The sequence below is a fragment of the Pseudonocardia sp. P-1 genome, from assembly GCF_058111925.1.
On sequence record NZ_JBYJZH010000002.1, the window covers coordinates 1 to 55,855 of the forward strand.

The window sequence follows — 55,855 nt, forward strand, 5'->3', positions numbered from 1 at the left end:
CGCGTCGTCCCCCAGCGACTCGCCTCGCTGGCCGACCTGCTGATCCCGACCACGGCGGAGGCCGTCGCATCATGAGCACGGAGAACACCACCGGCGCCGCCCAGCAGGCGGCCACCGACCCGGCCGAGGCCGGCGTCGTCGCCCGCCTGTCCACCCTCGACCGCTTCCTGGCGGTCTGGATCATCGTCGCCATGGTCGCCGGACTGCTGCTCGGCCGCCTGGTCCCCGGGCTCGCCCCGGCCCTCGACGCGATCGCGATCGACGGGATCTCGCTGCCGATCGCGCTCGGCCTGCTGATCATGATGTATCCGGTGCTGGCGAAGGTCCGCTACGACCGCCTCGACACCGTCACCGGCGACCGCAAGCTCCTGCTCACCTCGCTGGTGCTCAACTGGGTCCTCGGCCCGGCACTGATGTTCGCACTCGCCTGGCTGATGCTGCCCGACCTGCCCGAGTACCGGACCGGGCTGATCATCGTCGGGCTCGCCCGCTGCATCGCCATGGTGATCATCTGGAACGACCTGGCCTGCGGCGACCGCGAGGCCGCCGCCGTGCTGGTCGCGCTGAACTCGGTGTTCCAGGTCGTCATGTTCGGCGTACTGGGCTGGTTCTACCTGGTCGTGCTGCCCGGCTGGCTCGGCCTGCCGGTCACCGACGTGTCGTTCTCCACCTGGGACATCGTGAAGTCGGTACTGGTGTTCCTCGGGATCCCGCTGCTGGCCGGCTACCTCACGCGCCGCTTCGGGGAGAAGGCCAAGGGCCGGGCCTGGTACGAGGAGACGTTCCTGCCGCGGATCGGGCCGTTCGCGCTCTACGGGCTGCTGTTCACCATCGTGCTGCTGTTCGCCCTGCAGGGCGAGGCGATCACCTCTCAGCCGCTCGACGTCGCCCGGATCGCGCTGCCGTTGCTGGCCTACTTCGCCCTGATGTGGGCCGGGTCCTACGCCGTCGGCCGGGCGGTCGGGATGGGCTACGAGCGCACCACCACGCTGGCGTTCACCGCCGCGGGCAACAACTTCGAGCTCGCCATCGCCGTCGCGATCGGCACGTTCGGCGTGACCTCCGGCCAGGCCCTGGCGGGAGTGGTCGGGCCGTTGATCGAGGTCCCGGTACTGGTCGCGCTGGTGTATGTGTCGCTGTGGCTGCGCCGGCGCCTGTTCGCACCAATGACCACGCCCACCCTGCAGACCGAGCAGGCAAGCCCCGAGGCCACCCGGGACACTCGGTCGTGAACTGCTTGGACTGCAGCGCCCGGGACCGGCGGGCCCGACCCGCGGTCGCGGTGTGTCAGGGCTGTGGCGCGGCTACCTGCCTCGAGCACACCTGGGTGGACCACCGTGCCGGTCGGCCACCCGGGATGGCCGGGCCCGCCCGGGCACCGAGCCGGATCCTGCGCTGCGGGTTCTGCGACACGCGCACCAGCAACCAGACTGCCGCCGCGGCGGCCGGGGGTTCACGCGTCGGTCCCGGCGGAAGTCTGGGCTGCCTGCGGGGAACCGGCTCCAGCCCCGATCCACCGTAGGCACCCCACACCCGACACTCATCACCGCAAGACGGCGTGCGCGGTGCGTGATCTGCCACCGCGACGGCGCCACTGCTCGGTGGGTGCACCGCCGCACCGCCGCTGCTCATGCTCAAGGAGTCCTGATGACCGCTGTAGCGATCGGCGCGATCGACATCCCCTCCGGGCGAGGCTCTGGCCGGGGCCCTCGGGGCGCTGATCGAGGTGCCGGTGCTCGTCGCCTTGGTGTACGTGTCGTTGTGGCCGCGCCGGCGCCTGGTCACCACCGCGGACACACCGCTGCCTCGCGCGGGTGGGACTTGATGAGCACCCGCTCGGCCGGCCAGTAGCGGACCATGTCATGGACGCCTCCTCGTTCGACGCCACGCCGGTCGTCGTCGCTATTGCGCGACGGCGCCCGGCGGGCGACCGCACCCTCGAACACTTCGCGCTCACCAGCCCACACCCGCGGCTTCAGCAGACCGTCGACGAGCTGCGCCGCACATTCCACGGCACCTTCGGCCCCGAGACGATCGAGGCCGTGGTCGTGGACGTGTTCACCAAGCTGGCGCTGACCGCCCGCATCACCACCCACCTGCCCGTCCTCGCCGCCCGCCACGCCCACCAGCGGCTCGCGGCAGCAGCCCGATCCCCAGGAGCCCCCGTGACCACCACAGCCGCGGTCCCCGAAGTCCTGTTCGTCTGCGTCCACAACGCCGGCCGCTCCCAGATGGCCGCCGCCCTGCTGGCCCACCACGCCAACGGCGCCGTCCGCGTCACCTCCGCCGGCTCGGCCCCGGCCGAGACCATCAACCCCGCCGTGCGCGAGGTCATGGCCGAGATCGGCCTGTCCCTGGACACCGAGTTCCCGAAGCGCCTGACCACCGAGGCGGTCGAAGCGGCCGCCGTCGTGATCACCATGGGCTGTGGCGATGCCTGTCCGGTGTTCCCCGGCAAGCGCTACCTCGACTGGGAGCTGACCGACCCCGCCGGCAAGACCGCCGAGCAGATCCGCCCGATCCGCGACGACATCGACGCCCGGGTACGCCGCCTGCTCACCGAAGTGACCGGTGCCCCGACCGAAGCGACGACCCCGTGACCACGACACCGGCGGTGTTGTTCGTCTGCGTCCGTAACGGCGGCAAGTCCCAGATGGCCGCCGGGCTCATGCGCGCGGCCGCCGGTGACCGGGTCGAGGTGCACTCCGCAGGCACCCAGCCCGGCACCTCGATCAACCAGCTCTCCGCGGCCAGCCTCGCCGAGGTCGGCGCCGACATGTCCGGTGAGATGCCCAAGGCGATCGACGCCGACCTGCTGCGCCGGGTCGACCTCGTCATCACTCTCGGCCGCGACGCCACCGTCGACGACCCCGCCGCAGCCGAAGTACGCAACTGGGACACCGACGAACCCTCCGAACGCGGCATCGACGGCCTCGACCGCATGCGCCTGATCCGCGACGACATCGCCCAGCGCGTGCGCACACTCCTCGAGGAGGTCGCACCGTCCCAGGTGCGGAACGACAGAACGACAACAGCGCTGGCGCGCGAGGATGACAGTGCCTCTCCTCATGTAGCGGACCGCTGAGGGACTATCGGTCGGCGAGAAGGGCTCTGCCCTGCCAGAAGTGCCAGCGGTGGTACTGCACGGTAGGCCTTATGACTGGGTGTGCGGTGCCGCGATGGTGAGCTGGCGTCGATGGTGATCGAAGTGCTGGGTCCCGAAGTGGTAGACGTCGAGCACGCTCATCGTCGGCGTGAAGTAGGGATCCCAGTCCGTCGGCACGTAGATGCTCGAAGCCAGGCTCCGCTCGGTCTCGGTGGTGAGGCGACGCTGCAGGGAGCCGATGACGGTGTCCAGCAGCGCGGTCATGGCATGCGGGGACAGCAGCCGAGCGGCGAGGCAGGGACCGAGGTAGTTGATCGCATGGAAGGGGCGGTGCGCGGCGTTCAGGGTGGCGGCGAAGCCTCGGCTGTAGCCGAGGCGGTCGAGCGTTCGCACCAGGGAAAGTAGCGTGCGGACGACTCCGTAGCCGAGGACCATGTGGAACAGCAGTTGCCGGTTCGTCCACCGTGTGCCGTTGGTCAGGCGCTCTAGGTCGCCGCGCGAAGCCGTGCCGACGAGCTGGTGGAACTCGGCCTGGGCTCGCCGCAACTCCTCGCCGACCTCGTACAGGTCCATGCGACCGCCTCCGACCACCGATGCTACTGCCGCCGCGGCCGGCCAGGAGCACACTGATGTGATGCGGGTAGAGCTGCTGGTGGTGCCGAACTGCCCCCACGAGAACGTCGCTTCGGAGCGTCTGCGCCAGGCGCTCGACGACACCGGACATGCCATGACCCCGGTAGTGGTGCGAGAGGTGACCGCAGAGATAGTCGCCGGGACGCCTGAATTCGCGGGATCACCCACGATCCTGGTCGACGGAGCAGACCCGTTCGCCGAGCAAGCCGCCGGGCCGGGCGCGTTCTCGTGCCGGGTCTATCACGGTGAGCTCGGTCTGTCTGGCGCCCCGTCGGTGGAGCAGCTGCGGCAGGTGTTGCGTCGCTGATTGCATGGCGTCACGCCCCTGTTTCAATGCGCTCGCGCGAGGAGGCGGTGGTGGCGGGGCTTGCGGGGACCAGCCCCAGACGACGGGTGCGGCCGGCGCGGATGCCGTTGCCGATGACCACGACTTCGGCCACTTCGTGCACGAGCACGACCGCGGCCAGCCCGAGTATCCCGAACAGGGCCAGGGGCATCAGGCCGATGATGATGGCCAGCGACAGGGCCACGCTCTGCCACATGATGATCCGGGAGCGGCGGGCGTGCGCGAGGACCTGGGGCAGGTGGCGCAGGTCCTCGCCCATCAACGCCACGTCGGCAGTCTCGATGGCCACATCGGTGCCCATGGCGCCCATCGCGATGCCCAGGTCGGCGGTGGCCAGGGCGGGGGCGTCGTTGACCCCGTCGCCGACCATCGCGACCGGGCCGTGTGCGCGGAGCTGGTCGACGAGGCGGGATTTGTCCTCGGGGCGCAGGTCGGCGTGCACATCGCCCGGGTCGATACCAGCTTCGGTGGCCAGGGCGGCGGCGGTGGCGCGGTTGTCCCCGGTGAGCATCACGACCCGGTAGCCGGCATCGCGCAGGGACGCGGTGACCTGCCCGGCTTCGGGGCGCAGCTCGTCACGGACCGCGATGGCGCCGATCACGGTGCCGGCGTCTTCGACCAGGACGGCGGTGGCGCCGGCGTGCTGGAGCCGTGTCACGTCCTCGGTCAGCGGGCCGGGGTCGATCCAGCCTGGGCGGCCCAGGCGCACGCGGCGACCATGCAGCGTGCCGGTGAGTCCGGCGCTGGTGACCGCTTCGACCTGTTCGGCTCGTTGCGGGGTGGGGGCGGCGGCCAGGATGGCTCGGGCCAGGGGGTGTTCGCTGCGTTCTTCGAGCGCGGCGGCCACCGCGAGCACCTGCTCGCGGGTGTGTCCGGCTGCGGGGGCGGTCTCGATGACGGCCGGGTGGTTGCGGGTCAGGGTGCCGGTCTTGTCCAGCGCGACGGTGCTGACTCGTCCCATGGCTTCCAGGGCCGCTCCGCCCTTGACCAGGGTGCCGTGTTTGGAGGCGGCGCCGATCGCGGCGACCACGGTGACCGGCACGGCGATGGCCAGCGCGCACGGGGAGGCAGCGACCAGGACGACCAGGGCGCGTTCGATCCAGGTCAACGGGTCACCGAGCAGGGATCCCAGGGCGGCGATGAGTGCGGCGGCGATCATCACCCCGGGTACGAGGGGTCGGGCGATGCGGTCGGCCAGGCGTTGGCCGGTGCCCTTGCGGGACTGTTCGGCCTCCACGATGGACACGATGCGGGCCAGGGAGTTGTCCGCGGCGGTGGTGGTGACCTCGACCTCGAGCGCGCCGGTGCCGTTGATGGATCCGGCGAACACCTCGTCGCCGGGGCCGGCCTCGACGGGGACGGACTCGCCGGTGATGGCGGAGGTGTCGAGGCTGGTGTGCCCGGCGCCGATCCGGCCGTCGGTGGCCAGGCGTTCCCCGGGGCGCACCACCAGGGTGTCGCCCACGACCAGCTTCGCCGGGTCGATGCTGTGCTCGGTCCCGTCGCGCAGCACCCTGGCCTGGGCGGGGACCAGGTCGAGCAGGGCGCGCAGGCCGCGTCGGGTGCGGGCTACGGAGTACTCCTCGAGTCCTTCGGCGATGGTGTAGAGCACGGCCAGCATCGCGGCTTCGCCGACCTCGCCCAGGAGCACGGCGCCGATGGCGGCGATGGTCATCAGGGTGCCCACGCCGATTCTGCCCTTGGCCAGGCGGCGCAGGGTGCCGGGGACGAACGTCCAGCCAGCGACCGCTAACGCGGCCGCCTTCAACGCCAGACCGATGAGGTCGGGAGCGCCGACCCACACGGATCCGTAGCCGAGTCCGAGCAGTACTACGGCCACGGCGGCGAAACGGATCTCGCCGACCTGCCACAGGGTTTCCGGCTCGTGCTCGTCGGTGGTGCGGGGCTCGTCGCCGCATCCGCAGGCGTCGCTCACCGCGCACCTCCTACGTCCTGGCGGGCGGTTCCGTAGTTGAGGCACAGCGCGACCGCGTGGCCGGTCGCGGCCAGCACAACCTCGGCCGAGGCCAGCAGGTCCATCAGCTCGGTGCGGGTCAGGGAGTAGAACACCTGCCGCCCTTCGGAGCGCCCGTCGACCAGGCCGCAGTCGCGCAGGCAGGCCACGTGCTTGGAGACCGTGGACTGGGCCAGGCCTAGTTGGGTCACCAGGTCGGCCACCCGCGCCTCGCCGCCGGCCAGGCGCCGCACGATGGCCAGTCGGGTGCTGTCGGACAGGCTGTGGAACAGGGCCTCGGCGGCGCCGAGGCCGGCAGTTGTGGACGGGCACCCATCCCTGGTATCTATCGCCATACAGCAATTATATCGCATATCGGCGATGAATAAGGGTGGCCATGCTCATGAACGCGATCGAGTCGGCAGTGATCGACTCGGTGCCCCGACGCCTGCTCCAGCGCTACGAAGCGCACGTGCTCATCGAGCTCGGGGGCCGCACCCCGGGTGCCCGCACCGCCGAGCTGGGCTGCGGTCCGGGTTATGGCACCCAGCTCATCCTCGACGTCTTCGGTGCGGCCAGCGTGGACGCCGTCGACCTGGACCCCACGATGCTGGCCAAGGCCCGCCGACGGCTGCGGCGCCACGGTGCTGCCGCCCAGCTGAGCGGCGGTTCCGCCACCGACCTTGCTGCCGCGTTCGCCCGGATCGGGGGCGGCCAGGACGCCGCCTATCAGGCGGTGTTCGACTTCGCGATCATCCACCACATCCCGAACTGGCGCGACGCCCTGGCCGAGGTCGCCCGGGTACTCGAACCGGGCGGCCGGTTCTTCTTCGACGAGGTCACCGCCACCGCCCTGGCCCGACCCACCTACCAGATCCTGTTCGACCACCCCACCCACGACCGGTTCACCGCAGGAGAGTTCCTCGCCGAGCTTCCCCGCCACGGCCTGCACGTCGGCGACCGATGGCGCACCCGCATCGGCGGCGACTACCTCTTCGGCGTCGCCGTGCGCACCCAGGGCCGCACGTGAGGCCCCACGATCGGATCCACGCCGCCACCCCGGCGGCCCGCACACTCCACTGATCTCCGCCGGGAGGCCCACATGCTGTTCCAACACCTGCGAGCGATCCTGCTGGGGCCGGTGACCGTCACGATCATCATTCCGGTCCTGATCGTCACGACCGTCGGCACCGCCGCGGTCGATCTCGGGCCGGCACCAGGAAGCCTGACACTGGTGGCCGGCTCGTTGCTGGTCGTCGCCGGCGTAGCGATGCTGGCCTGGACGATCAGCCTGTTCGCCCGGTCCGGCGCGGGAACATTGTCGCCCCAGGATCCGCCGCGCACGCTGGTGATCCGCGGGCCCTACCGTCACGTGCGCCACCCGATGTTCAGCGGGGTCCTGGGCATCGTGCTCGGCGAGGCGATCGCAGCGCGCTCCCTGACCCTGCTGGCATGGTTCGCCCTGTTCGCCCTGTTCGTCGCCGTCATGGTGTCCCGGGTTGAGGAACCCCGACTCGCCCGCCGTTTCGGTAACGACTACGCGCGCTATCGGGACAACGTCCCGCGCTGGTTGCCTCGCCTGCTCTCCTGGCACGCGTCACGGCCCTCAGGAACCGACTGAGTGATCTGGGGCCTGGCGTTCCGTAGCCGGGGGTTGGCCACGGCCCTATGCCGGTAGCGCCAGGGGGTGCCCCTGTCGAGAATGGGTCATTTCCCGACACACACCCCCAACCGCGCACGCACGAGGTGCGACCCGGAACAGATACACCCGGGGGTATGTTGGTGAGAGTGGAGGTGGCGACATGGAGATGACTCCCGCCCTGGTGGGCGACGCTCTGGTCCGGTTGCGACGCGCGCAGGGCCAACTGGCCGGCGTGATCCGGGCGATCGAGGGGGGTGGGGACTGCGCGGAGGTGCTGACCCAGCTGGCCGCGGTCTCCCGTGCTCTGGACCGGGCGGGTTTCAAGATCGTCGCGAGTGGGATGCGGCACTGCCAGGCGGCCCGGGACCGGGGTGAGCAGCCGCCGATGACCGAGGACGAGCTGGAGAAGCTGTTCCTGTCGCTGGCCTGATCCGCGAGCCCCGACCTCCCGTGGCGTAGCCGTGGGTAGCAGCCAAGGCAGAAGTGTGTTTCCTGGATACCCCACCGGGTATCCGTGACCAGGAGGTGTTGCATCGTGTCGATGCGCGAGATGGACGTGGAGCAGTTCGCGGCGGGACGTCGTGAGGACATGGCCGTGGTGGATGTGCGCTCCCATGAGGAGTTCGTGTCGGGCCACGTACCTGGGGCGGTGAACATGCCGCTGGAGCGGGTGATCACCGATCCGGGCCGCTATGCCGGGCAGGAGTTGTACGTGATCTGTCAGTCCGGGGGTCGCAGCGCCCAGGCGGCGCAGGCGCTGGCCGCTGCCGGCGCGCAGCCGGTGTCGGTGGCCGGCGGGACCGCCGGCTGGATCAGCTCCGGGCGCCCGGTGGACACCGGGGCCCGATGAGCGCCCCGCCAGTCCGATCGAACCGACGAAACGAAGGAGATCTGTCGTGATCGACGTCAACGTGATCGAAACGTCCTCGCTGGGTGACCGCAGCTACCTGGCCACCGACGGGGAGGTGGCGGTGGTGGTCGACCCGCAGCGAGACGTGGACCGGGTCCTGGCCCTGGCCGGGCGGCTCGGGGTGCGGATCTCGCACGTCGTGGAGACCCACGTGCACAACGACTACGTCTCCGGCGGGCTGGAGCTCGCCCGCCTCACCGGCGCGGCCTATGTGATGTCGGCGCGCGACGATCTGGCGTTCGCCCGCACCGGCGTGGTCGACGGTGACGTGCTGGAGGCCTCGCCGCGGCTGCGGCTGCGGGTGCTGGCCACCCCGGGGCACACCTTCCATCACCTGTCCTACGTGCTGGAGGGCCCGGACGGGCCGCAGGGGGTGTTCACCGGCGGGTCGCTGCTCTACGGCACCACCGGGCGTACCGACCTGCTGGGTGACGAGCACGCGGAGGCGCTGGCTCGGGCCCAGCATGCTTCGGCCGCGTCGATGGCCGACGTGTTGCCCGACGGGGCGCAGGTGTGGCCGACCCACGGGTTCGGCAGCTTCTGCACCGCCAGCCCCGCCTCGGGCAACGACTCCACGGTCGGGCACGAGAAGGAGGTCAATCCCGTGTTGCGGTTGGCCCGCGACGAGTTCGTCCGCCACACGCTGGCCGGGTTGGGTGCCTACCCCGCCTACTACGCGCACATGGGCGCGCTCAACACCGCCGGACCGGCGCCGGTCGACCTGCGCCCGCCGACCATCGCCGACCCGGCCGAGCTGGCGCGCCGCCTGGCCGACGGGGAGTGGGTGGTCGACCTGCGCCACCGCAAGGCCTACCTCGACTCGCACCTCACCGGAACGGTGAGCCTCGGCCTGGACGGGCCGATGGCGACCTGGCTGGGCTGGATGGCCCCCCACGACGCACCGATCACCCTGCTCGGTGAGGACCGCGCGCAGGTCGCGCAGGCCCAGCGTGAGCTGGTCCGTATCGGCGTCGACCACGTCGTGGCCGCCGCCACCGGTGAGCCCGGGGACCTGGCCGACGCGGCCCAGCTGGCTGGGTTGCCGAGCGCGAGTTTCGCCGACCTGGCCGCGGAGCTGTCCGGTCGGCGGGTCGCGGACCTGCCGCCCGCTCAGGTGGTCCTCGACGTCCGGCTGGGCACCGAGTGGGCCGCCTCGCACGTCCGCGGCGCGGTGCACGTCCCGCTGCCCGAGCTGGACGCCCGGCTCGCCGAGGTGCCCGACGGCGCGGTGTGGGTGCACTGCGGCAGCGGCTACCGCGCCACCGCGGCCGCGTCGCTGCTGGCCCGCGCCGGGCGGACGGTGGTGGTCATCGACGACATGTTCGACGACGCCGCGGATGCCGGTGTCCCGCTGACACCCACCTCGTGAGCAGGTCCCGGACCCGTGGCCCAAGGCGGGCACGGTGATCCTCGCCGGCGTGTTCGGCCTGGTCATCGGCGCCGCGCTGGGGCTGCTCGGTGCGGGTGGCTCGATCCTGGCCGTCCCGGCCCTGGTCTACGGGGTCGGCCAACCGGTGGCGGCCGCGGTGTTCGGGTCGCTGCTGGTGGTGTCCGTGTCGGCGGCCGGCGGCGTGGCAGCGAGGTTGCGGTCCGGCATGATCCGGTGGCCGGTAGCGCTGGTGTTCGGCGCGGCGGGCATTCCCACCGCGTTCGCGGGGGCCGCGCTCGGCCGCCTGATCGCCGACCGGTGGCTGCTGGTGGCGTTCTCGGTGCTGATGGTCGTCGTCGCGGCCCGGATGCTGCGCGGCAACCCCGAGGAGGCGACCGGCGGCGCGTGTCGGATCCGCGACGGGCGGGTCGACTGGCGCAGCTGCCTGCCCAAGGCGCTCGCCGCCGGCGCCGGGGTCGGGGTGCTGACCGGGCTGTTCGGGGTGGGGGGCGGTTTCCTCATCGTTCCCGCCCTGACCCTGCTGCTCGGGCTGAGCGCCGCAGAGGCCATCGCCACCTCGCTGGTGATCGTCACGATCACCTCGCTGGCCGGGCTGTCCGCGCACGCCGCCGACGCCGCGAGCGTGGACTACGGCGTGATCGCCGTGTTCGCCGGCGCCGCCCTGCTCGCGTCGCTGGCCGCCGGGCGCGTGGCGAACCAGCTCCCGGCCGCGGCGCTGCGGCGCGGGTTCGCCTACCTGATCCTGGCCGTCGCGGTCGGCGTCGCCGCCGCCGCGCTGCTCGCCCCGGCCGCACTGAGCAGCGGCTGACACACACACGACCGACAACTTGACGAATGGAGCATTCGCAATGGACTACAGCATGACGATCACCCTGGATCTGCCCTACGACCAGGCGGTCCCCGCGGTCAAGGCGGCCCTGGCCGAGCAGGGGTTCGGGGTGCTCACCGAGATCGACGCCCGCGCCACCCTCAAGGAGAAGCTCGACCACGACATGGAGCCCTACGTCATCCTGGGCGCCTGCAACCCCCAGCTCGCCCACCGCGCCCTCGACGTCGACCGGCAGATCGGGCTGCTGCTGCCCTGCAACGTCGTGGTCCGCGCCGACGGCGACGACCGCAGCATCGTCTCCGCCCTGGACCCGCAGGTCATGGTCACCATCCCCGAACGCGAAGACCTGCGCCCCGTCGCGGACGAGGCCGGGGTACGCATCCGGGCCGCACTCGACGCACTCACCAGCGACTGACCCGCAGACCAAAACAGGCACGACGAGACGACGGGAGTGGAACGACCATGATGGACGGCTCGATGATGGGATGGTTCTGGATCTGGCCGGTACTGGTGCTGATCGGCCTGGTGCTGCTGGGCTACCTCGCCTACCGGCTCACCCAGAACCGCCGACCCGGCGCGGACACCGCCGCGGCGGCGGGGCCGACCTCGGCACGGCAGATCCTCGACGAGCGCTACGCCCGCGGCGAGATCGACGACGACGAGTACCGCAAGCGCCGCGACGAGCTGGCGTGACCCCGGCACCGATCAGCCGGCGCCGCGCGATCGTCCTGGGCGGGCTCGGCGCCGCCGCCGTCGCCACCGGTGCGACGGGCTGGATCGGCTCCGGTACGGGCAGCCGGCTGCGGCCCGCCGACACCGGCGCAGAGCTGCGCCAACCGCAGGTCCTGGACAGTGCGGGCGGGCGGCTGCAGGTCGAGCTCACCGCCGCGGCGGGGGTGCGGCTGGCCGGTCGGGACACCCAGGGCCTGGGTTTCAACGGCACCGCACCCGGGCCGACGCTGCGGGTGCACCCCGGTGACGAGCTCGCGGTGCGCCTGACCAACCGGCTCGACGAGCCCACCAACCTGCACACCCACGGGCTGCGGGTGTCCCCAGAGGGCAACAGCGACAACCCGTTCCTGCGGGTCGACCCCGGCACCTCGTTCGACTACCTCTACCGGATCCCGGAGGATCACCCGGCCGGCACCTTCTGGTACCACCCGCACCACCACGGCATGGTGGCCGATCAGATCTTCGGCGGGCTCGCCGGTGCGCTGCTGGTCGCCCCGGCGGGCGCCGACCCCGACCTGGCGGTGGTCGAGGACCGGGTGCTGCTGGTCACCGACACCACCCTCGACGGTGACGGCGGGCTGGTCGAGGTGAGCGCGATGGACCGGGCGATGGGCCGCCAAGGCGAGCTGGTCCTGGTCAACGGCCAGCACCAGCCCGTCATCCCCGCCGTTCCCGGCGGGACGCAGCGCTGGCGGGTCGTCAACGGCTGTGTGTCGCGGGTACTGAGCATCCGCCTCGACGGGCACCAGCTCGTCCGGGTCGCCCAGGACGGCACGTTCCTGCCCGCCCCGGTCGACGCGGACCGGGTGATGCTCGCCCCGGGCAACCGGGCCGACGTGATCGTCCGCCCCACCGGCACCGGCCGCTACCCGCTGATCGCCGACGCCGTCGACCGTGGTGGCATGGGCGCGATGATGGGCGGCGCCGCCGCGAGCAGCGGGCCCGTCACCCTCGCCACCATGGTCACCGCCGGGGCGCCGGTCACCGCACCGCCGCTGCCCACCGCACTGCTCGCCGAGGCGCCCGCCCCAGGGCCGGTGACCGGGCGGCGGCAGATCACCTTCCAGATGGGCATGGGCGCAGGCGGGATGGCCTTCACCATCGACGGCCGCGCCTTCGATCCCAAGCGCGACGACCAGACCATCGCCCTGGGCTCCACCGAGGAATGGACGATCACCAATCCCGGCCCGCTCGCGCACCCGTTCCACCTGCACGTCTGGCCGTTCACCGTGCTCGAGTCCAGCGACGCCACCCCACCGACCGGGGTGCCGCAGGACGTCGTGCTCGTCCCGGCCCGCGGCTGGGTCCGGCTCCGCATCCCGTTCACCACGTATTCCGGGCGCAGCGTCTACCACTGCCACATCCTCGACCACGAGGACGCCGGAATGATGGCCACCGTCAACGTCCGCCCGTGAGTGCGCCTCGACTCGGCCATCTCGCCGACCCGGGCCCGACCGCGGCGGCCGGCTCAGCGACCATCCATCCCACGACCCCTACCGACAAGGACGCCCCTGTGGCCCACGCCAGCCCCCGCCACGTCGACGCACGCACCGTTCGCGACTGGCTCGGCGATCCCGACACCGTGACCGTCATCGACGTGCGAAGCCCCACGGAGTTCGAGACCGTGCACATCCGCGGTTCCTACAACGTGCCGCTGGACATGGTCAATGAGCACACCGAGCAGCTCGCCGCTCACTTCGACCGGCAAGTCGTCCTCGTCTGCCAGTCCGGGACGCGGGCCGCGCAGGCTCACCAGCGTCTCGCCGGGGTCGGATCCGAGCGCGTGCATATCCTCACCGGCGGCATCTCCGCGTACTCCGGTGTCGGCGGGGACGTTGTGCGTGGCCGCGCCCGGTGGGCGCTGGAGCGCCAGGTCCGTCTCGTCGCCGGAACGCTCGTGCTCGCAGGACTGACCGCGGGACTGCGTGCGCCGAGGGCACGTCTGCTCGCCGGCGGAATCGGGGCCGGACTCACCGTCTCCGCGCTCACAGACAGCTGCACAATGGCGTCGTTCCTGTCCGCGCTCCCATACAACCGCGGGCCTCGCGACCGCACGCCGGCCGAGGTACTCGCGGAGCTTCCCGCCACCCGGAAGGCAGCGTGAACCGCAGGCACCAACGCAGCACCGAGTTCCTGTAGCTGGCCCGCGATGATCGACGTGACGAACGGTTACCCGAGACGGAATTGATCTCGATCCGCGAACTGCGGTCAGCGAGCACCAGGGCGTCGCGGGACTGCCATCTCGTGGCGCCGACCCGCTGTCGTTCTACTGTCGTTCCACATCAGGCCAGGGTAAGGCCGAGTCGGAACGCGGCTGCGTCCTGAGAGGTGGTGTACTGAAGCGCCCCGGATGTGGTGGAGGCTCTGATCCCACGGGAAGGTGGAGATCGTGCCGGCACCGAGGAAGTTCAGCGACGAGATGCGCGAGCGCGCCCAGCGCATGGTCCGTGAAGCACGCCGGCAAGAGCCGGGGCTCTCGGTCAACGCGGCGTGCAAGCGGATCGGCCCGCAGTTGGGGATCCTCCCCGACACGTTGCGCGGCTGGTGCAAACAGGCCGACATCGACGACGGTCTGGCCGCGGGTGTGACCACTGCAGAGTCCGAGGAGCTCAAGCGGCTGCGGCGGGAGAACGCCGAGCTGCGGCGGGCGAACGAGATCCTCAAGACCGCGTCGGCGTTTTTCGCGGCGGCGGAGCTCGACCGCCATATCCGCTGATCGTGGCCTACATCGATCAGCACAAGCGCCGCTTCGGGGTCGAGCCGATCTGTGCTGCCCTGCGCGCGCAGGGCATCGCGGTCGCCCCGAGCGGCTACTACGCGCACAAGAAGCGGGGTCCGTCGCGGCGGGCGCTGCACGACGCGGCGCTGGCCGAGACGATCGAGGCCACCTTCTTCGACCGGGACAAGGGCCGCGGGCTCTACGGGGCCCGCAAGATGTGGCACCAGTTGCGCCGCGACGGCGTCACCGGCCAAGGCGGCGAGCCGGTCGCGCGCTGCACCGTGGAACGACTGATGCGCGAGCTCGGGCTGCGCGGCGTGCGCCGCGGTCAGCCCACGATCACCACCCGGCCCGACCAGCACGCCGGGCGGGCCCCGGACCTGGTCGACAGGGACTTCACCGCGGCGCGGCCCAACCAGCTCTGGGTCGTGGACCTGACCTACGTGCCGACATGGTCGGGGACGGTGTTCACCGCGTTCGTCTCCGACGTGTACTCCCGGCGGATCGTCGGGTGGCGCTGCGCCGCGCGGATGCCCACCGAGCTCCCGCTCGACGCCCTGGAGATGGCGCTGTGGACCCGTGAGCATGCAGGTCAGACCGCTGATGGTCGACTTGAGGGGTTGATCCACCACTCCGACGCCGGAAGTACACCGCGATCCGCTACGGCGACCGGCTCGCCGAGGCCGGCGCGGTGGCCTCGATCGGCTCGATCGGTGACTCGTATGACAACGCGATGGCCGAGTCGCTGATCGGGCTCTACAAGTCCGAGTGCGTGCGCCGCGACGGGCCGCTGCGCACCGTCGAGGACCTCGAGCTTGTCACCGCCTCCTGGGTGCACTGGTTCAACACCAACCGGCTGCACTCCATGATCGGCAACATCCCGCCGGTCGAGTACGAACAGAACTACTACGCTCACGACACCGCCCGAGAAGATCCAATCTCGGGAGAACCCAGCCTCCACTGAAGCCGGGGCGCTTCACATCGCCGCGGACCCACCCGGGGTGTGCTGACCTCCGGGCGATCCAGTCGTGCCCGCCCCGCACCGCGAGGACCACACCAGCGTGAGCAACCCAGGTACTGCCGGACCGGTCAGGGCGGCGGGAGCAGGGTGGCGCCCTCCTGCACTGCGGCGTGCTCGGCCAGCCGGCGGAACTCGTCCCGGGCCTGTGGACGCCTCAGGACGGGAGGGTCGACGTCGCGGGCAGTTCTGGTCGTCGGAGCTACTGATTGTCGGTGGCGGGGTCGGTGGCGCGGCCGCGGGCGATGGTGCGCGGTGCGCGGATCCCGAAGGTCATCCCCCGTCTAACTGTCCGTTCTGCCTCGGCGCGGGTGAACCCTGCGACCCCGATGTGCACCGCGGCGGCGTCGAGCAGGACCGCGTAGGCGTTCTCGGCGTCGAGCTCCCCGCCGCCGACGAGCTGGCCGAGGACCCGCGCGGCGGTGAGCAGGGTGACCTGCCGCCGGCCTTCCGCGGCGTGTTCGACCTTGTCCAGTTCGTCGGCCTGGATCGCGGCGATGTAGGCGTTCGCCCGCCTGGCCGACAGCCCCCTCGTCGCCGGTCCCTGCGGGCACGGCACCGGCGGCGGCGTGAGCAGCGTGGCCAGCCACGTCGGGAGTTCTGCGATCTGGCCGTGCTCGGCGCCCAGGTAAGCCCCCTCGGGGCGGATGCTGCCCGCGCCGACGACGAACCCACCTCCCGCGCGGGTGTCGATCAGTGGACCGAGGCTGTGCCCGTGCCCGCCGTGGGTGTTGCGCAACTCCAGCCCCTCGGGCATCCGGTAGTAGAGGTGCTCCCCACCCGTCGGGGTCACCGTTGAGTACGTGTCGGGCAGGACCTCGCTGTGCTGGGCGACGAGCTGGTCGAGAACCTCGCGGCCGGTGGTAGCCCCGTCCCACTCGGCGAGCGGTTCGGTGCGGGTGTCGAGGTCGATCACAACCAGCCCGGAGGGCCCGCAGGCGATTCCGACGTTCCACCGGGTGGAGTTCGACCACCAGCGCCGGATCTGGGCCGGATCGCGCGTGGCGCGCTGCTCCCATCCCTGGTGCCCCTCAGCGCAGGGCCCGCGCCGGCGGCACCGGGTCTCGCCGTGGAAGGCGGGAATCTTCGATCCGGCTTTGACCGGGAACACGAACAGGCCAGCGGCCGCGGCGTCGAGCGCGACCTGTCGCAGCCGCAGCACCTCACGGTCGAGGCGTGGGCGGGCACGTCGCGGCATGCGCGCCGCCTCCTCCCGCCCGGGTCGGGTTCCGCTGTCGTGCACAGCATCGCACCGCGCTGCGTCGGATCGGGGGCTGTTGGTGCTGGTCGTGATGGTCATGAGGGTGTTCCTCCTGTGCTCTACCGACCCTGTGCCTGGGCGGGCGGGGATCCGGGCCGGCCAACCGAGGGCAGGCTGTGCGTCTGCCCCTCGGGGACTCGCCCCGAGGGCGCGTAGAGGCTCACGGGTCCAGGGCAGCCCGCCAGGGCTGTCGCGCGAGCGACGCGTCAGCGCCCTTGAAGCGTGAGGAACGCGCCCGCAGGATCGGCCCGATCCCTCCAGGTCCACCGTGCGGCGCAGCCGCTCCACGGGTGTATCGGTGGGTCTTGGGCGTGTACTCGGCGCGGTCCCGGTTCGACACCCGGGGCCGCGCCGCGCGGCTGGGATTACAGATCCAGTTCCTTCTCCGCGTGCTGCTGGATCCAGAAGGAGCGCTCGGCCAGCTCTTCGTCGGTCGGGCCGCGCCCCGCAACAGGCTGTGGTTCGGGCTCACCGGCGGCTTCGCGCTGCTGCTCGGTGGCCTCGGCTTCGGACAGGCATTGTTCGGCGTGGTGCACCGCGATGTTCGCGTGGCAGACCGCGTTCAGGTTGACCAGGCTGTGCTCGTGGTCGCGGGCCTGGCGGGCGACCTCCAGGTCGTCGCGCGCGTGCAGGAGATTCTGTTCGGCCTGGGCGACGTCGAGGCCGCGGAACGAGCCGTCGGACATCAGGCCGAGATCGCGCACAGCGTTGGCCTCGTACCACTCCGGCGGCATGATGTCGCCGTAGTAGATCCCGGACCCGGGGCGCGAGGATGCCGGGTTCGGCGAGACCGAGTTCGATCATGCGGGCGTCGGTCTTGGCGGTGTGGTCGTCCCATCCGGGCTGGCGTGTGTCGCGCATAGTGGCTCCTCGTGGTGTCGGGTCTGTGGTGATGTGCCTGGTCGAGCGCGGCGGGACCGGGCGCGGCGGGGGTTCGGTGCTGGCCCGAGCGGTGTGGGAACCCACGGAGTGGGTCCGAGCGCAGCGAGGCGGTGTCCCACCCGGTCGGTGTCGGTGACCGGTTCATCGCCTTCTGCCCGGGCACGGTGTGCTGTGTGTTGGGCGCTTACTCCACCCGATACCTCGCAGTAGCCGCAGCCCACCGGAGATCCCGGCTGCGGAGCGACCCCACTGGGGTGTTCGTGGCCGCGACCTGTGCTCGGTGCGCGACACTGCCGATGTTCGACGCGATCGGGGAGGGGAGAAGCGCCATCGACGCGATGACGGCCTGGGCCAGCCCGGGGCTGCTCGCCACCGAGGACGCTCCAGACTCCGTGGTCGCCTACGTGACCGTCACGTTCTCCGTGACGGTCCAGACCAGCGATCTGCACCCGGCGGCCGAACCGGTCGACGCGATCACCTCGGCGCTGCTCGGGCGCGGGTTCGCGATGCTGACCGCCATGGGCCCCGACGTCCTGCGAGCGTCGCCGGTCGTGCCGGGGTGGACCGGTGTGATCACCGGCGACGACCGGCTCAGCCTCGGTGCACCGGGCGAGCAGTTCTACGACGGCGACCTCGGGGCCGCTGTCCCCGCCCGGTGGCACGCCACCGCGCTGTCTCGCGGCTGGTTGGTCGTACTCGTCGCCACCCGGCTGGATCTGCACCGCGACGACCGTGCCGAGCAGGCCCACAGCGCCCTGCACGACGGTCGGCTCCTCGCCGGGCAGGTCCCGCTACGGGGCTCACCGGCCCGGTAGCGGGCTCCTGCGGCCCCGGTCAGCCGGTGGCGAGATGGGCGTCGGCGACGACGTCCATGAGCAGCTCGTCGGCCTCGGCGCCGCGCCAGTACCCGGCACGGCGCAGTCGCCCGGCGTGGGCGAACCCGGCCTTCTCGTAAGCGGCGATCGCGCCGAGGTTTGGCTCGAGGACCTTGAGCCACACCGAGCGCAGCGCCGAGATGGTGAAGGCGTAGTCCAGGGTCAGCCGGGTCGCCTCGGGCGCCAGGTTGCGGCCGCGGCCGTCCTCGCCGAGCAGGATGATGAACTCCGCGGTGCGCACGTAGTGATCGATGCGCAGCGCGCTGGTCCCGACCGGCACCGGCCCACCGTCGCGGGTGAGGTCGTAGATGGTGAACCGCGGGATGGTGCCCATGCTGCGGGCCTGGGCGTCGTAGCCGGCCAGGCGGGCTTCGAGGGACTCCGGGGTCTGGCGGCCCATGCCGGCGATGACGGCGGGCTCGTTCTCCCACTGCCAGTACAGCTCGGCCAGCTCACGGGTGAACGGGCCCAGCCCGGTGCGCTCGCCCCGCATCCACAGCGGCGCGGCCGCGCCGGTGGAGTCGTTCTGCACGGCCCCCTCGGTGTCGGGGGTGGTGGTGTGGTCGTTGGAGGTCGTCAGCGTCATTAGGTGTCTCCTCTCGCCGCCCGGCCACAGGTGCGCGAGGGCACGGTGGCAGGCTCGGGCAGCTGGATCAGCGGTGTGAAGCGCAGCGTGGAAGTGGGCTCGCCGACGGGGCAGCCGTCGAGACTGAGCCAGGCGTGCAGCCTGATCGGATCCGCGGCGATCCCGTGGCACCACCCAGCTCGCCGGCCGGTGAGGGCCAGGGCGAGCATCGCCGCGACGGTTTCCTCCAAGCACGCTGTCCGGAACGGAGACACACCTCCGATGACGCGCACACAGTCTAGGACCGCCACGGCGTCGACGTCGCGTACCGGGCGTCGTGCCACCAGGGCGGCGATACGGACCAGGCGCACGAGCCGGGAGAACGCGTGCGTTCGGCGCCCGGCCGCGCGCACGAGCAGCACCGTCGCCAATGCGCACGCCGCGACCGGCGCCCACGCCGGCGCCAGCGGGCCGCGTTCCGGGAGTGCGCCGGGCGCTTCCTGGGTGCCCCAGCTGGGGCCGGTCGCCGGAAGCACCACGACCGGTGCGACCGCCGTCCCCGACCGGGCCGGTCGCAGGAACCCCACGCCCGACAGGCTGACGGCCAGCGCCTCTCCCTCGGTACCGGGCATCCAGGTGCCGGTGGCGTCGAGGGCGAGGAACGCCTCCCGCTGGGCACCGAGCAGGGCGCGCACAGCGCCGGTGCGCTCGTGCAGCAGCACGACGGTGTGGCCGAGATCCGCAGCGTGGACCGCGGACGGACGAACGAACAGCGTGGTCATCAGCAGACCTCCCATCGGGAACAGGTCGAGACCCTCGGTGGCGGATCCTCGGCAGTTGAGGCCCATCGGGCGGCCGCGGGCCACCGGCTGAGGGCGCGTAGCCACACCTCGGTGGCCAGCACGGGGTTGAGCTGGTGGAACCCGATGCCCGGGGCGCCGGCGGCAGCGCGGGCGAGCAGTGTCCGGTAGCGGGCAGGGTCGATCAGGCGGCGGGCAGCCAGTTCGCCGTCGACGAGCGCGGTGAGGGCCCCGAGGTGGGTGCGCAGTCCTCGGTACTGGTCGGGGGTGAAGTCGCCCTTGGTCCGCCGTGTCGTCACCGTGTCTGGCAGCAACCCGGTCATAGCGCTCCGTAGCAGCGGCTTGTAGTCGCCAGGCCCGGCGCGACGCGGTCCCGGCGTCGCGAGCGCGGCGTCGACCACGCAGGGGTCGGTGAACGGGTTGTGCAGGCTGATGCCGTGGAACTGTTCGGTGATCTGCGCGTCGGCGCGGGCGGTGCGGGCCACGACCTGCATCGCCGCGCTGGTCCGCGCCGCTTCCCCCGGCTCACCGCGGGTGGCGGCCGCGCGGGCCTGGGTGAGCAGCGGCCAGACCGCCGTACGCCGCAGCCGGGCCCAGCCCAGTGCGTGACGCAGCAGCTGGGCCTGGGCGCGCGATGTTCTTGTGGCGGCGAGGTCGGGCAGGTATCCGGGCTGTGGGCCGAGCAGGGTGTCGCCGCCGTCGCCGGTCACCAGGTCGCCGACGCCGAGGGCGGCGAGCAGACTGAGTTCGGCGTCGAATCGGGCGATCGCGATCGTCGAGGGCGCCGGCTCATCGGTCGCCGGGACCAGGTCGCCCATCTGCCCGTAGGGCAGGTGCCGGTCGTCGAGCGGGCAGAGCAGGTGTGTCAGCGACCGGGTCCGCCCGGCCAGCCCGATGCGGGCGTAGTCGACTGCGGCGCGGGCGTAGTCGAGATCGCCACCCGCGGTGACCCCGGCCGGGTGCACCGTGACCGCCAGAACGGTGCCGGGCACGTCCTCGCCGCGAGCGCCGCGATGCTGAGCCAGCAGCATCGCCAGCGACGTCGAGTCCATCCCACCGGAGCAGTCCGCCGCCACCGCGGCGCCGGTCGAGCCGGGACCGTCGGCGACCCCGGCGACCGCGTCCTGCAACGCCTCCCGAAGCTGGTCAGCCGGCCGGTCGGGCACGGCGCCGGTGGCGGTGAGCGGGGAGATCGTGATTCCCGCCGCGGAGATGGTCAGCCGTACGCCGGGTGACACCGTGGCGATCCCGGCGAACGCGGACCGGTTCCCGGCCCCGTGGTCGACCACGGGATCACCGCCGTGTCCGGGGTGTAGGTGCTCGTGCAGCCACGTGTCGTCGACGCCCGACCCGGTCAGGGCGGCCAACGCCAGTGAACTCGACCCCCACAGCGCAGCACCGTCGGCGGTGGTCGTGGTGTAGATCGGCTGGACCCAGCCAGGATCGGTGAGCACCACCGTGGCGTGTGCGGTGATCTCGACGACGGTGTAGGCGCCGGCCAACGCGGTGACCGCGGAGTCGGGCACACCACCGCGCACCCATCGGTTCACCAGGTCGACGTCACAGCGGGCGCGGCCCAGGATCGCCACCGTCCGGTCGGAGCCCTGCACGATCGTGACCTGCGAAGCGGGCCATGCCCCGAACAGCCACGCGGTAGCGATGTCATTGGCGAGCGCGCGGCCACCGGCCGGGTATCCGACCTCGGTGGCCCCGGGGCCGGTACCGCTGGTACCGGAAGGGCCGCGGCCTCCGAACCATCGAACGCTCATCATCTGGCCTTCCATCTCGGGTTCTGCGGGGGCACCCCGGATGGGGTGCGGTGACGACGAGGGCCCGGTGAACGACAGTGCGTTCACCGGGCCCTCGCGCCTCTCGCCTGGATCAGGCGTAGACGTAGCGCTTGTCTTCCGACGTGCCGGAACCACCGCCCTCGGTCAGGGCCGCGGCGTCACCCAGCTCGACCATCTCGGCCTCGTTGTGCTGCGACATGCAAGATCACCTCCTTCCAGATGTGCTCGTGGTGGGCGCATCGACCGGTCCCCGGCCGAGCGCGGTCTTCCCCGGCCTCTATCGGCCGGGTCGGGGCTCCCACCGCCGGTCGCGGTGGGGACGTGACTCGCCCGCGCCCGGGGGCCGCCGCGGCATCGGTGGGGAAGGCGGACCCCGGGCGCAGAGTCATCACGTCCCCACCTCGGCTGGCGGTGGCAGCTTCGACCGCGTGCCCGGCAGCAGCGATAAGAGGCGAGCGCGCGAACCCGCCGCGGATGGCGCATCGGCTCATCGCCGACATCCGGGCGATGTGTAGTGCGTGGGCCGCCGGTGTGTCGACGCCGCCGTATCGGCGCGGCATCGGCTCCCAGCGGTGCGGGCGCGCGATCTCTCAGACTGGTCGAGCTGAGCGGGCTCGGTCGATGCTGACGGTGGCGACAGCTCACTCGGGCCCCGTCTCCGGCTCTTGGGTGACCGGGCCGGACCCGGGCGAGCGGGGCCCGCGTGACGGGGGCGGCGCCGCCCCCGTTAGCCGCCAGGTCAGGGGTTGATGACCTCGGGCGCGGTGGTCGCCGCCGCCGGGCGCTTGTGCTTGTGGACCGTGACGGTCGCGTAGCTGAGATCGGCGGCGACGATCTCGGCTCGCAGCGTGGTCCGGACGACCCGCCGGGTCTCCCCGCGCGGGGTGTAGGAGTCGTCGGTGAGGCGGCCGACGACGGTCACCCGGGTCCCGGTCTGCAGCGAGTCGTAGCAGTTCTCGGCGAGCTGGCCGAAGGCGACGATCTGCTGCCACACGGTCGGTGCGTCGCCCCACTCGCCGGTGTGCGGGTCGCGCTCGCGGTGGTTGATGCCCAGGGAGAAGCTCAGGATCGAGGTGCCGTTGGCCTTGCCGTGCTTGAGCTCCTGGATCTGGCCGATGTTCCCGGTCAGGGTGATCTCGTTCATGGGGTGCCTCCCGGCGTGGTCGGTGCTGGTTGGTGACGCGGCTCCGCCTCAGCACGGCGCGGTGCGGCCCCGTAGGGGGCGGCGGGGGTTGGCTGCTGGCCCGAGCGGGTGGGAACCCGCGAAGCGGGTCCGAGCCCAGCGAGGCGGTGTCCCACCCGGTCGGTGTCGGCGGGCGTCCATCGCCGCGCACCGCGCCCCGCTGTGCTGACCTCCGGGCGTCTCCACACCCGGGCTCCGACCCCGCGCGCAGGCATCTTTCAGATCCGGACGCCTGGCCGGCGCTCAGTACCGCGGGCAACGCCCAGCAGCGAGTCGGGTGTGGTGAACCAGGCGCGCGCGACGTCGGTGGCGTCGTGGTGGGCAACCAGCCGGACGTCATCGGGACCAACGGGCGGGACATCCGCGATACAGAGGTCCTGGTTGCGGTGCTCGGTCACGGTCATGTGTCAGTCCTCCGGTCGGGTCTGTGGGCGTGGCGCTGTGACGGGACGCGTGGGTGTGGTCAGGGCCTGGGCCGGGTGGGGGTCTGACCGCCCCCCGGCCAGGTGAGGTCAGCTCAGGACCCGTGCGCGGTCGGCGAGGCCCTGGACCCGTGCGCTGATCAGGACCGAGTGGTAGGCGGTCACGGCGTCGTAGAGGGTGCGGCCGTCGTCCTGGGCGTTCTGCGCGGCGCGCGCGGCGTCGGTTACCAGGTCCGGCAGAGCCGGCTCGATCAGGAGGTGGAGGATCGAGTCGGCCAGGAGCCCCTCGTGGTCGGCGAGTACGTGCAGGGGGATCCCGGCGCGGTGCAGCGCGGCACCGATCAGGCACATCGGCCGGTGTCCGTCGGCGGAGACGTAGCGGCACGAGGGCACGACGTGCTCGCCGTCGGCTTCGGCGAGCAGCGGGTGCTGGTCGGCAGGGTCGATGTAGGCGTCGGCGTCGGTGTCGATGTCGGGGTAGGTCCAGTTCGGGCCGCGGTCAGCGACCACGGTGTGCAGTGCGGCGGTGAACTCGTCCTCGGTGATGGCGAATGTGGGCATGGCGAAGTACCCCTCTCGGGTAGTCGGCGGTGGCGTGACGAGGCGAGGCCCGAGCGTTGTCGGCCTCGCCGGTGATCAGCGGTGGAGCAGGTTGCGGTGGTAGCGGGCCAGGACCTCGATCACCGGGTCGAGGTGGTCGACGTCGAAGACCGGCCGGACACTGCGGGCCAGGGCGTCCTCGCCGAGCGAGTCGGGGTAGCAGACCCCCACGGTGACCTCGTCGCCGGTGAGATCGCAGTCGATGCCCTGCTCCTCGGCCCACCGGTCGGGACACACCGGGTGGACCGAGTGCAGGGCGACCGAGAGCCCCGCAGTCCCTGCGCGCGACGCCCACCGGTCAGTGAGCCAGCGCATCTCGACCGCGCCGTCGTCGTCGGAGACGACCAGCCGGGTCCAGTGGGGATCCGGCATGACGCGGACCTGCAGCCCACCGATCCGGGTCGGGCACTCCCGGAGCCGCTCGAGGCTCAACACCTCGTCGACGCTGCCGCCGCGGCGGGTGTTCGTGCTGGTGCTCGTCATGGCGGTCCTCCACGGGGTCGGGTGAGGCTCGGGGCGGGAACGCGGCTCTGCCTCAGCACGGCGGCGGTGGGGCCCGCAGGGGCGGCGGGGGTTCGGTCTGGCCCGGGCGGTGTGAGACCGCGACCGGGACCACGACCCGGCTGGAACAGGCGCAACCTGCACGCTGCCCGTCCTGCCGGCGGGTCCGTGATGCGCTCGGCGTGATGCCGCATACCGGTGCACCCAGCCGGCACCGGGCTGACCAGCACCGCCAAGGGAGCGAGATGTTCTGGCGGTCTCACCCGGGCGGGTCGGACGGGTTCATCGCCGCGTCCCCACCGCTGGTGTGCTGACCTGCGGGCGATCCAGCCATCGAGCCTCACCCTGACCCGTGATCAGCCGCAGCAGCAGGTCGGCCCACAGGCACCGGGGCGGAGCGCCGGAGTGCGCCCCGCCCTGTCGCCGGGCCTCAGCCCAGCGCAGCGGCCAAGGTGTCGGCCGCTCAGCTCCCGGTGGTCGCGAAGGCGGCGGAGAGCCGCATTGCTTCGATACCGCGGGCCTCGACCTCGTAGGCCTCGTCGACGTCGTCGATGGTCTGGGCCGCGGCGGTGACCGCGTGGAGAACCCCGCCCGAGGTCGGGGCCCCGCCCCGGATGAAGTGGGTCAGGATCGAGTTCTGGGCGGCGGTGGAGAACCTCAGCTTCCGGCTGACGTGCTCGATGGTCTGCTGGGGGCGGGTGACCTCGACCCCGGCGTCGGCCTCGATCTCGGCGATCCGCTCTGCGACCCAGCTGGGGTCGAGGAACTTGCCCACGGCGTCGCGGGTCATGTTCTTCGCCAGGGCCAGGCTGGCTGCCTGGGTGTCGGCCGACCAGTCGATCTGGCCGTGCTCGAGACGCCCGCCGGCGTGGACCTCGTCGATGGCGTGGCGGGTCAGGGTCATGCCGTTGTTGCAGATCTGGACGGTGAGCTGGGGGATGAGGCGGAACTTGCCCTGCCCGGTCTCGGAGTTGGTCAGGACGAACCCGGCGAACACTGTCGGGTTGTCGGAGCCACGGTCCCCGGAGAACGGGGAGGTGTAGCCACGCAGCAAGGCCGGTGCCATCGCCGCGACCGCGGTGGAGCGGATCTTGACGTACATGCGGGACTCAGACAGGTCCGCCGAGACGATGTCGACGGGGTGGTCGGCCTCCCGGATCCCGTCCAGGCAGGTCATCAGCACGTCGAGGTTCTCGATGGGGCGGTAGCGGTCCGACAGCAGTGCCCGCATCACCCCGTGCCGGCTGTCACCGTCGGTCAGGCCGCGCACCAGGAACCGGCGATCGGGCCGGTGGGTGAGCCAGCCGTTGACGTTGTCGTCGTAGAGGTCGATGTTCTGCTCGCGGGTCCGCCGCAGGTAGGCGGCCGGGATGCCGAGCTTGTCGGCGATGCCGTTGTCGGCGGTACGGGTCGGTGCGAGGGTCAGGTCACCGGTGGTGACCCCGTCCATCGACAGCTCGCTCCTGCCGGCGCCGTGCACGAGCATCTGCCCGCCCTGGGCAGCCAGGGCGGACGCGGCGACGACGTGGTCGGTCTTGGCTGCCTGCTGGGTGCGCAGCAGCTCGACCATGCTGCTCAGGTCGGCGTTGCGGGTGGTCAGCGCAACGGCGTTCTGGTCGGTGATCTGCTCCATGACAGGGGTTCCGTTCTCTCGGGCGTACGCACCGGCCCCTGGGGAAGCGGGGCCGGTGCGGTCCCGACCGCTGCGGTGGGACGTGACTCGCCCGCACCCCGCGGTTCGGCGCGGCGGGGCTGCGCGCTCGCCCGATCGGCGTGACACCACCCGAGCACACGACCGGAAGCCGACGTGGCGACCGTGGTGTCACCCGTGTCGGGTGCGGCAGGCGCGGCATCGTCGGGCAAGCCGGGCCGCGGGGTGCAGAGTCACCACGGCCCATCCGGCTGCGGTCGTGGCCTCCCCGGACCCTGCGCTCACCGGCAGCTCATCCCAGGTGGCGCAGCTGTCGCTAGTCCAGGTCGAAGCCGTTCTCTTCATCGAGTTCATAGGCCTCGTCGATGGCGTCGCCGAGCTCGTGTGCCTGGAACTGTCCGTTCTGGATCTCGTGGTGGAGCTGTAGCTGATGGTCGACGTCTGTGTGCACGGTCGTGAGCGTTCGGTGCTGTGTGTCGAGGCCGTGGAAGTGCCACGAGTCGAGGCCGGGGGCGGCGGCTTGCTGGACCAGACGTTCTGAGAGGACGGCCATCTCGACCGGTCCGATCCCCCCGGGGACGGGGGTGAGGTTTCGCGGCAGTAGGGCCGCGTCGGGGTGGAGGTCGCCGCGGGGGCCTGCTGGGTGCGGGGTGAATCCGGAGTCGACGACCAGGCGATGCCCGGGGTGGATGTGGTCGGGGGTGAGCAGCCAGGGGCTGCCGGTGGTGGAGAGGACGACGTCGGCGTCGCGGAGCCGTCGCAGGTCGTCGCCTACCTCGAGGAGCATTGGGTCGTGGCCGCCCTGGTGGAGGAGCGCGACGACGCCGGAGCCGACGAAGCCACTGCTGCCGACCACTGCGATTCGGGCGTCGGCCAGGTAGGGCTCGGCGATGCGCGCGACGCCGGCCGCGGTTGCGCATGCTGTGCGGGGCGCGAAGACACCGAGCGAGTCGATGTCCTTGGCAGGGTCGATCTCGTCGAGCAGCGCGAGCACAGGCCGAGGTGGCGGGGCCTGGACGATGATCGCGGCGACGAGGGGGTCGTCGTTGGCGCGGTGGATGAGTTCAGAGATCTCGCTGTCGCCGATGGTGTCGGGCACGACGACGAGCTCTGGCGTGACGCCGAGCGCGGTGAAGGTGCGCACCTTCTGTTCGGCCGAGATGCGGGACGCCTCCATTCGTGTGGCCCAGAGTGGGGCGTCGGTCGTTGACTCGAATCGCACGACCATCACCCTGACGCCGTGTTCCTGCAGTGTCGCGGCGTAGGCGTCGCGGTAGGTGTCGCGCACCTCGCTGAGGATGGCGCGGCCCGGGACCTCGCGGGTCTGGGATGTGCCGGTCATCCCTGGGGCGTGCCGGTGTCGGCGCTGTCCTGCCGGGGCCGGGGGATGTCCCACGGCATCGCGGCGAGGACCTCCTCGACCGGGCGCAGTCGGAGCTCGCCGAGCAGTCGGTCGGAGTCGTCGTAGTTGAGCCGAATGACCTTGTCCCAGCCCGGGGCGGTGTAGCGGTCGAGTGTCCAGTGCAGGCCGACGCGGGTCAATAAGTCCGGGCCAGTGGGGTCGACGCTGGAGAACTGGCCGTGGTGGACGAGCCAGGTGATCGTGCTCGGATCGACGCTGCGCGGCACGAGCTGGGCGTACGCGTTGTTCGCGGCGCCGGCGATGTCGGACAGGATGTAGTGGCTGCGGGGCTGGCCACGGAGCTCGCTGAGCACGACGGTCAGCAGGAGGCGATCGGCCGCGGCCGGGTCACGGGCGCCGCGCAGCCGCGCCAGGCATGACGTTGTCGACCCGTAGCGGTGCGTCCAGCTCAGGATCGCGTCGCTGGCCAGTGTCAGGCCGTGGGTGTGGGCCGAGGTCATGGTGTTCATCATCGTTCACGGCTCCGGGTTCGTCATGGCCTGCTGAGTGGGGGAGCGATCGGGGCCGCGGGTATGTGGGCGTCGAGTAGTCGCAGCAGCAGCTCGTCTGCGCGGGGACGGGCGATGATCTGCAGGCCGACCGGGCAGCCGTCGGTAGTGAATCCGGCCGGCACACTGGCTGCGGGGTGCCCGGAGAGATTGATGCCCCACGTGAGCGCGACGCTGAGGTGGTCGCCGGGGCCGTCGTGGCCGTGTGCTCGTCCGGGGGTTGTGGGTGTCAGCAGCAGGTCGGCGCTCTGGAAGAGCGCGGCGAGCCGGGTGTTGTGGTCGCGTCGCGATCGCTGAGCGTGGCGGAGTTCGGCTGCGCTCGACGAGGTGCTGCGCAGCGTCGTCCAGGCGCGCTCGGGGTCGGTGAGGGTGACCCCGGGTCGGGACAGGGTCAGGCCGGCGCGGGCGCACACGGCCTGGGCTGCTCGTTCAGCGATCCCGGCCACCTCGGGGTCGAGGTGTGGACCGGCGTAGCCGAGGGTGGCCGACCATGCTGCGGTCGTCAGAGGGCTCGGTGATGTCCCTACCTGGGGGGACCAGTCGGGGAGCACGGTTGCGGCCCAGTGCTGCAGGAGGGTCGGGTCGCGGACCAGCACGCCGGGCACGGCGAGCCCTGTCGGGTCGGAGGTGGGGGCACGGCCGGTGGTGGGCTTGAAGCCGATCACGTGGCACCACGCGGCCGGGATGCGGACGGATCCGGCTCCATCACTTCCGCAGGACAGAGGGACGATTCCGGCAGCCACCGCCGCGGCGGCGCCGGCGGACGACCCGCCGGGGGACAGGTCCGGTCGCCACGGATTACGGGTCGGGCCGCGATCGGTGTGACCCCAGGTTTGGTGGCGGGTTCCGGGTCCGGGCACCGTAGTGGTGCCGATCGCTACTGCGCCCGCGTGGATCATGCGTTGAGCAGCGGGGTGATGCAGCCCCCGGCGGCCTTTCACGGTGATCGGCAGGCCGGCTAGGCCAGGAGCGTCCTGAGGGGACGCTGGGGTGCTGCCGCCGGGTAGGCGTCCGATCTCGAGGAATGCGCGCAGTGTCGGGTCGGCGCGACGGGCATGCTCGAGAGCAGCGTCGACAGCCGAGTTCAGGCCATGGCCGGGGTCGGATGTGAGGTGGTCCGCAGTGCGGGTGTCGTTGATCGAGGCTGTGCCCTCCTCAGTTGCACGGGCAGAGCCCGTTGCTGACCGTTCTACTCGGCTGGGTGGCCGGTGCTGTTGAAGATCTGGGCGTAGGAGTCGTCGGCCAGCTGGCGGACCAGCTGCCGGGACTGCCCGGGATCGAGTGCTGCGTCGCGGTAGATGCGGTGCCGGCGCCGGTAGCACTCCACTCTGGTGGGGTCGTCCTCGCGGTACTCGCTGGCCTCGAGCTCGACGACGACAGTGGCCGGAGTGTCCTGCCCGGTGAACTCGAACAGGTCGAAGCTCGCCCCGTATCTGCTGGGCATGTCGGTGTCGGTGGGGATGATGCGAAGCGAGACTGTCGGGAAGTCGGCGACCTCGGCGAGGCGGCGGAGCTGTTCGGCCAACACTGCCGGGCCGCCGAGACGGTGTCGCAGAACGGCCTCGGTGATGACGACATCGAAGTTCGTCGTGGGCTGGTAGAGCAGTTCCTGGCGGGCGACGCGGGCCATCACGGCGGCATCGGCATCCTCGGCATCGAGACCGACGACCTCGCGCATCAGGAAGTTGGCGTAGCGGGCGGTCTGCAAGAGTCCGGGGATCATGGCGTTCTGGAACACCCGGATCTGGGTGGCGGTACGCTCCAGCTCGTCGTATCGCGCCTGGTGGGCACGCCATCCGGCCGTATGCAACGTGGTCCAGTCGACCATTCCGCCGGCTTCGGCGGCGAGGCTGAGCAGCGAGTCGAGGTCCGCGCCGGTCGCATCGACGGTGTGTTCGGCCCAGGACCGGATGAGGTCTTCGTCGAGACGTCGGGTCTGACCTGTCTCGAGTTTCGAGACGGTGGCCTGGGAGATACCGAGCAGCAGGCCGAGCTCGGTACCGGTGAGCCCGGCAGCCTTCCGGCGCGCGCGCAGGCGCGAACCGAGCTGTGACTTGGCCTTCTGCAACCAGGGACTCCTTCGGGGACTACCGGCTCAGTGACGGGACGGTGAGGGCGGGCGGTGCGGGTACCGGTGTGGTGCGCTGGCGGGGCACGGTGTCGAGTGCGTAGCGCCCGGCCGGCACCGTCGTGGCCAGGTCGATCAGGAGCTGGCGGATCTGGACGAACGGCGCGACGTCTTCGACAGGCTCGGCTCCGAGGAACCGCCCCTCGTCGTCGAAATGTTGGACGAATGCCGTCGTGTCGTCGAAGAGCCAGAAGTCGGGGACCTCAGACCAGGCTGGGTCGAGCTGTTCGCGGTCGATGACCTCGATGTCCTCGCCGGCGGCGATGTTGTCGGGGTAGGCGGCGAACTCGAAGCGGGTGTAGTCGGTGACGGGTCGGCCAACGACCCGCACGCGTCCGATCTGCGCTCCGCGGGTTCGGGCGTCCTCGACGATGCGGATCCAGCCGTTGTTGTCCCGGGTCTTGCGCGGCAGTGTGCCCTCGCGCAGGAACGCCTGGATGCGTTCCTGCTCTCCGTCGACGGTGTAGACGTCGCGTCCCTCGTAGCGCCAGGCGTAGTCGGTGAACCGGTCGTACATCCGCCCGAGCTCCTCTGCGCTCATGCGACTGCCTCCTGGTCGAGTTCGACGAGGTTCTCGTGGCTGGGGGCGTTGATCGTGTTGAGCACGATCGGATCGGTGACTTGCCTGCCCCGCACGAGCACGCGGTCATCGCCGGCGGGGCTGACGGTCCAGGGCCAGTCGGGCTGCCCGGTGGCGTGGGCGTGTCGGCGGAGCAGCTCGTTCGGGACCACGACCGCGTCGGTGTCACCGCTCACTGCGTCTCCCTGCACGACGATCGTTCCCCGGTCTGTGGCGTAGGTGTTCGGGCAGTTCCCGCCCTCGCAGCCCATGTCCGCGATCCTGCGCATTCCGCCTCCGCGTGCCTCATGACGAATATTCCACGAGCACCGACGAGCGTAGCGGCCGACCCCCACCCGCGAAACGTCCAACGAGGAGCCAATCGGCGCGGTTACGCCGGAGTAACCACACACCACGCTAGAGAATATTCGTAATATTCGCTAGCGTTGAGGTGCCTCGGCGGGTGTTGCAGCACCCGCCGAGGCGTGGATCGCACGACCTGACTTCGACTCGAGGGGTACGACCCATGTCCAGGATCGCAGTGTCCTTCCCGCCCCGTCCCGGGCCCCTGGCCGCTGGAGGCGGTGCGTTCGTCCAGATGACGGCCGTCGACGGTCTCGAGCACGAGATCGGGCCGGACGACCACAGCTCGGGCCTCGGCAGGGGGTGCTACCGGGCGATGTGCGGCGCGGTGATCGCGCCGGCGTCGCTGACCGCGTCGCCGGGAGCTGTGTGCCGTGTGTGCGCGGTGGAGGCCGTGCCGCATCCGGAGACCGTTGAGACGGACAGCCGCAGAGCTCGTCGCTCGACGGCAATCTGGCTACGTGGTCTGCGGGCCCGTGCCGCCCGGCTGACCTCGATGGTATGGGCCGGGGGCGTGGATGTCGCAGCGTAGGTCCGTGCAGTCCTTGCGGGAGCGGGCCGCTCAGCTCGCCGCCGAGGCGGAGCACTCGGCCCAGATCCGTGCGCTGTCGGTGCATCCCGATGTGGTCGCGTTGCAGGTTGAGCGGGTTCGCCGGACGGTGAACCGGTTGATGTGGAGCGGCATCGTGCTCGGGATGGCGTTCTGCATGACCAACGTGCAGGAGTTCGGGGCGGAGGGGACAGCGCGGTGGTCCCCGGGCTGGTGGGCAGCGTGGCTTCTCGATCCGATGGTGTCGCTGGTGTTGATCGCGGTGGTGCTTGCGGAGCAGACGACGTCGCGGTGGCAGCTGTCGACACTGGTCTGGGCTCGTCGCGCTCGCTGGGCGACGCTGGGCGCGACGTATGCGATGAACACCTGGAAGGCGTGGGGAGCGCTGGATCCGGGGCTGATTTTGCTGCACTCGGTTCCGCCGCTGGTCGTGTTCGTCGCGACCGAGGCTGCGCCGGAGATCCGGGACCGTCTCACCGAGGCGGTCAAGGCCGCTGCGGCGGACTCGGGGCGGGGGCCGGCGACAGTTGCTGAGGCCGCTGCCGCGATAGGCATCGCAGGAGCTCAGCCCACAGCCGCCGACCCCACCGAGCTGCAGGCTGTGTCCGCACCGGGTGGCGCTGACGGTGAGCCGCAGATTCGTCCCGCGGACGGTACGGACGTCGTGGGCCGTTGGGACCGTGAGGAGCTCCTGAGCGCGGCCCCGGCGGTTCGGGTCGAACAGGTCAAGGACCTGATACGTGGGGGCCTGGTTCCGTCGGTGGAGCTCACCGGCTCTCAGGTCGGCGCCATCTTCGGGCAGTCGGCGCGCACTGGGCGCCGCGATATCGAGGAAGCCGAACGACAGCTGGGTACGGCACAGAACTTGGGTGCCACCGATCGGCAGCGGCGTGGAGGCCTGACTGCCGCTCCGGAGCACGACATCGCCTCAGACGGTCCTGGTGTGTTGGTCGTCGTGGGGGCGGAGCGCTCTACGCCGGTGGGGGTGAGCGCATGACTTCTGCCGAGTTGCACGGCGTGTTCCCCGCCCCCGAGGACTCGTCGACGTTCGAGCCCCAACAGAGTCGGGCGACCGATCCGGATCCACTCCGCGACTCCGCCTCGTCCCGCCCTCCGATGCCGTCAGGGCCGACCGCCGCTGCGTGGAGATCCGTGCGGTGGGCGGTGAGCCGGGTGTGGTGGTGGGTGCTGCTACCGCTGGTGCGGTCGGTCGTGGCCTCTGCGGTGTGGGCTGGGCTCGGGCAGCGCTCGGCCGCGGTCCTGTCCCGAGGAGTGATTCAGGTGGGCGCCGGGTGTTCCCTGTCGTTGGGGATGGTGTTGCTGTGTGGGCCGGCGGTCGTGGCGATCGTGGTCGGCGCCGTCGTCACGGGCGGCGCCGCGCTGCTGGTGTGGCGCCGGGTCATGCCCGTTGTGGTGCCGGCGGCAGGCCTGGTGTTGGGGGCAGGCCTGCTGCTTTTTCCCGGGACGCTGGTGACAGTCACCGGGCTCGTCCTGACGGCGTGCGGCGGCGCGGTGCTGGCGATCCCGATCGGGAGGGCGGCCTATGCCCACACCGAGAGGTCCCGGGTCCGGACCGGTTATGGAGTCGACGGGTGGGCCGGGTGGTGGGATCTGCATCGGCACCTGTCCCTGCATGCGGTTCGCCTGGTCGCCGCGGTGACCAGGCCCAGTGTGACCGCGGAGGTCAGCTGTGACGGGTCTGGGGGCGGCTTGGTCCCCGGGTTGGTGGAGCGCCTACCGGCCCGGCGGTGTGGGACCTGGCTGGGTCGTTCGGTGGTCGGGCCGGTGATCGGTACCGACTGTTATGCATCGCATCGGGATGTGGTTGGTCTGGTGGCTCCGCCGCAGACCGGGAAGACGGCGTTGATGGGCCATCACATCCTCGACCACGACGGCCCGCTGCTGGCCACCTCGACCAAACCCGACCTGTACACCTACTGCGGCGGGAAACGGGCTCAGCAGGGCCCGGTGTGGTTGTTCAACCCCGAGCAGCTCGGCGATCTGAGGTCCTCGGTGTGGTGGTCTCCGGTGTCGGGGTGCGCGGACGCGCAGGTGGCTGCGGTGCGGGCTGGGTTGCTGGTCGGTGGTGTGTCGACAAGCGAGGACGGCGGTGATCGCTGGGATCAGTGGTCGGTCAGTGTGCTCACCGCCTTGCTGATGGCCGCGGACCTGTCCGGCGCGGATATGGCCACGGTTGCCCGGTGGGTGTTCTCCCCGACCAGTGACGCGCGCAGTGGTGGAGCCGGCGAGGCTCTGCAGATCCTGGGCCGGAATCCCGGCAGGCGCGTTCCGGAGGGGACGCTGGATGCTCTGCGTCAGGTTCTGGCGACCGATGCCCGCAAGACCCGCGATTCGATCTTCATGACCTTGTCCGAAGCGGTGAAGTTCATGACCGATCCGCAGGTTGCTGCTCTGGTCACCGGTGACGCGGGCGGCCAGGAGCTCGATGTCGAGCAGCTCGTTGCTGGTCGCGGATCGTTGTTCGTGGTCGGGTCGGACCGCGAGCATGCCTCGATCGCGCCGCTGTTGGCGGCGATGACGGGCCATCTTTTCGAGACGGCCAAACGGGTCGCCTCGTCGCGGCCGAAGGGGCGTCTGGATCCGCCGCTGGGGTTGTTCCTCGACGAAGCTGCGTTGATCACACCGGTGCCGCTGGACCGCTGGGTGGCCGACGCCGGTGGCCGTGGGATCCACATCGAGTGGGCGGTGCAGTCACCGTCCCAGCTCGCTCAGCGTTGGGGCACCAAGGGTGGCGAGACGATCTGGAACGCCACCAACGCCAAGGTCATTTTCGGGGGGCTGTCGCTGCGTGAGGACTTGGAGAAGGCCTCGGTGTTGTGTGGGGACAGGCACGAGCCGCTGTACACCGGCGGGGGCGAGGAGCGCTACGAGAAGGTGCGGGTGTGCCCGGTCGACCGGGTGCGCACGATCCCGCAGTGGCACGCGCTGCTGATCCATCGCGCGACCCCCGCGACCGTGGTGCGAGTCAGTCCGGTGTGGGAGCGGTCTGACCTGTGCCCGCCGCCTGCGATCATCACCTGGACGCCCGGTGTGACGCGCGGTGGGGTTCCTGCCGCCGCGCAGGCGGTGGGTCCGGTGGCCGCGTAGATCTGGCTGGTCCAGCGCACCTGCGCCGGACCAGCCACTGTCGCCGTGTCGTTGAGACGAGGGGAGACCGGTCACTGTGACCAGCGATGGGCCGGGACCGCCGCAGGGCGAGGATCGATCTGCTCCTGGGGGGCGTCGGCCGTGGGCGGTCGTCGTGGGGGAGCAGCTGCGCCAGGTGCAGCGCGAGCTCGACGCCACGGCCCGGCAGGGTGATGAGACCGCCGGTCACGTCGCCGAGATCGCCGACATTCTCGGTCGCATGAGCCCCCGGCTTGACGACGTCGAACAAGGGGTTGCCGCCCTCGGTGGCGCGGTCGAGGCCGCCGTTGCGGGGGCGGGTGCCGGGGACGCGGAGGACGAGGCGCTGTCGCTGACCCCGGCGCTGCGCTGGTCGCAGCTGGATCGCACCGCCAAGCACGCCGCGTGGGACGCCCTGGGAGGATTCGTCTCCGAGGTGCTCAACGACGACTACCAACTGTCGCGGCTGGAGCTACCCGACTGCTGGCCGGTGCACCCGCGCGCGGTGCGTGAGCTCGCGTGGCTACGCACCCTCTACATCTCCTCCAGCGCCCCCGGAACCCGCCCGGAGCTGGTAGCCGAGTGGCACGTGCGCTGGCTCCCGGCCGCGATCACCAACCTCGCAGTGGCCATCGACGGGCGCGAGTGCGCCCCGGGCAAGCACCGCGTGACCGAGGAAGAACCCCGCCGCTACGACGACGCCGTCCAGGAGGCCGGCTCCGCCGGCCAGCATCCGCCGGCACTGACCTCCGAGCGGAGTGTCGATCGCCCCCGGTACTTCCCCGCCCAGTTCCCGCCGCTGCGGGGTCACGATCCCAGCTACGGCGCGCGCCAGGCTCGGGTGGCGCTGCTCGACGCGGAGACGCCGGCACCGCCGAGTCGCCCAGAGCACTGGCGGGAGTACTTCCTCGACGCCCGTATGGCCGACATCGGGGACGGGACCGGCGCCTGACGCATCCGGCCGGCTGATCCGATAGTCAGCTCGCCACGACCGTCGCCCGTTACGGGCGGGTCGATGTGCTCTGCATCGGTGTGACCTGACGCCGACGGGCCGGTTCGCAGCCTTACGGCTGCCTGACGATCTGTCGGAAGGGTGCACCACCGCACCTTCGGCGGCGTCTCATCGCAACCCGCTCCGACCTGTACGCCGGCTCCCCGTCGCCGTGCCTGTTCGCTCCAGAAGAATCCAATATGTCCGAGATCCTCGCGAAGATGGCCGACTCCACCGCACGGCAGCTCGAGGAGCGCGCCGCGAAGGCCACCGACCCCGTGAAGCGGGACAAGTTGCTCGCTAAAGCTGCGAAGCAGCGGCTGGAAGCCGAGGGATACCGGCGGCCGAGGAGATCGGCACCGACTCCGCCGCGGGCACTGCGGCCGGGCCCGATGCAGGGCACCGGTGCGCCGCTGCCCGCACCAGGCCCCGGTCCGGGGGCTCCCCCAGCTGGGATGAACCCCATGGACGCGCCGACGCATCAGCTCCGGCCAGTGCAGCGGGGTGTGGGCCCTGCTGTGCCGCCCTCGCCGCAGCATGGCTTCATCCCGGCGCAGGGCGCCCCGTTGCCTGAGCCGGCCCAGCCGGGCACGGCCCCGATGCCGCGCGCCAAGAAAATCGGGATCGGCGTCGTCGCAGTGTTCGCGCTGATCGGTGCTGCGTCGGTGTTCGGGAACGGGGACGCCGCGCAGGACGGATTCGACGCGGCGACCGCTCCGCCCGCACCGTCGGCAGCCGCTCCGGCTGCCGCTCCGGTGGCGTCCGGGCCGGACCCGGCGGACGTGCGAGCGTGCCAGCGGGCCGGTGAGGTAATGGAGGCTTGGGCCCCAGCGGCGCAGGGCCTGTCCACCGGTGAGACGGACCTGCCCGAGCTGGCGCGGGAAACTCGCACGGCGATGGACGGCATGTCCGAGGTGCCGATCATCGCGAACGACCCGGGGGTGACTGCGGCGTCGCGCGTGTTGACGGGGCAACACGAGATGATCGCGGCCGCTGCCGGTCGCGGTGACCTGTCGAACCTGGCGACACTGGCTGGTGACGGCGCCGGGATGGTGGACGACCTGGTGAGCGCCTGCCGGTCGGCCGCGAGCGCCTGAAGCTAGCTCTGCTGGGCGGCCATACGGCTCCGGCCCCTGGCAACCTGGGCGGCCCGTTCCGCGTTCCGGGGCGAGCTCGGGCGACCGGGCCGCATCCCCCCGGGGTGGACCCGGCCGCCGGGTGCGGCTCGGCGCGGGGGTCGACCGGACACCGCACCCCGGCCGGATGCCCAGTGGCGGCCCGGCTACTCGCTGCGCCACGATCGGGGATGTGGACTTGACGCCTCTCCAGCGGGTGACGCTGCACCGCCTCGTCGACAGCGGGCAGGGCCCGGGGTCGCAGCCCCGGACCGCATTGCGGTGGCTGCGCCGCTACGGACTCGTCGACGCGGACGGCTTCCCCACCGACGAGGGGCGGGCGTACCTGGCGGAGCTGCACCAGCAGCGGCGACGTCGGATGGATCGGCACGAGGCGGAGGATCGGCGGCGCCGCGAGGACCCAGCGTGGAGGATGCGGGACGCGATCCGGCGGTGGAAGGCCGGCGAGCGTTGAGCGGTGACGGGTCGTCCGCGGAGGAGCTGACCGACGCGGCGGTGTCGCGGATCCAGGCGGTGTACGACTCGGCGGTGCTGAAGCGCATCACCGCGTCCCGTGCCCGAACCCGGGCCGCACAACTGGAGCAGGAGGCCGCGCCGGAGGGCACGCGCCCGGTGGTCTACGCGAGTAAGTGACTCGATATCGCTAGTTGCTCCGATTGGAGGTATCGGCCCGTTTATCCGATTCCGTAGCTTAGCGGGTCCGCGCGGACACCCACTGCTACGACGGATCGGAAGATCATGCGAGCACGACTCAAGTCCGCGTCCCGCGCTGCCCTCGCGGTATTCGCCACCCTCGCCCTCTCAATCGGGACAGCGCTTGCTCTGGCAACACCGGCACACGCCACATAGGAGGTGCCGTGCACCTCGACCACGTCATTCGCCCTGTCGACACCGTTCGACAACTTCGGTACGACCTGCTTCGACGGCGGCGGCCCCGTCAACAGCGTGGTGTCGGTGTCCCTCGGCGCGAACGGCTTCAACGCGGGCCCGAGCAGCGGGAACCTGTACCTCATCGACGGCTCGAGTATCCCGTTCTCGAACGGCGACATCGTCAATTTCCCACAGATCATCGACGTCACCGGTGTCCAGGTGTTGCTCCGGGTCCGCTGACCGGGCGCACACTGAGGTGATGGAACGCGTAGACCTGACTCCGCTGCTGCGGGTGCCGGATGCCTGCCCGGTGTGCGGCGGGCCGGTGCAGTCCGAGCCGGTGTCCGTCGCTGGGCGAACCGAACCGATCGGGACCCGCTGGTCGTGCCTGAACGGCTGCGATCCGCGGGACGCACCGGACGCGGAGGAGATCGTGAAGCCCGTCGAGCTTCCGCCGACACCTCGGCTCCAGGCCGTGCTCCATCGTGCAGCTCGGCTCGCTCACGATCAGGGCCTCAACGCGCTCACGGTCGAGCACGTCGTTCTCGCCGCGCTGGAGGACGAGCGTTCGGTGCCGGCGCAGGTCTTTGGTCAGCGCGCCGACTCGGCGGTCCTGCGGGCCGACCTGGAGCGGGTGATGCGATCACCGGAGTACCGCGCCAATCTGTAGGCCGTCCGTCCCGGTCACACATCCCGGGACGGCCGCACGGCCCGCCCCCGTTACTGCCGGGGGCGGGCCGTCGTCGTCTGGGGCGGCGCGGTCAGTCGTGGTCAGCACCGCAGGTTGTAGAGCGACCAGCTGGTTTCCTGGCTCTGGGTCGGGTTCCCGTTGGAGATGCAGCAATACTTCGAGGTGTCGGGCGCTCCCCGGTAGGCCGCGATCGCCGCGTCACATGCTCCTCTGTTCTTGTAGGGCGCGACGTAGCTCCAGGTTGGGGACTGGGCAGGGGCGATGGGAGCTGCGGCGGCGACCCCGGCACCGACCGAGGTCAGTGTGGCGGCCCCGAGTGCGAGGCCGATCATCGTGGATCTGAGAACCCGCATGGTCCTACTCCTCCTGCTTGGTGATCTTGGACCTGACGGAGGCTAGGAGCACTCTCTCGGGACCCCTACCGAACTCGACTCGAAGCCCGGAGGGGGCCTGCTGCGGCGGCACGGCCAGTTCATCGGATCCGCCTGGTCCTCGTCCCAGACCGGTGCGGGACTCCCTGTGTACGGCTCGACGGGAGATCGCGGGCCTCGCGCAGCTCGCGGAGGTGCTCGCTGAGCGCTTCCCTGGCGGCCATCCGGGCCCCTCGTCCCGCCGGCCGGTCCCGCAGAACCGGCGACAGCGGCGCAGGAGGGGTGGGCCCGTTGCCGGTGCTCGCGCGCATCCGGCCGATCTGTACGGCGCGGATCTCGCCGAGGCGTCCCTGCCAGGGGCGCAGGCGGGCGCCGATGACCCGCAGGGGATCCCGGGCACCGGTGGTGACCGGTCCACGCGGTCGGTCGGGATGGTCGGGGTGGTGTTCGAGTGCGTGGCGCAGCCCAGCGACGGTCGCGCCGGCCTCCCACCACGGCTTGAGCAGCGACCGGGCACGCCAGATGTCGATCGTGCCCTGTTGTCGGCCTCCTAGGCCGAGAAGCGTGAGCAGGGTGAGGGTGGCCCGGTTCCTTGCACCGGGGGTGTCGGGGACGTTGTAGGGATGCCACTTGCTTGCTTTGGTGAGGCTAGACCGTCTGCCGCCCGACAAGGGCTTAAGACTCACGTAAGAAGTGGGGAGGTCGCCACTTTCATCCACAGTGGTCTGAGCTGGGTGTTCGTGTGCGTGGTCGGTCGGGGTGGTGAGCTGGGGGAGGGGGCTGTGGGTGACCAGGGCGTAGGTCGGTGTGCGGCCGGTGTCGGTGCCGAGGAACTCGGCGCTGGCCCCGGCTTCGACGACAACGAGCAAGCCGCGGTCGCGGGCCCAGGCCAGGACGCGGGACACGGTGCGGGCGGCGCGGCCGCCGGCGGCGCCGAGGCGGTCGGTGGTGAGCCCGGTGATCAGGCCGGTGTCCCAGTCCATGTGGCAGACCAGGCGGCGCAGGATCGCCGACCAGCTCGCGCGCTTGTCCGAGCGCCACTCCTCGTCGTCGACGAGGCGGGCGATGTAGCCGAGGGCCTCGGGCTGGGAGGTCAGCACCCGCCACTCGCGGTCGATGAAGTTGCGCCACCCGGGGTGCGGGGTGAACCCGCGGGCGTGTCGGGCGCGGGCGCGGGTGACACCGCGGGCGCGCGCTCGGGCGGTGGGCGGCAGAGCGCGGCTCGGGCGCCCGGGACCGCTGGATGAGCCTGAGGTCGAGCGCGCGGCGCGGCCGCGCGGCGCGCGACGAGGTGCGGCAGTGCGGCGGATGCCGAAGTCGCCGGCGGGCGGTTGCGCGCCGAGGGGGAGCTGGTGGAGCAGGCAGAGGTCGGAGGTGGGGCCGGAGGCCAGGGTGAACGCGCCGTGCTCGTAGCAGCAGATGCAGAACCCGGTCTCCGCCGCTGGTGAGCGGCGGTTTTCCGGGCACGACGAATTCGCCCCGTGTCTAAGGTGGTTGGCTCCCGGCCCAGGATGTATCCTGGACACGCGAAAGCGCCCCTTCTTCGCAGGTGGGGTAACGGCCCCGGTTCGCCGGGGCTACGGCATCAGGCGGGTGCAGGTCCGGCTGACGCGAGAACGATCCGAGGCGGTCTCCTGGCAGGGAGACCGTCTCGTTCTTTTAGGAGGCCTTGGTCAGGGGCTGCTCCGGGCGGTTGTACTGAACCGGGATCTGGCCCGGAATCTCGTTGCGGTAGCGCAGGCCCAGGTGGATCAGTGAGCCGGCGACGAGCGAGATGCTGCGGTCGCGTTCCCGGGCGATCTCGCGGACGACCTGGTCGTCGGTGAGGGGGATCCGGGCGGTGAAGTCTGTCGACTCGCTGGTGGGGACACGAAGAGGCAACTCGTCTGGGAGCTCGTCGACGTGCTGGAGCCCGATGTTGATGAGCTTCGCGGCAGTCTCGGAGACGTACCAGCCGAGGTTGGTGGCCAGCGTCTTGAGCGCAAGATCGTCGGCCAGCAGTACCCGTGGAAGAACCACTGCACGCGGGCCCTTCGACGGGCGCCCTGTTGGTCTTCTCGCCATGGCGGTGATCCTGCCCGGTTTTCTGAAACCAGAACAGCGCGACACGCCCGCCATCTTTCAGAAATTCTGACACCGGACCGGTGCAACATCAGGGCAGTGCGTCGGCCCTGGGGTGAGCGCCGCAAGCGTCGGCGGCAACGGACCTGTCAGCGCGGTCGCAGGCGTCGCTGGTGAAGGCGGGGTTGCTCGCCGCCTGCACCAGCGGCCGTTGCTACAGCTGCATCACGGCAGCGGCCGGGTGCTCTATCTCGGGTGCCTTCACGCCAGCGGGCGGCATCCCAGGACCGACATCTTGCACGAGTCCTCGAGGGCGGGGGTCAGCCCCTCGGTGTCAGATCCTCACCGCCGAGTCCGACCAGCGTGGCCGGCAGCGGTGGGCGGCCTGCGGGGTCAGCTGCGACAGGGTCGGATGGGTTCCGGCCGTACATCGAGATCCAGGGGGTCCGGTACTGCACCGCGTGTTCGCCGTGGCCGTCGGTGGGGTGCCAGGTCGACACCGAGACCACCAGCGCCCCGCAGCTGCTGCAGGCACCGATCGCGGCCGACATGCGTTCGCCCGGGCGTAGCGGCTCGGCGAGGTGGCTCCACTCGATCGGCTCGAGGTCAGCCGGGTCTGCTCCGCTCGGCGCGATCGGGCCGGAGCCGATCAGGCCGTGGACCTGCGCGCCGGGGTGAGTGCAAGTGCTCATCGGGGTGCTCCTCGTCGTGGTGTCTTTCCCCGAGCCAGGGAGGTCGTTCCCCGGCGTTCCTGGGCGGTCTGGCGGGCAGGCCGCCCGTGGCCGGCTCCCCGGCCCGTGTTGTCGGGATGGGTCCTGCCTTGGTTGTGCTGATGTCCGCACGGTTCTACTTGGCTTCGGGTCGTCGGTGCAGCTCAGGTGCGGCGCCACCACCAGGGGAGTGACGGGTCGGCGGTGGGATTGTTCAGGGTCTTGTCCAGGAACCGGGCGTCGAGCTGGGCGATCTGGCGGCGGAGCGATGCGCGACGATGCCGAGGTAGGGCGTGCAGGGCCTGCTCGAGGACGTCTCGGCTGAACGGGCCGATGAACTGGACCCAGTCGTTGTTCTCTCGCTGGAGCGTGGAACGTGGCTTGAGGGTGACGCGACGCCACGAGAGAAGATCGGTGCGGACGCTGCCCGAGGTGAGCCGTGGTCGGTCGAGTCGGTCGAGCGCCCGGCTGGTCGAGAGCGAGACACCGCGTATCGCAGTCGGGCGCGGCTGACGCTGGTTTCTCGCCCGTACCTGGGCTGGGCGCCTACGCGGCATGGACCTTACGGATCGGAGCCATGCCTCCAGCCTCCCAGGATCCGGCAGTCGGGAGGAAGGTCAGGGGAGTCTGCCCTGTTCAGGGCCGTCTCCCGCGGGCGGATCTGCCTCGTTTCGGTCGTCGTGGGCGGCGCACCTGGTCACTTCCACCTGTGCGGCTGAGACACGCGATAATCTCCCGTTATCTGACCTATCCCGCGGCCACGGGCGCAGGTCCATGTCCAGGGAGGGCCCCGAATGAGCGTGGAGAAGGCCATCGACGCCCACCCGGGCACCGACATGGGCCCCGGTGCGGGCGCCGCGGCCGAGCCCAGGGTCGAGCTCGACACCGCGCTCGACACCGCGGTGCTGCCCGGTGGCGTCGCGGCCGCGTCCGCCCGTGCCGCGTCGCTGGCCGCGCTGGCCGCCCGCGCCGACGCCCACGCCACCGCCGCGCGGGCGCCGCGCACCCGCGCCGCCTACGCGGGGGACTGGGCGCACTTCTCCCGCTGGTGTGCCGCAGCGGGGCTACCGGCGTTGCCGGCGGCGGTGGACACCGTGCGGCTGTACCTGGCCGACCTCGAGGCCACCCGCACCGCGGACGGACAGGCGGTGTTCTCCCCGGCCACGATGGGCCGGCGCCTGGCCGCGATCGCCGCCGCCCACCACGACGCCGGCCACCCGTCCCCGACCCGCGACCCAGCCGTCGGTGCGGTCCTGACCGGTATCAAGCGGTCCCGCGCCCACTCCACCCATCAGATGCGTCCGCTCCTGCTGGACGACCTGCGCACCGTGCTCGCGGACATGGAGTTCGGGACGTGGCCGGCCGGGTTGATCGGCGCCCGCGACGCCGCCGCGCTGCTGATCGGATTCACCGGTGCGCTGCGGCGCAGCGAGCTCGCCGCCCTCACCGTCGCCGACGTGGCTTTCCACCCGGTCGACGGGCTGCACGTGCACATCGCCCGGTCCAAGACCGACCAGACCAGTCGCGGCGCGACCGTGGTGCTGCCCTACGGCGCCCGGGCCGGGACCTGCCCGCCGTGCGCAGTGCTGCGCTGGATGGGGCTGCTCGCCGCCGCCCCGCACGGTCGCCCGGCACTGATGCGCGCGGTCCTGGCCACCCCGTCCTGGCCCGACCTGGGCCACCTGTTCCCGCACCCCGAACCCACCGCCGACAGCGCTGACGACAGCGCTGACGGCGTCGGCGCCTTCTCACCGGTCGACGCCGGCGCGGCGGGGTCTCCCGGGCAGACAGCCCGGTCGTTCCGGGCCCCGGTGCCTGCGCTGGCGGGGCACACACCGCTGCTGCGGGCGATCCGCCGCGGCGGCGCCCTCATCGACACACCGATGACCGGCGACGCCCTGCACGCCATGGTCCGTCGCCGCGCCGACGCCGCAGGCCTGCCGGGCCCGATCGGCTTCCATTCACTGCGCGCCGGGTTCGTCACCACCGCCCGCCGCAACGGCGCCGACCACCGTTCGGTGCGCCGCCAGACCCGCCACACCAGCGACGCCATGATCGAGACCTACGACCGCGACCACGCCCCGCTCGTGGGCAATGCCGTGACCCGGCTGGGCTTGTGAGCACTCGAGTCCGACGGCGAGCTGCTCCACAAGGCGTATCCGCACGGGCCTAGTACTGCAACGGCGTTTTGTCAGGCTGGTGGGCGTTGGCCGCGGCGGCGGTAGTGGCAGGTCCGGGCCTGGTGCTGGCGTCGTCGGCGCCAGGTGGACCAGGCGAGTGTGCTGGCCAGGCAGGCGGCTGGGGTGAGGATGAGGGTGGCGAGCAGACGCCGTATCTCGTTGCCGCTCAGCGGGATCAGGCCGGTCCGCTCGGCTGGAGATCCCCCTTTTCGGCCTCCTGTGCGCGGGTGACGGACAAGTAGGCGGCGGCGAGCATGGCCAGTGTGATGTGGGCGTACCAGGCTCGGTAGGAGCGGACTTGGTAGTGGTCGAGGCCGGCTTCGTTCTTGGAGGTCTGGAAGCATTCCTCGATCGCCCAGCGTGCGCCGGCGACGCGGACCAGCTCGCGCAGCGGCGTGGCCGCGGGGGCGGCGCAGCGGTAGAACGCCAGCTCCCGGGTGGTCTTGCCCTGCCCGGGTTCGGTCTGGCGGCGCACGAGCAGCCAGTGTCCCCAGCCGTGGGGTAGGCCGGCCGGGTCGAGGGCGACGGTGGTCCAGTCATAGATCCGCTCTCCGTGCGCGCCCGCGCCGACCTGGCGCCGTTCCCACCCGCTGCGGCCGGTGTCGGGGTCGCGGGCGCCGGCGATCGTGGCGAGGACCTTGGCCTGGCGGCGATGCCCGTCCGGGCTGGTCAGGACGTCGTCGTTGCGAGTGGCCAGCACGAACGGAATCTCCCGGTCGGCCAGCCAGGTGCGGAAGGTCGGATTCTGTCCGTAGATCTCGTCGGCGGTCACCCACGAGCGGGGTGTGAGGGCCCCGCAGGCGTGGGCGCGGTCGAGCATCGCCAGCCCGAGCTGGGGTTTCGTGGCGAACCCGACCTCATCGGGCACGTCGGCTCTGGCGCAGCGGTCCCGGTCCTCGGTCCACGAGGTCGGCAGGTAGAGCTCGCGGTCGATCAGCGCCCGCCCCTTCGAGCTGGCATAGGCCAGGAACACCCCGAGCTGACAGTTGTCGACCTTGCCGCTGGTACCGGTGTACTGGCGTTGCACTCCCGCCGAACGCAGGCCCTTCTTGATGAACCCGGTCTCGTCGACCACGAACACCTCACTTGCGGGGTCGCCGAGGGCGTCGAGGACGTAGTCGCGCACGTCGTCGCGGACCCCGTCGACGTCCCAGTCAGCGGTGCGCAGCATCCGCTGCGTCCCGTCCGGCGAGACCGCCCCCGCATGCTCGGCCAGAGTCCACCCGTTCTTGCGCTCCAACCCGGCCAGCAGGCCGCGCACATACGCCCCGGCCCGCGCGCGGGGCTCACGACGGAAGAACCGCGGCCCGATCGACGCGATGACCTGGTCCAACGCCGCTACCCATCCAGCAAGATCCACCACCCGGCGATCATCACCGCCGAACCCGGATCAGCCTCTCACGACACGCCGAAACGCCGTTGCAGTACTAGGGCGTGTCTCCGAAATAGGTGGGTCGGGGTGCGCGATGCTGTAGCGGTGTCGCGCACTGCGGTCCTGACCGACGTTCAGTGGGCCCGGCTGGCCCCGCTCCTGCCCTCGTCGGAGGGTCGTCGCGGGCGCCCGTTTCGAGACAACCGTCGAGTACTCGAGGGCATCATCTACCGATACCGGTGCGGCCTGGCCTGGCGGGATGTCCCGTCCGAGTTCGGGCCGTGGCAGACGTTGTGGAAGCGGCACCGCCGCTACTCCGGCGATGGCACCTGGGACCACGTTCTCGCGGCTCTGCTGACCGACGCCGACACCGCCGGGATCGTGGACTGGGCGGTCAGTGTGGACTCCACGATCCTCCGCGCCCACCAACACGCCGCGACCCTGGCCCGCGACACAGGGGGCAGGATCGAATTACACGAATCTGCTCGCCGAGCCCGGCGATCACGCCTTGGGTCGGTCTCGCGGCGGGCTGTCGACGAAGATCCACCAGCTCGTCGATGGTCACGGCCGGCCGCTGGTGGTCCTGCTCGGACCGGGCCAAGGCGGGGACTCGCCGATGTTCCCGCACCTGATGGCGCATCTGAGCATCGCGCGAGCGGGCCCGGGACGTCCCCGAACACGGCCGGAACGACTGCGCGCTGACAAGGCCTACTCCTCGCGCGCGATCCGCCGCCATCTACGCGAGCGGCGGATCGTCGCCGTCATTCCCGAGCCCGCCGACCAGCAAGGACACCGCAAACGGCGAGGGGCACGCGGCGGCCGCCCGCCCGCGTTCGACCGCGCCGATTACCGCAATCGCAACGTCGTCGAACGCGGGTTCTGCCACGTCAAGCAGTGGCGCGGGCTGGCCACCCGTTACGACAAGCTCGCGCTGACCTTCCGCGGCGGCGCCGTCCTGAAGGCGATCGTCACCTGGCTCCGCGCTTTAGGAGACACGCCCTAGGTTGAATTCGGTCAGGCCCGCCACCAGCAGGAATGCTGAAACGAACGCCGAGACTTCTCCCACGGTGGTCGGCGAGACGAACCGGGCTGCGAGTACCCAGCTCAACATCCCCGCGCCAGCGCTAAGCGCCGCGCTGATCGACAGTGCCAGCCCATCGGACCAGGAACGGTCTGGTCTGGAGGCGCCATCGGCATCCGACACTAGTCGTGGCATCGGTGCACTCCGCCACACCTCGCCGGTCGACGGTGTCGCCGCTCGGCGAACCGATGCTCTCGGCCAACATGTGCGGCTCGGTCCGGCGCCCGGCTATCGGCCACGTACCTTCTGCGGAGGGGATGAGGGAGCCTGCTTGTGGCTCTTCGTCGGAGCTGGACGGAAGTCACGTGTCGGCGTCGCTCACGTGCGAGAAGGCCTGCTGACGCCGGCCGTAGGCATGGGCCCAAAGCCGACCGCGATGATGAGCGCGGATATGACTGCGGCGTGCCGCCGCAGGGCCGTCATCACGCGGCTCGTACCGGGCCGCGTCCGCGGGGTTGGTTGTGTACAAGATCCCTCCGCGTGATGAGAAGCCAATCGGCGATTGTGCGCGGGGTAGAACCGTGGTCCATTCGCCACGGTTGCTGCTGTCCGGTCGATGAATCACTCCGGCGTGTCTGGTGACGATCCGTAACGAAGCGGCCGCTTACGGCTCTGCCAGGTACCGCTGTACTGTCCGGGCCACTTCGCCGGGTTCGGTGAAGACCACCGGCGAGGCCACTCGGCGTACTGATCCGTCGGGTCGCAGGACGTAACTGGTTGGGATGGCATTGGGCACCTGGAGGGCGGCCCACAGCGTGCCGCGCGTGTCGACGACCGAGGGGTAGCGGGCGTCGAGATCGGCGAGCAGGCCCAGGGCCGAGGTGGCGTCGTCGCGTACATCGATGCCTACCACGGGCACCGCGCCGGGTAGCTCGGCGTAGGCGTTGAGCACCGGGATCTCCTCGCGGCAGGGTGTGCACCAGGACGCCCACACGTTGAGGAGCGCCGGTCGCCCTGCCAGCGCAGCGGCCAGGTCGACCGTGCCGGGAGTACCGAGACACGGGACCGTGATGTCGGCCAGCGGCCCCCCGGGCGGCGGCCCGACGTCCCCTGGCGTCGGACATGGTGCCAGGTCCGCCCGGGAGCGTAGTGGAGCCAGCTCGGCGTCGGGCGGCATCGCGATGAACGGCTTTTCGCCCGTCACCCGCCACTGTGACGTCTGCGGGTCGCCGGATGCGGGGTCGCTGTCCTGCGGCCACAACGCCACGATCCCGACGATCGCCAGCACGACGACGACAATCGTCCACAGCAGCTCCGAGCGCACGCCGGTCCGCAGCATCTCAACTCCCGAAACCCAGCGGCGCCCCGGAAGAAGGCTGCACCGGCACCGCTGTCCGCGGCTGTGGGCGCTGGCCGGCGAGCACCGCACGGGCCGGCAGCGGGTAGGTCGTCGGTCCGACAGCTTTCGCGACGATGGTGGCGGCCGGATCGATCACGAAGGTCTCCGGCACGCCGAAGATCCCGCTGTCGCGGGTGGCGCGCGGGCCGGGGTCAGTCACATAGCGGTAGTCGTCCCCGCCGCGCCCCCTCGCATCCAGGAACGCCACCGCCGAGTCCGGGCCGTCCTGGTAGTCGATTCCGACGAGCGTGACCCCGGCGTCGCGGTCCTGTTCGGCCACGCTGACCGACGCGGAGTGCTCCTCTTCCCACCACGAGGCCCAGAAGTTGCAAAGGACGACGCGACTGCGCAGCTCGCTGAGAGAAGGTGTGCCGTCTCTCTCGATGTACAGCAGCGTCACCGTTGGTGCCGGCCGGCCAGCGCGGGCATGGATCCGGTCTCGCGCGGCGCAACGCGTGCGAGCACGTGGAACTTGCTGGACGGGCGTCCCCCCGACCGGCGGACACGCATGATCGGTCGTCCCGCGCGCAGTGCGGCCAGCGCTCGTTCGACCCGGTCGAGTACGGCCGTCCTGGTCCGATCATCGGTGCCGACAGGTTCGATCGTCACCGTTCCGAGGAGGTCGGACGCCGAGCCGTACCACTCGTCCGCCCAGCTCACGATGAGCCGCGGGTTGCGTCCGGTCCGCTCCTCACCGATTGTCCGGTGGTCGAACCCGAGCATCGCCAGGATGGGGTCGTCGATGAGCGTGTCGATGATCTGCTGGTGCACGGTCTGGGGAGAAGTGGTCACTCCGCGTCTCCGGGTAGTTCCTCTGCAGCGGCTGCTCCGCCATCCTCGGTACCGGAGGCTAGGAGGCGTCGTGCAGCGGAAGTGCAACCGAAGTTAAAGCGACGGTAAAAATTATCGGGTGGTCGCGAGAGAGTGCGCCGTACCCGGTTCTTCTCAGTAACATCACAGTTCGATGGGCGATAGTTGTGCCATGAACCCGTCGCCGACTCCCTCCCCAGACCGGGTGACGGCGGGTCCGGCTCCCTTCGAGGTCTAGGATCTGGCGTGCGCATCCTCAGTGGCCCGGTCGGCCGGTCGATCGCATTGCTGGCGGGGCTGAGCGTGTTGCTGGGGGTGGTGGTCGCTGGGATGGCCTTCCCGGTGGTCGGCGGCCTCGGGATCCTGTCGAACGAGGCAGGTGACAGCGTCACGTCCAGCTCGGCCGACCTGGTGAACAACCCGGCGCCGCTGACGACCACGGTCACCGACTCCGACGGGCGCCCGCTGGCCTATCTGTTCGACCAGAACCGCACCGAGGTGGCCAACGACCAGATCTCGCCGACGATGAAGGCGGCGATCCTGGCGATCGAGGACCGCCGGTTCTACGAGCACCAGGGCGTCGACTGGCAGGGCACGCTGCGTGCGGTCGTCGCGAACTCGACGTCCGGGGATGTCGTGCAGGGCGCGTCGACGCTGACCCAGCAGTACGTCAAGAACTACATGCTCTACGTCGACGCCCAGACCGAGGCCGAGCGGCTCAAGGCGACCGAGCAGACCCCCGCCCGGAAGCTGAAGGAGGCGCGGATCGCGCTGCAGCTGGAGCGCCAGCTGTCCAAGGACGAGATCCTCAACCGCTACCTCAACATCGTCTTCCTGGGCAACGGCAGCTACGGCATCGCGGCGGGCGCCCGGACCTACTTCAACACCACGCCGGACAAGCTGACAGTGCCGCAGGCCGCGTTGCTGGCCGGCATGGTCCGCTCGACGACCCAGTTCGACCCGGTGCAGAACCCGGAGACCGCGACCGAGCGGCGCAACCTGGTGATCGAGCAGATGCGCCAGCAGGGCATGATCGACGACGCCCAGGCCCGCCAGGCGACGGCCGCGCCGCTCGGCATCGCGGACCCGCTGGTCCGGATCCCGAACGGCTGCATCGGTGCCGGTGACACCGGCTTCTTCTGCAAATACGTCGTCCAGTACCTCACCGAGGCGGGCTTCTCCGAGGAACAGATCAACCGGGGCGGCTACACGATCCGGACGACGCTGGACCGGCGGGCGATGGGCGAGGTCAAACGGGCACTCGACGCGGAGGTCCCGCCGCGGACCCCGAACGTCGCGAACGTGATGTCGCTGGTGCAGCCCGGTCAGGACGCGCACCGGGTGCTGGCGATGGGGTCGAGCCGGACGTTCGGCCTCGACGCCGACGCCGAGGAGACCAGCTTCGGCCTGCCGTATCAGCCGGTGAACCTGGGTGCCGGCTCCACGTACAAGATCTTCACCGCAGCCACCGCGCTGGAGAAGGGGCTCGGCATCAACTACTCGATGCAGGTGCCTCCCTCCGGCTACGCCTCGCCGATCTACGTCGACGGCAGCGGACGCCCGATCCCGGTCGCCAACGCCAGCGAGGGCCTGCCGCCACGCATGAGCATGACCGACGCGCTCGCGCAGTCGCCGAACACCGCGTTCATCAAGCTCGAGGAGTCCACCGGGGTCCCGGACGTCGTCGACATGGCGGTCCGCCTCGGGCTGAAGTCGCTGGCCACGACGCCGTTCGTGGACCCGGGAACGGGTGAGCGCACCGACCGCTCGATCGCCGAGGTGATCAAGCAGCAGCGGCTGGCGTCGTTCACGCTCGGTGTCACCCCGACGTCGGTGCTGGAGCTGGCGAACGTCGGCGCGACGCTGTTCTCGCAGGGCAAGTGGTGCCCGCCCACGCCGATCGACTCGATCACCGACGCGAACGGGAAGGACGTCCCGATCACCGAGGAACCGTGCCAACAGGCGGTCGACCCCGGCCTGGCGAACACCCTGGTGACCGGGATGAGCCAGGACGACATCTCCGGGACCTCGGCGGCCGCGGCCCGGGCGGCCGGCTGGACCCGTCCGATGGCGGGCAAGACCGGCACGACCCAGCAGAACAAGTCGGCGGCGTTCGTCGGGGCGATCCCGGAGATGTCCGGTGCGGTGATCACCTTCGACAACTCGAACTCCCCGCGCCCGCTGTGCGACGGCGGCAACGGTCCCTTCGCCTGCGGCGAGGGCAACATCTTCGGTGGCAAGACGCCCGCCCGGACCTGGTACGGAGCGGTGACGCCGCTGGTCGCGGGCACGCCGCCGACCCCGTTGCCGCCGACCGACCCCCGCTACCTCGACGGTGGTGCGGAGTCCCGGATCCTGGACGTCGTCGGCCGCTCGGCCGCCGACGCCCGCGGCGAGCTCGAGGGAGCCGGCTGGCAGGTGACGACCCGGACGGTGGACAACCGGGCCACCGAGGGAACCGTCATCGGTCAGGAGCCACGGGGTGCGGCGCTGCCGGGCGAGCCGGTGACGCTGCAGGTCAGCAGCGGCACGGTGCCCGCCCCTCCGCCGCCTCCCGGCTCGCCACCCGCGGTCGGACCCCCCGCCGGGCCACCGCCACCGGAGGAAGGCGCGGACGGCGGCGACGGTGGCTGATCAGCCGGTCGTCTTCGCGGTGGAGGCCGGGTCTTCCGAGCCCTCGGCAGAACCGGCCCTGGACCGGCTCGGTAGCAGCAGGGTCACGGGCGCCGAGGTTGTGCCGACGGTGAGCCGCCCGCCCTCGCTCTCGGCGAGGCGGCGTGCCAGTGGCAGACCCATGCCGCGTCCGCCGTCCCGATTCGTGAGGGCGGAGCTCGGGACCCCGGGGCCCTGATCGCCGACGTCGATCGCGATCGCGTTCTCGCCGACCTCACGGGCGGAGATCGACACGTCCCCGGCTCCGTGCAGGAGCGCGTTGTCGAGCAAGACACCGAGGATCTGCCGGACGGCGGCAGACGAGGCGTCCGGCTCGGGAAGGGAGCCCGGGAGCAGGGAGGAGAACGAGCGGCCGTCCCGCGTCAGGCGCGGGCGCCACTCGTCGTCGAACTCGGAGAACAGGCGTGGGAGGTCGGCCGGCGCCGAGGTCGTCTGCCGTTCACGCGCCAGGGCGAGGAGCTCGTCGATCGTCCGCTCGAGCCGGTCGATCGACCCCAGCCCGTACTCGATCTGCGGTCTCGTCATGGGCTCCGCCGCGTCGAGTGCGGACTCCAGTCGCAGCCGCAGACCCGCGAGCGGGGTTCGGAGTTGATGGGAGGCCTCCGCTGAGAACGCGCGTTCGCGGGCGAGGAGGTCGTCGAGCCGGCATGCGGTACGGCTCAGGGCTCCGCTCACCCGGTCGGTCTCCGCGATGCCGCTGCGCTTCGGGCTGATGCCGAAGTCCCCGTCGCCCAGCCGGTCCGCGTCGTCGACCAGTCGGTCGAGAGGTCGGGACAGGCGCAGCGCCAGGCGGCGAGCGAGCAGCCATGTCGACACCAGCACGACCGCGGCCAGAGCCGCCATCCCCAGCCAGATCGGCATCACGGACGCGTAGACCTGTGACGAGGGCGCGGTGGCGCGGACAACACCGACGATGTCGTGTAGGCCGCTGACCGGGACGGCCACGACAAGGTCGTCGGCAGGCGGCAGCCCGGTGCGCCCACCGAGGACGTAGTCCACCGCGGCGTCACCCTCCGAGGGGCCTGCTCCGAGGAGCAGTGCGCCGTCGGCGTCGTAGAGCGCCACGGCAGCGTCACTGGGGCCGTCCGGAAGCGCGCGCGGCACGCGGTCATGGGCCATGTCGCTCTGCACGCTGCGCGCCGCGAACCCGGCCAGCCGCTGCAGGGACGAGTGTTCCTCGGAAACAGCGAACTCGGCCAGGCCGATGGCCAGCGGTATCCCGAACAGCGCGACGGCGAACGTCGCGGTGATAAGGGCCAGTCCCACGACCCGCGACCTCATCGATCCGTCCCTTCGCCGCCGTTCGGTGGCCACTCCAGGCGGTAGCCATGTCCCCGCAGGGTCGTGATGCGGGGTGCCCGGTGCGCGGAGAAGGACGCCAGGAGCCTGCGCAGATTGCCGACGTGGACGTCGAGTGTCTTGGTCGGGCCGGTCCAGTGCTCGTCCCACACGTCCGACAGGAGTTGGTGACGGCTCAGCGCCGTGCCGGGTTCCCTCGCCATGCGAGCGAGCAGGTCGAACTCCTTGTTCCGCAGCTCGACACCTGTGTGCCCGATCGACACGCGCCGACCGCTGAGGTCGATCCGCAGGTCACCGAGTTCGATGACCTGGGTCGTGCCCTTCGGTTCCGACCGGCGAAGGTGCGCGCGGACCCGGGCCAGGAGTTCTGCGAGACGGACGGGTTTGGTCAGGTAGTCGTCGGCGCCGGCTTCCAGGCCGACGATCACGTCCATCTCCGCGGTTCGGGCGGTGAGGATGACGATGATCGCCTCGGGGAGGACCGTCCGCATCCGGCGGCACACCTCGGTCCCGTCGATATCGGGCAGGCTAAGGTCGACCAGAATCAGGTCGAAGGGGACCTCGGCCACCGCGCTCAGCGCCGTCGCGCCGTCGGTGCGCCATACGGTGTCGAAGCCGTGGCTCCGCAGGTTGGTCTGCAGGAGGTCTCCGATCGTATGGTCGTCCTCCACTACGAGTACCCGTACCGACACGGCAGTGGCTCGCACGTTCACGGCGTTGTCCATCGACGGCCCTTCGATAGGTGACCTGCCGCGATGATGAAGACGGTGACGTAGACTCCGATGGCCCCGACGAGGACGAGCGCGGTATGCCACAGGTCGGTGGCCGGGCCGACGCCACTGACCGCGACGACGGCGCCTGCCCCGAGCGCCGCGGTCGCCGCAGCGAGAGCCGGTCGGAGCAGCGCTCCGGCGGCTCCTCGGAGCGGTCGCCGTCCCGTGGTCCGCACGATGAGCCGGGCGGTGCAGACCAGTCCGACCGTGTAGGCGAGTGAGAAGGCCGCGCCCAGCCCCACGACGACGTCCCCGGCGGGCAGCAGAAGCGATGCCAGGACGGCCAGCAGCGACTGGATCAGGGCGATCACGATCTGCACCATCGCCGGGCCCCGGGTGTTCTCCCACGCGTGCAGGGTCCGGACCAGCACGAACTGGAACGAGTAGATCACGACGGCCGGCGCGAACGTCGCCAGCACCAGGCCCATGAACCACGTGTCGGCCCCCGGGTTGCCGGGGAACAGCAGCCGAGTGATCAGCGGCGCGGTGATCAGCAGTGCGAACGCCACGGGCAGGAGCAGCCGACCCGACCGCACCAGGGCCTCCGTTGCCGCACGGGCAACGCTGTCGACGTCGTGCTCGACGGCTGCGCGGGCCATGCGCGGGAAGGCTGCCGTGACGACGGAGACCGCGATGATCGCGTGCGGGACCAACATGATCATGTTGGCGTTGGTGTACTGCGCCAGGCCGGCCGCGTGGTCGGCGGCGCCTGCCGCTGCCGCGCCGGCCGCATTCGCGACGATCGCGGTGATCGAGTACGCGATCTGGTTGGCGGCGACGAAAAGGACGGTCCAGCCGGCGAGCCGCAGGGAACGGCCGATTCCCGCTGCCGCGACGTCTCTGCGGGGCCGGACGCGAACACCTGCCGCGCGCAGCGCCGGCAGCAGGACCAGGACCTGGACCAGCACGCCGGCGGTGGCGCCGCCGGCGATGGCGAGGACCTCGCCGGGCGATACCGTCTCCGCCGCGTTCGCGTCCGGCCCAGTGGCGATCCCACCCAGGAACAGGAACGGGACCGCGGCGGCGATCCCGACGACGTTGTTCGCGACCGGGGCCCACATCATCGGACCGGGCCGGTCCCGGGCCAGGAGCACCTGACTGAGCACCGCGAAGATCCCATAAAGCGGAATCTGCGGCAGGCACCACGCCAGGAACGCGGCGAGGAGAGCGGTGTCCCGCGGCGGCCAGGCGCCGCCCGTGTAGAGACGGGCGATCCACGGGGCCAGCAGCACCCCGATGACCGTCGCAGGAAGCAGGACGAGCAGGGCAACGCTGAGAAGGCGGCCGGCGAACGCGTCACCCTCCTGCCGCCCGTTCGCGGCGGCCCGGATCAGCTGCGGGACGAACACGCTGCTGATCGCACCGCCGGCCAGCAGGGTGTAGACGATCGAGGGGAGCGTGTTGGCCAGGGTCAGCGCGTTGCCCACCACGTGGAGCCCGAAGGCCGCGGCCCAGACGGACGCGCGGACGAAACCCAGGACCCGGGACAGGGCGGTGGCGACGGCGAGCCCCGACACCCGCTCTCCGTGGGTGAGAGTCCCACCTGTCCTCGCGACGGAAGCCCTCACCGGGGCACCGCCCGGGCAGCCGGCTTGCCCGGAGTGATCCCGACGTGCACGTGGTCGCGGTGGACCGCGTCGGTGAAGAACCCGGTCCCGTCGACACGGATCGGCCCGCCGACCTCGGTCGCCCCGGCCTCGCCGGCGGCCGTCATCACGGCCTCGAGGCGGCGGTCGTCGCGGAGCTCCTCGACCGCCACGCCGTCGATCGCCCTGATGTCGAACGCCCGACCGACCGCATGGTTGGACAACCGGGTGGTCGGATAGACCGTGCCCGGGTGACCGGTGGCCGCGACCTGCACGTCGATCCTGGCACGGGCTCCGAGCCGCTGCAGGACACCCAGGATCGGGTCGCCGACACGACGCTCGACGATGTCGGCCCGCACCGGCTCGGGCAGGACGAGGGCGGGGTCCCCGAGCACGGCGCGTCCGAGAGCGGTCGGCCCACCGGCGCGGGCCGGTGCGAGAGGCGGGCGAGGGGGAGCGACCGATGCCGTGACCTCCCACCGGCCCTCGAGCAGGACGAGCCGGACGTCGAGCACCAGCTGTCGCACACCGTCGTGCCCGGTGTCGCCCCAACTCTGCTCGGCGAGCACGATCACGCTCGCCGTGGTCGCGGTGAGGCCACCCTGTTGCGCGAACACGACCTGTGTCCGTGCGCGGGGGGTGGGGAGATCGACCAGTTGCGGTGCGACGGCGCCAAGGGCTGCGGGGTAGCCGGCCGCGACGACGCGATCGCTGGCGGCGGTGGGCTGGGTCTCGTCCCAGCTGCCGATCGCCTCGATGAAGGCGACGGCGGTCTCCTTCGACAGGTCCCCGCGACTGGTGCGCGGAGTCACCACGTCGTCGGGGACAGGTGCGCTGGTGACCGGTGCCGGCGGCGGTGCCCCGGTATCGAGGCGTGGTGAGGCCGGCGCGGCGCCGGCACATCCGGCGGTGACGAGGACAAGCAGCACGAGCGCCGCGGCCGGGAGCAGCCGGTCGCGCGTCGTGCTCCGTGCAGCGGAAGTCACGCGCGATCCGTCGTGGCTAGACAACGCCCGAAGTGCGCGACCGGCACGCCGTCGCGGGTCTGGCTCCGGTAGAGCCAGGTCCAGCCGGTGTGTTCGTAGAACCGCACGGCGGAGTCCGGTTCCGTCGCGGTCACCAGTTCGACCCAGGGAATCCCGAGGCTCGTGCAACGGTCGAGGTAGATCTCGATCAGCCGCCGTCCGACGCCGGCTCCACGGGTCCCCGGATCGACGGCGACGGCGGTCAACTCACCGGTCGATTCCTCGCGCTCGTGTGGTCGCGCGGTGGGCGTGCCCGAGCGTCCCCGCCAGAGGCGAGCGGCGTAGGTCGTCGCTCGACCGCGCAGGAACGTGGCAAGAAGCCACGGGCGGACCACGAGAGCGAAGACGCCGTGTCGGATGAGCGCTCCCCGGTGGCGCCGCAGCAACTCGCGCCGGAACGCGCGGCGATCCGTGGTACCGACCAGGAACCCGACGACCGTT

The 55,855-nt window shown here is 71.2% G+C and carries 58 protein-coding genes, 3 pseudogenes and 1 other annotated feature (1 of these 62 cut by a window edge); of the genes and pseudogenes, 28 read left to right on the plus strand and 33 right to left on the minus strand.

What is annotated here, in order from left to right; all coding sequences use genetic code 11:
• The first annotated feature begins 71 nt into the window (after positions 1-71).
• The 4 genes and pseudogenes from arsB (at position 72) to AC0GKK_RS26690 (ending at position 3,085) form a co-directional block, all read left to right on the plus strand.
• Positions 72-1,232, plus strand: coding sequence for an ACR3 family arsenite efflux transporter (arsB, locus tag AC0GKK_RS26675; protein ID WP_224400967.1), 1,161 nt, complete (start codon positions 72-74; stop codon positions 1,230-1,232).
• Between the two features lie 412 nt (positions 1,233-1,644).
• Positions 1,645-1,825, plus strand: a pseudogene (locus tag AC0GKK_RS26680) (ACR3 family arsenite efflux transporter); the annotation flags it as partial.
• A gap of 37 nt (positions 1,826-1,862) precedes the next feature.
• Entirely contained in the window at positions 1,863-2,600 is a 738-nt protein-coding gene (locus AC0GKK_RS26685; protein ID WP_345650377.1) for an arsenate reductase/protein-tyrosine-phosphatase family protein, read from the plus strand.
• On the plus strand, positions 2,597-3,085 hold the full coding sequence (locus AC0GKK_RS26690; protein WP_224400966.1) for an arsenate-mycothiol transferase ArsC: 489 nt from the start codon (positions 2,597-2,599) through the stop codon (positions 3,083-3,085). The genes AC0GKK_RS26685 and AC0GKK_RS26690 overlap by 4 nt, the downstream gene beginning before the upstream one ends.
• Before the next feature lie 69 nt (positions 3,086-3,154).
• Here the strand turns inward: AC0GKK_RS26690 and AC0GKK_RS26695 are convergent, their stop codons facing one another.
• Positions 3,155-3,679: a DinB family protein gene (locus AC0GKK_RS26695; protein WP_224400965.1), complete on the minus strand. Its 525-nt coding sequence runs from the start codon at positions 3,677-3,679 to the stop codon at positions 3,155-3,157.
• Between the two features lie 61 nt (positions 3,680-3,740).
• On the opposite strand from AC0GKK_RS26695, the gene AC0GKK_RS26700 reads away from it, so the two are divergent.
• Positions 3,741-4,046 (plus strand): hypothetical protein, encoded by a 306-nt coding sequence (locus tag AC0GKK_RS26700; RefSeq protein ID WP_224400964.1) that lies wholly within the window; start codon positions 3,741-3,743, stop codon positions 4,044-4,046.
• Between the two features lie 10 nt (positions 4,047-4,056).
• On the opposite strand, the gene AC0GKK_RS26705 is transcribed toward AC0GKK_RS26700, so the two are convergent.
• A complete protein-coding gene (locus AC0GKK_RS26705; protein WP_224400963.1) occupies positions 4,057-6,021 on the minus strand; it encodes a heavy metal translocating P-type ATPase in 1,965 nt (654 codons plus the stop codon).
• Positions 6,018-6,395, minus strand: a complete 378-nt coding sequence (locus AC0GKK_RS26710; RefSeq protein ID WP_489884088.1) for an ArsR/SmtB family transcription factor — start codon at positions 6,393-6,395, stop codon at positions 6,018-6,020. The genes AC0GKK_RS26705 and AC0GKK_RS26710 overlap by 4 nt, the downstream gene beginning before the upstream one ends.
• A 41-nt stretch (positions 6,396-6,436) precedes the next feature.
• Between AC0GKK_RS26710 and AC0GKK_RS26715 the strand changes: the two genes are divergently transcribed.
• From AC0GKK_RS26715 to AC0GKK_RS26765, 11 genes and pseudogenes are all read left to right on the plus strand, one after another.
• Positions 6,437-7,069, plus strand: coding sequence for a class I SAM-dependent methyltransferase (locus AC0GKK_RS26715; protein WP_489884166.1), 633 nt, complete (start codon positions 6,437-6,439; stop codon positions 7,067-7,069).
• A gap of 72 nt (positions 7,070-7,141) precedes the next feature.
• Positions 7,142-7,660: a methyltransferase family protein gene (locus AC0GKK_RS26720; RefSeq protein WP_224400960.1), complete on the plus strand. Its 519-nt coding sequence runs from the start codon at positions 7,142-7,144 to the stop codon at positions 7,658-7,660.
• A gap of 181 nt (positions 7,661-7,841) precedes the next feature.
• Positions 7,842-8,111: a metal-sensitive transcriptional regulator gene (locus AC0GKK_RS26725; protein ID WP_098960089.1), complete on the plus strand. Its 270-nt coding sequence runs from the start codon at positions 7,842-7,844 to the stop codon at positions 8,109-8,111.
• A gap of 111 nt (positions 8,112-8,222) precedes the next feature.
• On the plus strand, positions 8,223-8,531 hold the full coding sequence (locus AC0GKK_RS26730) for a rhodanese-like domain-containing protein (protein WP_253067048.1): 309 nt from the start codon (positions 8,223-8,225) through the stop codon (positions 8,529-8,531).
• Positions 8,532-8,577: 46 nt separating this feature from the next.
• Complete coding sequence (locus tag AC0GKK_RS26735) at positions 8,578-9,960, plus strand: MBL fold metallo-hydrolase (protein ID WP_100877278.1); 1,383 nt, start codon at positions 8,578-8,580, stop codon at positions 9,958-9,960.
• A gap of 34 nt (positions 9,961-9,994) precedes the next feature.
• Positions 9,995-10,789, plus strand: a complete 795-nt coding sequence (locus tag AC0GKK_RS26740) for a sulfite exporter TauE/SafE family protein (RefSeq protein WP_100877279.1) — start codon at positions 9,995-9,997, stop codon at positions 10,787-10,789.
• 40 nt (positions 10,790-10,829) lie between these two features.
• Complete coding sequence (locus tag AC0GKK_RS26745) at positions 10,830-11,225, plus strand: DUF302 domain-containing protein (protein ID WP_100877280.1); 396 nt, start codon at positions 10,830-10,832, stop codon at positions 11,223-11,225.
• A gap of 62 nt (positions 11,226-11,287) precedes the next feature.
• Positions 11,288-11,503: an SHOCT domain-containing protein gene (locus tag AC0GKK_RS26750; RefSeq protein ID WP_337826777.1), complete on the plus strand. Its 216-nt coding sequence runs from the start codon at positions 11,288-11,290 to the stop codon at positions 11,501-11,503.
• Positions 11,500-12,957: a multicopper oxidase family protein gene (locus AC0GKK_RS26755; protein ID WP_100877282.1), complete on the plus strand. Its 1,458-nt coding sequence runs from the start codon at positions 11,500-11,502 to the stop codon at positions 12,955-12,957. Before AC0GKK_RS26750 ends, AC0GKK_RS26755 begins: the two co-directional genes overlap by 4 nt.
• A gap of 98 nt (positions 12,958-13,055) precedes the next feature.
• Complete coding sequence (locus AC0GKK_RS26760) at positions 13,056-13,646, plus strand: rhodanese-like domain-containing protein (protein WP_100877283.1); 591 nt, start codon at positions 13,056-13,058, stop codon at positions 13,644-13,646.
• 315 nt (positions 13,647-13,961) lie between these two features.
• A pseudogene (locus AC0GKK_RS26765) lies at positions 13,962-15,225 on the plus strand (IS3 family transposase).
• Positions 14,216-14,347: a sequence feature (AL1L pseudoknot), on the plus strand. Its footprint overlaps the pseudogene before it by 132 nt.
• Positions 15,226-15,481: 256 nt before the next feature.
• On the opposite strand, the gene AC0GKK_RS26770 reads toward AC0GKK_RS26765, so the two are convergent.
• Positions 15,482-16,477, minus strand: a complete 996-nt coding sequence (locus AC0GKK_RS26770; protein WP_489884089.1) for a bifunctional DNA primase/polymerase — start codon at positions 16,475-16,477, stop codon at positions 15,482-15,484.
• Positions 16,478-16,905: 428 nt separating this feature from the next.
• Complete coding sequence (locus tag AC0GKK_RS26775; protein ID WP_489884090.1) at positions 16,906-17,274, minus strand: hypothetical protein; 369 nt, start codon at positions 17,272-17,274, stop codon at positions 16,906-16,908.
• A gap of 444 nt (positions 17,275-17,718) precedes the next feature.
• Here AC0GKK_RS26775 and AC0GKK_RS26780 point away from each other — a divergent pair, with 444 nt between their 5' ends.
• Positions 17,719-18,237: a hypothetical protein gene (locus AC0GKK_RS26780; RefSeq protein ID WP_489884091.1), complete on the plus strand. Its 519-nt coding sequence runs from the start codon at positions 17,719-17,721 to the stop codon at positions 18,235-18,237.
• Positions 18,238-18,256: 19 nt separating this feature from the next.
• On the opposite strand, the gene AC0GKK_RS26785 is transcribed toward AC0GKK_RS26780, so the two are convergent.
• The 16 genes and pseudogenes from AC0GKK_RS26785 to AC0GKK_RS26860 all read right to left on the minus strand — a co-directional run bounded on the left by AC0GKK_RS26785 (position 18,257) and on the right by AC0GKK_RS26860 (position 30,604).
• The gene (locus AC0GKK_RS26785) at positions 18,257-18,883 is read right to left on the minus strand and encodes a GNAT family N-acetyltransferase (RefSeq protein WP_489884092.1); all 627 of its coding nucleotides are present in this window, start codon (positions 18,881-18,883) and stop codon (positions 18,257-18,259) included.
• Positions 18,883-19,644, minus strand: coding sequence for a lasso peptide biosynthesis B2 protein (locus AC0GKK_RS26790; protein WP_489884093.1), 762 nt, complete (start codon positions 19,642-19,644; stop codon positions 18,883-18,885). The genes AC0GKK_RS26785 and AC0GKK_RS26790 overlap by 1 nt, the downstream gene beginning before the upstream one ends.
• Positions 19,644-21,446 carry an albusnodin/ikarugamycin family macrolactam cyclase gene (locus AC0GKK_RS26795; protein ID WP_489884094.1) on the minus strand — a complete coding sequence of 601 codons (1,803 nt, stop codon included), beginning with the start codon at positions 21,444-21,446 and terminating at the stop codon, positions 19,644-19,646. Before AC0GKK_RS26795 ends, AC0GKK_RS26790 begins: the two co-directional genes overlap by 1 nt.
• Positions 21,447-21,543: 97 nt before the next feature.
• Positions 21,544-21,651: an albusnodin family lasso peptide gene (locus tag AC0GKK_RS26800; RefSeq protein ID WP_489884095.1), complete on the minus strand. Its 108-nt coding sequence runs from the start codon at positions 21,649-21,651 to the stop codon at positions 21,544-21,546.
• Positions 21,652-22,191: 540 nt separating this feature from the next.
• The gene (locus tag AC0GKK_RS26805) at positions 22,192-22,596 is read right to left on the minus strand and encodes a single-stranded DNA-binding protein (protein ID WP_489884096.1); all 405 of its coding nucleotides are present in this window, start codon (positions 22,594-22,596) and stop codon (positions 22,192-22,194) included.
• Between the two features lie 257 nt (positions 22,597-22,853).
• On the minus strand, positions 22,854-23,039 hold the full coding sequence (locus AC0GKK_RS26810) for a hypothetical protein (protein WP_489884097.1): 186 nt from the start codon (positions 23,037-23,039) through the stop codon (positions 22,854-22,856).
• A gap of 108 nt (positions 23,040-23,147) precedes the next feature.
• Positions 23,148-23,618 (minus strand): hypothetical protein, encoded by a 471-nt coding sequence (locus tag AC0GKK_RS26815; protein WP_489884098.1) that lies wholly within the window; start codon positions 23,616-23,618, stop codon positions 23,148-23,150.
• Between the two features lie 75 nt (positions 23,619-23,693).
• Positions 23,694-24,140, minus strand: coding sequence for a hypothetical protein (locus tag AC0GKK_RS26820; RefSeq protein ID WP_489884099.1), 447 nt, complete (start codon positions 24,138-24,140; stop codon positions 23,694-23,696).
• 481 nt (positions 24,141-24,621) lie between these two features.
• Positions 24,622-25,791, minus strand: a complete 1,170-nt coding sequence (locus tag AC0GKK_RS26825) for a DUF932 domain-containing protein (RefSeq protein ID WP_489884100.1) — start codon at positions 25,789-25,791, stop codon at positions 24,622-24,624.
• Between the two features lie 334 nt (positions 25,792-26,125).
• Positions 26,126-27,097 carry a tetrahydrofolate dehydrogenase/cyclohydrolase catalytic domain-containing protein gene (locus tag AC0GKK_RS26830; RefSeq protein WP_337826769.1) on the minus strand — a complete coding sequence of 324 codons (972 nt, stop codon included), beginning with the start codon at positions 27,095-27,097 and terminating at the stop codon, positions 26,126-26,128.
• 50 nt (positions 27,098-27,147) lie between these two features.
• Complete coding sequence (locus tag AC0GKK_RS26835; RefSeq protein ID WP_337826768.1) at positions 27,148-27,672, minus strand: hypothetical protein; 525 nt, start codon at positions 27,670-27,672, stop codon at positions 27,148-27,150.
• A gap of 32 nt (positions 27,673-27,704) precedes the next feature.
• The gene (locus tag AC0GKK_RS26840) at positions 27,705-28,325 is read right to left on the minus strand and encodes an amidase family protein (protein ID WP_489884167.1); all 621 of its coding nucleotides are present in this window, start codon (positions 28,323-28,325) and stop codon (positions 27,705-27,707) included.
• Between the two features lie 27 nt (positions 28,326-28,352).
• A pseudogene (locus AC0GKK_RS26845) lies at positions 28,353-28,619 on the minus strand (amidase family protein); the annotation flags it as partial.
• A 290-nt stretch (positions 28,620-28,909) separates the two neighbouring features.
• Positions 28,910-29,788 carry a DUF5753 domain-containing protein gene (locus AC0GKK_RS26850; RefSeq protein ID WP_281010718.1) on the minus strand — a complete coding sequence of 293 codons (879 nt, stop codon included), beginning with the start codon at positions 29,786-29,788 and terminating at the stop codon, positions 28,910-28,912.
• Between the two features lie 19 nt (positions 29,789-29,807).
• Positions 29,808-30,389: a DUF6879 family protein gene (locus tag AC0GKK_RS26855; protein WP_281010717.1), complete on the minus strand. Its 582-nt coding sequence runs from the start codon at positions 30,387-30,389 to the stop codon at positions 29,808-29,810.
• On the minus strand, positions 30,386-30,604 hold the full coding sequence (locus tag AC0GKK_RS26860) for a hypothetical protein (protein ID WP_489884101.1): 219 nt from the start codon (positions 30,602-30,604) through the stop codon (positions 30,386-30,388). Before AC0GKK_RS26860 ends, AC0GKK_RS26855 begins: the two co-directional genes overlap by 4 nt.
• A gap of 702 nt (positions 30,605-31,306) precedes the next feature.
• Between AC0GKK_RS26860 and AC0GKK_RS26865 the strand changes: the two genes are divergently transcribed.
• The 8 genes from AC0GKK_RS26865 (at position 31,307) to AC0GKK_RS26900 (ending at position 38,113) form a co-directional block, all read left to right on the plus strand.
• Positions 31,307-32,317 (plus strand): hypothetical protein, encoded by a 1,011-nt coding sequence (locus tag AC0GKK_RS26865; protein WP_489884102.1) that lies wholly within the window; start codon positions 31,307-31,309, stop codon positions 32,315-32,317.
• 341 nt (positions 32,318-32,658) lie between these two features.
• The gene (locus AC0GKK_RS26870) at positions 32,659-34,428 is read left to right on the plus strand and encodes a type IV secretory system conjugative DNA transfer family protein (RefSeq protein WP_337826765.1); all 1,770 of its coding nucleotides are present in this window, start codon (positions 32,659-32,661) and stop codon (positions 34,426-34,428) included.
• Between the two features lie 154 nt (positions 34,429-34,582).
• Positions 34,583-35,398, plus strand: coding sequence for a hypothetical protein (locus AC0GKK_RS26875; RefSeq protein ID WP_489884103.1), 816 nt, complete (start codon positions 34,583-34,585; stop codon positions 35,396-35,398).
• Positions 35,399-35,637: 239 nt separating this feature from the next.
• Positions 35,638-36,534: a hypothetical protein gene (locus AC0GKK_RS26880; protein WP_281010710.1), complete on the plus strand. Its 897-nt coding sequence runs from the start codon at positions 35,638-35,640 to the stop codon at positions 36,532-36,534.
• A gap of 217 nt (positions 36,535-36,751) precedes the next feature.
• A complete protein-coding gene (locus AC0GKK_RS26885; RefSeq protein WP_337826760.1) occupies positions 36,752-37,027 on the plus strand; it encodes a hypothetical protein in 276 nt (91 codons plus the stop codon).
• Positions 37,024-37,206 carry a hypothetical protein gene (locus AC0GKK_RS26890; RefSeq protein ID WP_281010708.1) on the plus strand — a complete coding sequence of 61 codons (183 nt, stop codon included), beginning with the start codon at positions 37,024-37,026 and terminating at the stop codon, positions 37,204-37,206. Before AC0GKK_RS26885 ends, AC0GKK_RS26890 begins: the two co-directional genes overlap by 4 nt.
• A gap of 219 nt (positions 37,207-37,425) precedes the next feature.
• Positions 37,426-37,683 (plus strand): hypothetical protein, encoded by a 258-nt coding sequence (locus AC0GKK_RS26895; RefSeq protein WP_281010707.1) that lies wholly within the window; start codon positions 37,426-37,428, stop codon positions 37,681-37,683.
• 19 nt (positions 37,684-37,702) lie between these two features.
• Positions 37,703-38,113, plus strand: coding sequence for a Clp protease N-terminal domain-containing protein (locus AC0GKK_RS26900; RefSeq protein ID WP_281010705.1), 411 nt, complete (start codon positions 37,703-37,705; stop codon positions 38,111-38,113).
• Between the two features lie 493 nt (positions 38,114-38,606).
• Here AC0GKK_RS26900 and AC0GKK_RS26905 read toward each other — a convergent pair whose 3' ends face one another.
• The 3 genes from AC0GKK_RS26905 to AC0GKK_RS26915 all read right to left on the minus strand — a co-directional run bounded on the left by AC0GKK_RS26905 (position 38,607) and on the right by AC0GKK_RS26915 (position 41,258).
• A complete protein-coding gene (locus AC0GKK_RS26905) occupies positions 38,607-40,031 on the minus strand; it encodes a hypothetical protein (protein WP_489884104.1) in 1,425 nt (474 codons plus the stop codon).
• Between the two features lie 133 nt (positions 40,032-40,164).
• Positions 40,165-40,524 carry a hypothetical protein gene (locus AC0GKK_RS26910; RefSeq protein ID WP_075313129.1) on the minus strand — a complete coding sequence of 120 codons (360 nt, stop codon included), beginning with the start codon at positions 40,522-40,524 and terminating at the stop codon, positions 40,165-40,167.
• A 362-nt stretch (positions 40,525-40,886) separates the two neighbouring features.
• Complete coding sequence (locus tag AC0GKK_RS26915; RefSeq protein WP_489884105.1) at positions 40,887-41,258, minus strand: hypothetical protein; 372 nt, start codon at positions 41,256-41,258, stop codon at positions 40,887-40,889.
• Positions 41,259-42,070: 812 nt separating this feature from the next.
• On the opposite strand from AC0GKK_RS26915, the gene AC0GKK_RS26920 reads away from it, so the two are divergent.
• Positions 42,071-43,396 (plus strand): site-specific integrase, encoded by a 1,326-nt coding sequence (locus tag AC0GKK_RS26920; protein WP_489884106.1) that lies wholly within the window; start codon positions 42,071-42,073, stop codon positions 43,394-43,396.
• Positions 43,397-43,631: 235 nt separating this feature from the next.
• On the opposite strand, the gene AC0GKK_RS26925 is transcribed toward AC0GKK_RS26920, so the two are convergent.
• Positions 43,632-44,819: an IS701 family transposase gene (locus AC0GKK_RS26925; protein ID WP_073578377.1), complete on the minus strand. Its 1,188-nt coding sequence runs from the start codon at positions 44,817-44,819 to the stop codon at positions 43,632-43,634.
• A gap of 114 nt (positions 44,820-44,933) precedes the next feature.
• Between AC0GKK_RS26925 and AC0GKK_RS26930 the strand changes: the two genes are divergently transcribed.
• Positions 44,934-45,831, plus strand: a protein-coding gene (locus AC0GKK_RS26930) for an IS5 family transposase (protein ID WP_281010934.1) whose coding sequence is annotated in 2 segments (ribosomal slippage) — positions 44,934-45,284 and positions 45,286-45,831 — 897 coding nt in all. Because the reading frame shifts where the segments join, the coding sequence is not laid out codon by codon here.
• Between the two features lie 682 nt (positions 45,832-46,513).
• On the opposite strand, the gene AC0GKK_RS26935 is transcribed toward AC0GKK_RS26930, so the two are convergent.
• The 3 genes from AC0GKK_RS26935 to AC0GKK_RS26945 are packed head-to-tail and all read right to left on the minus strand — an operon-like array spanning position 46,514 to position 48,040.
• Positions 46,514-47,188: a TlpA family protein disulfide reductase gene (locus AC0GKK_RS26935; protein WP_179763268.1), complete on the minus strand. Its 675-nt coding sequence runs from the start codon at positions 47,186-47,188 to the stop codon at positions 46,514-46,516.
• Position 47,189: 1 nt separating this feature from the next.
• The gene (locus AC0GKK_RS26940) at positions 47,190-47,648 is read right to left on the minus strand and encodes a TlpA family protein disulfide reductase (protein ID WP_253066769.1); all 459 of its coding nucleotides are present in this window, start codon (positions 47,646-47,648) and stop codon (positions 47,190-47,192) included.
• Positions 47,645-48,040: a hypothetical protein gene (locus AC0GKK_RS26945; protein ID WP_253066768.1), complete on the minus strand. Its 396-nt coding sequence runs from the start codon at positions 48,038-48,040 to the stop codon at positions 47,645-47,647. The genes AC0GKK_RS26940 and AC0GKK_RS26945 overlap by 4 nt, the downstream gene beginning before the upstream one ends.
• Positions 48,041-48,388: 348 nt before the next feature.
• Between AC0GKK_RS26945 and AC0GKK_RS26950 the strand changes: the two genes are divergently transcribed.
• On the plus strand, positions 48,389-50,692 hold the full coding sequence (locus tag AC0GKK_RS26950) for a penicillin-binding protein (RefSeq protein WP_179763292.1): 2,304 nt from the start codon (positions 48,389-48,391) through the stop codon (positions 50,690-50,692).
• Here the strand turns inward: AC0GKK_RS26950 and AC0GKK_RS26955 are convergent, their stop codons facing one another.
• The 5 genes in view from AC0GKK_RS26955 to AC0GKK_RS26975 are tightly spaced (at most 47 nt apart) and all read right to left on the minus strand, a layout consistent with a single transcriptional unit that may run on beyond the window.
• Positions 50,693-51,997: a sensor histidine kinase gene (locus tag AC0GKK_RS26955; RefSeq protein WP_179763266.1), complete on the minus strand. Its 1,305-nt coding sequence runs from the start codon at positions 51,995-51,997 to the stop codon at positions 50,693-50,695. It abuts the gene before it with no gap.
• Positions 51,998-52,008: 11 nt separating this feature from the next.
• Positions 52,009-52,755: a response regulator transcription factor gene (locus AC0GKK_RS26960; protein ID WP_179763265.1), complete on the minus strand. Its 747-nt coding sequence runs from the start codon at positions 52,753-52,755 to the stop codon at positions 52,009-52,011.
• On the minus strand, positions 52,740-54,320 hold the full coding sequence (gene murJ, locus AC0GKK_RS26965; protein WP_179763264.1) for a murein biosynthesis integral membrane protein MurJ: 1,581 nt from the start codon (positions 54,318-54,320) through the stop codon (positions 52,740-52,742). The genes AC0GKK_RS26960 and murJ overlap by 16 nt, the downstream gene beginning before the upstream one ends.
• Positions 54,321-54,367: 47 nt before the next feature.
• Positions 54,368-55,375: a hypothetical protein gene (locus tag AC0GKK_RS26970; RefSeq protein ID WP_179763263.1), complete on the minus strand. Its 1,008-nt coding sequence runs from the start codon at positions 55,373-55,375 to the stop codon at positions 54,368-54,370.
• Positions 55,372-55,855 carry the 3' portion of a GNAT family N-acetyltransferase gene (locus AC0GKK_RS26975; protein ID WP_489884107.1) on the minus strand. 188 nt of this gene lie beyond the right edge of the window, so the window shows 484 of its 672 coding nt (coding positions 189-672); its start codon lies beyond the right edge, outside the window; its stop codon occupies positions 55,372-55,374. Before AC0GKK_RS26975 ends, AC0GKK_RS26970 begins: the two co-directional genes overlap by 4 nt.

Bases quoted from the DNA above. Each gene is read 5' to 3' on its own strand.
- arsB (WP_224400967.1), top strand. From the start codon at position 72: ATGAGCACGGAGAACACCACCGGCGCCGCCCAGCAGGCGGCCACCGAC.
- AC0GKK_RS26685 (WP_345650377.1), top strand. From the start codon at position 1,863: ATGGACGCCTCCTCGTTCGACGCCACGCCGGTCGTCGTCGCTATTGCG.
- AC0GKK_RS26695 (WP_224400965.1), bottom strand. From the start codon at position 3,679: ATGGACCTGTACGAGGTCGGCGAGGAGTTGCGGCGAGCCCAGGCCGAG.
- AC0GKK_RS26700 (WP_224400964.1), top strand. From the start codon at position 3,741: ATGCGGGTAGAGCTGCTGGTGGTGCCGAACTGCCCCCACGAGAACGTC.
- AC0GKK_RS26710 (WP_489884088.1), bottom strand. From the start codon at position 6,395: ATGGCGATAGATACCAGGGATGGGTGCCCGTCCACAACTGCCGGCCTC.
- AC0GKK_RS26715 (WP_489884166.1), top strand. From the start codon at position 6,437: ATGCTCATGAACGCGATCGAGTCGGCAGTGATCGACTCGGTGCCCCGA.
- AC0GKK_RS26720 (WP_224400960.1), top strand. From the start codon at position 7,142: ATGCTGTTCCAACACCTGCGAGCGATCCTGCTGGGGCCGGTGACCGTC.
- AC0GKK_RS26725 (WP_098960089.1), top strand. From the start codon at position 7,842: ATGGAGATGACTCCCGCCCTGGTGGGCGACGCTCTGGTCCGGTTGCGA.
- AC0GKK_RS26730 (WP_253067048.1), top strand. From the start codon at position 8,223: ATGCGCGAGATGGACGTGGAGCAGTTCGCGGCGGGACGTCGTGAGGAC.
- AC0GKK_RS26745 (WP_100877280.1), top strand. From the start codon at position 10,830: ATGGACTACAGCATGACGATCACCCTGGATCTGCCCTACGACCAGGCG.
- AC0GKK_RS26750 (WP_337826777.1), top strand. From the start codon at position 11,288: ATGATGGGATGGTTCTGGATCTGGCCGGTACTGGTGCTGATCGGCCTG.
- AC0GKK_RS26770 (WP_489884089.1), bottom strand. From the start codon at position 16,477: ATGCCGCGACGTGCCCGCCCACGCCTCGACCGTGAGGTGCTGCGGCTG.
- AC0GKK_RS26775 (WP_489884090.1), bottom strand. From the start codon at position 17,274: ATGCCGCCGGAGTGGTACGAGGCCAACGCTGTGCGCGATCTCGGCCTG.
- AC0GKK_RS26780 (WP_489884091.1), top strand. From the start codon at position 17,719: ATGTTCGACGCGATCGGGGAGGGGAGAAGCGCCATCGACGCGATGACG.
- AC0GKK_RS26785 (WP_489884092.1), bottom strand. From the start codon at position 18,883: ATGACGCTGACGACCTCCAACGACCACACCACCACCCCCGACACCGAG.
- AC0GKK_RS26790 (WP_489884093.1), bottom strand. From the start codon at position 19,644: ATGACCACGCTGTTCGTTCGTCCGTCCGCGGTCCACGCTGCGGATCTC.
- AC0GKK_RS26795 (WP_489884094.1), bottom strand. From the start codon at position 21,446: ATGGAAGGCCAGATGATGAGCGTTCGATGGTTCGGAGGCCGCGGCCCT.
- AC0GKK_RS26800 (WP_489884095.1), bottom strand. From the start codon at position 21,651: ATGTCGCAGCACAACGAGGCCGAGATGGTCGAGCTGGGTGACGCCGCG.
- AC0GKK_RS26805 (WP_489884096.1), bottom strand. From the start codon at position 22,596: ATGAACGAGATCACCCTGACCGGGAACATCGGCCAGATCCAGGAGCTC.
- AC0GKK_RS26810 (WP_489884097.1), bottom strand. From the start codon at position 23,039: ATGACCGTGACCGAGCACCGCAACCAGGACCTCTGTATCGCGGATGTC.
- AC0GKK_RS26815 (WP_489884098.1), bottom strand. From the start codon at position 23,618: ATGCCCACATTCGCCATCACCGAGGACGAGTTCACCGCCGCACTGCAC.
- AC0GKK_RS26820 (WP_489884099.1), bottom strand. From the start codon at position 24,140: ATGACGAGCACCAGCACGAACACCCGCCGCGGCGGCAGCGTCGACGAG.
- AC0GKK_RS26825 (WP_489884100.1), bottom strand. From the start codon at position 25,791: ATGGAGCAGATCACCGACCAGAACGCCGTTGCGCTGACCACCCGCAAC.
- AC0GKK_RS26835 (WP_337826768.1), bottom strand. From the start codon at position 27,672: ATGACCTCGGCCCACACCCACGGCCTGACACTGGCCAGCGACGCGATC.
- AC0GKK_RS26855 (WP_281010717.1), bottom strand. From the start codon at position 30,389: ATGAGCGCAGAGGAGCTCGGGCGGATGTACGACCGGTTCACCGACTAC.
- AC0GKK_RS26880 (WP_281010710.1), top strand. From the start codon at position 35,638: ATGTCCGAGATCCTCGCGAAGATGGCCGACTCCACCGCACGGCAGCTC.
- AC0GKK_RS26900 (WP_281010705.1), top strand. From the start codon at position 37,703: ATGGAACGCGTAGACCTGACTCCGCTGCTGCGGGTGCCGGATGCCTGC.
- AC0GKK_RS26915 (WP_489884105.1), bottom strand. From the start codon at position 41,258: ATGAGCACTTGCACTCACCCCGGCGCGCAGGTCCACGGCCTGATCGGC.
- AC0GKK_RS26920 (WP_489884106.1), top strand. From the start codon at position 42,071: ATGAGCGTGGAGAAGGCCATCGACGCCCACCCGGGCACCGACATGGGC.
- AC0GKK_RS26935 (WP_179763268.1), bottom strand. From the start codon at position 47,188: ATGCTGCGGACCGGCGTGCGCTCGGAGCTGCTGTGGACGATTGTCGTC.
- AC0GKK_RS26950 (WP_179763292.1), top strand. From the start codon at position 48,389: ATGGCCTTCCCGGTGGTCGGCGGCCTCGGGATCCTGTCGAACGAGGCA.
- AC0GKK_RS26960 (WP_179763265.1), bottom strand. From the start codon at position 52,755: ATGGACAACGCCGTGAACGTGCGAGCCACTGCCGTGTCGGTACGGGTA.